This window comes from Paraburkholderia sediminicola (genome assembly GCF_046026895.1).
Lineage (GTDB): Bacteria > Pseudomonadota > Gammaproteobacteria > Burkholderiales > Burkholderiaceae > Paraburkholderia > Paraburkholderia sediminicola_C.
Map to the genome: position 1 here is coordinate 1 of NZ_JAQQEU010000054.1, position 47593 is coordinate 47593.

The following is a 47593-nucleotide window of genomic DNA, read 5'->3' on the forward strand; positions in this document are numbered from 1 at the left end:
CATATCGCCCAGGTGAAGCAACAGTTCCCGTCTATCAAATCGGTCGTCCATTGAAATAGGTCCGTTCATTTCATCTTGGCTAGAAACGCCCTTGTTTGGCCGCAACGTTTCGTCCAAACACAATCCTGCACGGCATGCGTGGCTTCTCAGTACGTCCTGTGCAGAAAGAACAAATGCGAACCGAAGTTCGCATTTGATTTGTAGACGCAGAAGGTCTAACGGAGACGACGACGCTTACTGAACGGTGGACACCGCCGTCACGAACTGCTTTGCAGCCTTGTTCGCCGATTCATAGCTGGCATTCGCTGCTGAGAAAACCGAGGTCCACGCGGCAATTGCCGATTCGCTTCCGGCCGGTGCGTTTTTCTGGAGGCCTTCGACGAAGCCTTGCGCATCTCGTTGGAATTGCTGGGTCTGCGCTGTCGCAGCGGCGGACATTTCGCTCTGAACGCCGGACAGTATTTCGTGAACCTGACGGCCGTAAGCGGCGACTTTTTCCGCCGTTGGCTGGGCAAGGCTTGCCTGCAGTGCGAACAGTTCACCGGGGTTGCCGGCCGAAACGGCCTTGGTCAGAATTTCCTGGCTTTCGGCGAGCGTCGCCTTGCCAACTTGCAAATTCAACGCGACCAGCTTTTCGAATCCTTCGAACGCCTTGTTCGTCAAACCAAAAAACGTTTCCAGGCCGGCCTGTTGGGCGGCAACCAGTTGTTGGGGGGTAAGAGTGCTCATCACTGCTCCGTAAGGGTAAGGCGGCAAGAGTGCGAGGGGCTCTGAGTACAAACAAAACCGCGCGCCGCGAAGGCTGAAGGTTGATTGTTGCGCTGCAACAAAGTTCATTGTACGGGGGAACACATGGAAGTCAATCAGTTTCGCGGCGACGTCGACGTGGGATGTTTTGCCTTTGTCTGAAGAATTCCGCCGGAGAGAGGTGTGGGTGCTATTGACGAGGGGCCCTTCCCCCGGCAGACAGGTCTGGCGAGCGCGCAGCGTGCGTCGCGGGCGCTTATGGATTCTTCATAGCTGCCTGAACGCGCTGGAGACTGCTGATCGTAGGCGAACATCACGTAGTGACGGGGCACAGCTCAGTCCCTATCGCGAAGGTTGCGCGGGATGCGTCGGGCAAGACCCGACTGCGGGCAGTCATCGATCGTGGCTAGTGCAGTGGGCCTCAGATCAAGGAGTGCGCGGATGCAGGGGATGCGCTCGAAGCCCACGACACACTTCCCGGCGCGCGGTCTGCTAAACGTAGGTACCGACCTCGCTGCACACCTGGCCAAAGCGCTTCACGCGAGGCGCCCACAATTGCGTCCCAGCGCCTTGCTGGCGGCCATCGAGACAACCCGGGTGCGCTTGACAGCGGCGCCTCGCCCGCCCGATACCGAGCCGCGCCACCTTGCCCGCGTTGGCTGGCCGGCAACTGCCGGCGCAATGGACGAAACAGCGTCTGGGCGAAGCGGGTGAACCGAGGCATCGGACTGCACCGACATCGGCAACTGCGCGGGTCGAACCTTGAATAGATCCGCCTGCAGATCGCCGGTACGGTCGTGGACGGAGGGCAGGTCGGCGGTTGGCAACACTTCTTTCAAGCTTGCCGCCGCTGCATCGACGCCAGCTTGCAGTTCACCAGCATGCTGACGCACGGTGCGGTCGACCGCGCTCTGCGCATTGGTCACCGCCAGTTCGACACCTTCTTTCATCTTGCGCAGTTCGTCGATCCGGATCTGCTGGTCTACTTCCACCCGTACGATATTCAGGTAACGCTGCGCGCGCCCTAACAACGTACCGGCGGTGCGCGCGACCCGGGGAAGTCGTTCTGGACCGAGCACGACCAGTGCAACCGTGCCGATGACGGCCATTTTGGATATGTCGATGTCAAACATGGCAATCGTCCCTCCAGTTTGTTGCAATTTCAATCACCTGCACGGGTCATTGCTGCGAAACGGCCTGCACCTCGATGTGCGCGGCCGCCGGCGCCGCTTTCGCGGTGGCGTCCGCCGTAACCGGTTCGATTTCCTGCATGCCCTCCTTGAAACCCTTGATCGCCCCGCCGAGGTCCACGCCGAGATTGCGGATCTTCTTCGTGCCAAAAACCAGCGCAACGATTACCAGAACGATCAGCCAGTGGGTAATGCTAAGGCTACCCATAATCAACTCCTTTCATATGTTATGAAACCTGACAGCAACTTGCTCCAGGTCGTGCTGATCGTAGTGGCAATTGCACGCAGCGTGTATCAAACGTTCTTATAGCTTCTTCAAAGAAATCTTGATTGTTCATTTGCCCCGCACATTTCTAATATTTGCCGCACGGAGCGGATGGCGATGTCACGATTCTGCAGTGAGCCTTGCAGGTTGAGCGAGGGCTCACTGCAGCACAAGCCACGCCTGTTCCTGACCACACCTGCGTCGTACAGGAGTTCATCCTGACTACCGGGCGATCGTTCAAGAGGAATACTTATGAGAGAGCAACCATGACTGACCTGAAACGTCGCAGTGTACTAGCCGGGGCGGCCGCCGGAGCTGTGGCACTTGGTGCAACGGCCGCTGCCAGGGCCGCTGAGTTTGGCAATCCAGACCGTCCTTTGCAAGGAAGTATCAACTCGACGTCCGCTGCGATTTCCGAGCCGGGCCCGCAGAATCCGCAACTGCGCGACGTTTTGCCATCGTTCAACAACCCGCCGCCGACGGACGTCGGCGGAATGCCGATTCCATGGGCATCCTTCAATGAGGCGCACAAACGCATACAGGCGGGTGGCTGGGCACGCGAAGTGACGACGAAGGCGTTCCCGGTGTCGAAGGACATCGCGGGCGTGAACATGCGCCTCGGACCGGGCGGTGTGCGCGAACTGCACTGGCACCAGCAGGCAGAGTGGGCCATCATGGTCACCGGCGAGGTTCGTATCACGACGATCGACACCAAGGGCCGCGCCGAAGTCGCCGATGTGCAAGCCGGCGACATCTGGTACTTCCCGCCGGGCCTGCCGCATTCGCTGCAAGGCTTGGGCAACAATGGCGGCGAATTCGTGCTGGCCTTCGACAACGGCGCAGCGGGCGAATTCAACACGCTGATGGTGTCGGACTGGATGGCGCACACGCCACCGGACATCCTGGCCCAGAACTTCGGCGTGCCGGCCGAGAAATTCAAGGAAATCCCGCTCGAACAGTTGTGGATCTACCAGGGGGCCAAGGCAGGCCCGCTTGCGGCCGACCAGGCCTACGCCGCGGCGCCGAACGGCCGCCCGGACCATCCGTTTATCTTCCGCATGGGCTCCATGGCGCCGACGTTGGCTCAGCCGGGCGGTGAAGTGCGCATCGTCGACAGCAGCAACTTCCCGGTTTCGAAGACCGTGGCGGCCGCAATGGTGACGCTCCGTCCGGGTGGTTTGCGCGAGATGCACTGGCACCCGGATGCGGATGAATGGCAGTACTTCATCCAGGGTACCGGCCGCATGACGGTGTTCAACGCGGGCCCGGCCGCTCAGACGGTCGACTTCAATCCGGGCGACGTGGGCTACGTCGAGAAGAACTTGGGGCATTACATCAAGAATACCGGGAAGACCGACCTCGTTTTCCTGGAGATCTTCAAGTCGGATCACTTCTCCGAAGTGACTCTGGCGCAGTGGCTGGCGAACACGCCGCGCCAGCTGGTGCGTGAGCACCTGCGCGTCGATGACGCCACGCTCGACGTTATTCACAAGCTGAAGAACCGTCGCGACGTGCTCGTGTAAAGCCCCACGCAGTCCTGCAGTAGCAGTGGCGCCGCGTGGACGCAGGTTCGACCTGAAGCGGACTCACGGCGCCCAATCCGCATTCAATGCTGTCCCGCTGTGACCACGGGACAGAAGCAGTCGTGCCATATCGGCACAACGTAGTACTTTGAAGAGGCGCACACCATGTTGATGGCAATCAAACGCACTGCTAGCTACGCTTTGTCCGGGGAATCAACGACCGACACCGTCACGGCGATGCGTGATGTCCTCGACAACAAACGCCGTGGCATCCGTGCGCTGCTGCCGTTCGCCGGCCCCGGGGTGATCGCCTCGGTCGGCTACATGGACCCGGGCAACTTCGCGACCAACATCCAGGCGGGTTCGACCTACGGTTATGAACTGCTTTGGGTGGTGCTGCTGTCGAGCCTCGTCGCGATGCTGTTTCAGGCGATGTCAGCCAAGCTCGGGATCGTGACCGGCCGCAGTCTCGCGGAACTATGCCGCGACGAGTTTCCGCGTCCGCTCGTGATCGTCATGTGGATCGGCTCGGAGATTGCCGCGATGGCGACCGATCTGGCAGAGTTCATGGGCGCGGCGATGGGCATCTCGTTGCTGTTTCATGTGGCGATCGGGTGGGGACTGCTGGTGACCGGCGTCATCACGATCGGCATTCTGTCGCTCGATAAAAAGGGTTTCCGTCCGCTCGAAATCGTAATTGCCGTGCTCATCACCGTCATCGGTCTGAGCTATCTATGCGAACTCGTGATCGCACCACCGAACTGGCACGCCGCTATCTTTCACACTTTCGTGCCGCATCTGCATGGCAACGACGCGCTGATGCTCGCGGTGGGCATCATCGGTGCGACCATCATGCCGCACACGATTTATCTGCACTCGGGTCTGACGCAGAACCGCGTACCGGCGCGCAACAACGACCAGCGCCTGAGGCTGGTGCGGTTTTCGAACCGTGAAGTGGTGATCGCACTGGGCTTTGCCGGCTTCGTGAACCTGGCGATGGTGGCCATGTCCGCTTCCGTGTTCAGCAAGAAGGCGCCGGGCATTTCCGACTTCACGGTCGCGTATCACACGCTCACGCCTGTTCTGGGCGCCGGAGCGGCAGCACTGTTCCTCGTTTCACTGCTGGCTTCGGGTATCTCCAGCTCGGTGGTGGGAACGATGGCCGGTCAAAACATCATGCAGGGCTTTGTCGGATTCAAGACGCCGGTGCTGGTACGACGCCTGATCACGATGGTGCCGGCCGTCATCGTCTGCATGACGTGCAATCCAATGAGCGCAATGGTGGATAGCCAGATCGTGCTCAGCATCATCCTGCCAGTCCCGCTCATCGCGCTCGTGGTGCTGTCGTCTCGGCATTCAGTGATGGGTCGATTCACTGCGTGCCGGAAGCTGATCGGCACGGCCGTCATCGCCACTGGCGTGATTGTGGCACTGAACGTGATGCTCATCTGGCAGTCGGTCGTCTCGTAACAGCGCGCGAGTGCGAAGCGCGACTTCGTGACTGGCGCTAACGACGGCAGTCGTCCTTGTTTCCAGAGCAGCGTGATGAGGCCGCTGAAGATCCATGCCCGTATGCACACTCTCGATTCTCGTGAAATCTTCAAGTCGTGTGCCGCCCTCGGTAAGAAGAAACTGCCGGAAGTCGCGAGCCGCCGGCGGCAGGGGGCGGTCCGCGCGATGGGCCACACACCAGTGGCGTTTAAGCGGAAAGCCCTGCACGTCGAGCACCTTGAGCAAGCCGGCGCGCACTTCGGACTGAACCGCTTGTGTTGATAGAAAGCTGATGCCCATGCCGGCCATGACCGACTGCTTGATCGCTTCTTCGCAGCCGATTTCCATAAAACGCGGTGTCGATTCGCGATTGCAGAATGCGTCGTTGGCGGCGTTGCGGGTGTCAGTACCGCCCTCGCGCACGAGCAGGCATTCGAGCGCGATACGCGCATATGGGATGTCGGAATCATATGCAAGCGGATGCGTCGGCGCCGCCACCAGTACGAAGGGATTAGGTGCAAACGGCTCGGCTACGATTGGAGGCCCATCCGGCGCGTGCACCATCACGGCGAGGTCGATCTCGTCGCTTCGCAGCAAAGCGATGAGTTGATCGCGACTGCGCACCGTCATGTCGAGATCGACCCCGGTGTTGCGCTGCATGAACGAGTTGATCAGATGCGGAAAGAAGTAGCTGCCCGAGGTAATCAATCCGACTCGAAGACGCTGAACGCCACCTGTCATGAGGTCCGCCAGTGATTGCTCGGCGGTCTTCAGATCTGCAAGAATCACCCGGCAGTGACGCAGAATCAGCTTGCCTGCTTCGGTCAGCGAGATTCGCTTACCGGTGTGGCGGAACAGCGGCAAGCCGGCCTGATCCTCCATCTGCTTGATCTGCATCGATACGGCCGGCTGGGTCAGGTGAAGGTCCTCGGCTGCGCGGGAAAAACTCAGGTTGCGCGCCACACTTTCGAAAGTCTTGAGTTGTCGAATAGTTATATTTCTCATGTGACACCGTGCGTCTTCTTTCAGGAACGTAAAAGCGCCCTCGAGAAAAATCTGGGGCTCCACAGCAGTTTATCCGCAGAGCGCGACACAATGTCGCAACAGTGAATTGATGTTGGCGCCACAATCCTATTGAATTCCTGTTTCTCAGAAGTGGCGTGAACGTCAGGCCGATTCGCCTGGATAGAAGTACGTTGGAGCAGCGCCAATTCGGCGAAGGACCTTTGGAACGTAAAGGCGACTGACAAAGAGATGCGGCTCAGGCTTCGATTGATTCTTGTCAGCAGGCTCGCAGGTACTCGCAGCAATCAGAATTTGGCGCAAGTGCGCAAGGCGCTCGGTTGGCGACTAAACGACTACGCTCGGGATGGGAACCCAGCTCGTCTGGACGGCGGCGGCGACGCGCTGCAGATCTCTGGCGACGACAGGGAGGTGAGACGTAACGCGCCTGGGCAGTCAGGCGCGTCGAAAGCTCAGGCGCGATTAGTTCGTGCGGGCGCGGTTGGCCGCAGCCGGAAGACGTGCATTCGATGGATGGCCAATGCCGCCTTCCTGGAGCCAATAGCCAAGACCCAGGAAGATCCCACCGCCCGCGAGGTTGCCCAGAGTGACGAAGATCTCGTTGTGTACGGCGCCGGCGAATGTGATGCTGGCCGGGTGCTCGCCGATTAGCGCGAGCGCGAATACGAACATGTTCGCGACGCTGTGCTCGAAGCCGCTTGCAACGAACGCGAACACGGGCCAGAAGATCAACCCGAGCTTCGCCCCGTCACTATTGGTCCGGGCTGCCATCCAGATCGCCAGGCACACGAGCCAGTTGCACAGGAGGCCCTTCGCGAACAGCTGGAGGGCCGGGGCGGCCATCTTCGCTTCCACCGCCTTGAAGAATACCTCCGAACCGTCTGTCAGCAGCACGCCACCGCCCGCCGCGTGCAGAATCGCCGCGAGCAACACTGCGCCGATCAGATTGCCGATCCAGCACATCACCCACACTAGAACCATGCCGCCGATCCCGGTTTCTCCGCAGAGTACCGCAAACGGCATATACATCGCCGTACCGGTAAACAAATCGGAACCAGCGAACACAACGATCGTCAACGCGCAGGCGAATACCGCGCCCATGATCAGGTGCACGTAGGCCGGATCGACATGCGAACCGACCGAAAACATAAGGATGTCGCCAAAGCCAATGTACGCGCCGGCCATCGCCGCGCCAATCAGAAAGGCAAGCGGTGAGCGCACGATAGCCGACGCTTTATGCGCGCCGATCTTCGCGAATTTGTCGATACTATCTGCGTACATCACTGCTCCACAAATTAGGCCACGTCCGGATCGGGGAGGTATCCGGACTACCTCCCTTTGATCCGATCACAAGTCAATTCAATGCCTCAGGCAAGACCTGATCAATGTCCGGAAAGCTTCACGCTCGTCCGGTACACCATTCTCGGCCGTTCACGCTGACGGCCAGGTGACGCTGAGATTACAAGCGCGTCATCTTGACGCAGGCGCTGGTCGGCCCGATGGTCGTTTCCTTTTGCCCTGTGCCTTCGGGCGTCGTATATGACGAAAATGTAATTCCTCGGTCAGCGCTGGATAAAGTGGGGTTGTGCACAATCTGTTACCGACATTCGAATTGTCGAATCCACTCGCGGAACCGCCGGACCCATTTCGCTCGTCTCTACCCAACCTTCATTGCGCTCGTCCAATTCAATCGTTTTTGCCAGCTGATCATGCGTATTCTTCTTGCCGAATCGGTTGAGCGGGATGCAAGGCGACTGTCGTCGATTCTGCGTGCGCAAGGCTATGCCGTCGACCGCGTCAAGAACGATCGCGAGGCGCAACTCGCACTCACCACCGCGCGATATGCGCTGGTTGTCCTGAACTTGATGTTGACGCGCGGGTCGAGTCTCGACCTTCTTGTCCGGCTTCGTCGCATCAATCGTGTGGTGCCGGTCTTCACCTTCAAAGAAGCCGACGGCCCCGCCGATGGTGTGCGCGCCCTCGAGGCCGGCGCCGACGATCATCTGAACAAGCCCTTCGACTCGCGCGAACTGGTCGCCCGATGTCGCGCGTTAGTACGTCGCTCGCAGGGGCGCAGCACGGATCAGATCCGGCACCGCGAACTGCTTATCGACACGGCGTCGCGAGCCGTGCTATGCGCGGGCGCACCGGTCTCGATATCAGGACGCGAGTGGGCAATCCTGCTTCAGCTGCTTGCCTATCGCGGCATACCGCAGTCGTTGTCGACGCTCGAAGATTGCATCTATGGATGGAAAGAGGAAGTAGAGAGCAATACGATTCAGGTTCATATTTCGAACCTGCGCAAGAAGCTCGGCGCGGATATTATCGAAACGGTGCGGAGGGTTGGATATGTTATCAGACACGAGTAGGGGAGACATGACGTCCAATCTGCAATTGAATGTGATCGCGCGGCTACTCGAGATACGCAACCGCGGTCACCACTCAATGTTTCAACCGTCCGTATTATTGCGAGCAAACTCATGAAAATTCGCTTTCGCCTGCTCGTCGCCACGAGCCTTTGCATGGCATCGACCGCATTCGCGGCACAACCTGTTACTGCTCCACTCACGCCGGTCTTCACTACTGCGCTGCCCAACGTGACCGGCGGCGACTTCGATCATTTCGCAGTCGATCTGTCCCACTCGCGGCTTTACGTGTCAGCCGAGACGTATGGCTCCATTGAAGTGTTCGGTCTGCCCGATGGCGCGCACATATCGAGCATCAGGACGGTTGCGAAAGCGCCACACAAGATTCTCCTGGCAAATGGAGGCAAGGAACTGCTTATAGCCGACGCAGGCGACGCGGACGTCAAGGTTGTCGACACGACGCGCTTCAAGGTTAGGAAAACCATCGCACTCGCCCCGCAACCCGACTCCGGTATTGCGGATCGTAAGAGCGGCATCTTTTATATCGGCAATGGCGGTGCGCAGTCGCATCAGGATCATGCCTATATCAGTCTGATCTCGCTTAAAAGCGATTCCGTGATGGGCCAGATCGACGTGCCCGCCGCGCAACTGAAAGCCATGGTCATCGATCCGGCAACGCACCGCCTGTTCGTGAACATGCGTGACAAAAACGAAGTCGGCGTGATCGATTTGCGCACGCGCAGATTGACGGCCACCTGGCACGTTCCCGGCCCGAGCCGAAATTCGGCCATGGCCTTCGACCCGAAGAGCGAGCGCCTGTTTATCGGTTCGCGCGACCCCGGCAAGCTGTTCGTGATGAATGCGCGCGACGGCTCGATCATCCAGTCGCTCGACATCGTCAACACGTCGGACGACATGACGGTCGACGCGGCCCATCGTCACCTGTACATCACAGGCTCGACCGGTCTGGATGTCGTCGACCCTGTCGGGCCGGATCAATACGCGGTCAAGCAGCATCTCGATACGTTCGGCGGCAAGACCTCGGTCTACATTCCGTCGCTCAAACGGCTGTACGTCGTTCATTCGAAAGGCCCCGACGCGGCGATGGCGGGGCTGCAGGTGTTCAGTGTGCACTGAAGCTGAGATACGCCTGGAGCAAAATGACAATGCTGTAATCTGCCGGACGGCATTGGGTAACGATGTAGCCGCTATGCTGAGAACTAGCCTCCCGCGGTCAGGCGCGCGTGTAGCGATGCGGGTCCGTCCCCCGCGTGGAGCTCGACGTCAGCAGATGGAGTGCCCACCTATGTTTTCTCGTCCCCCCACGCCGCCGCATTGCGCCGGAAGCTTGTCAGTCGGTGCGCGCCGGAGCACACGATGAACCAGTTGGCGTCGATACGCATCTTCGCCAAAGTCGCGGAATGCCTGAATTTTGCCGAAGCCGCCAAGCAGCTGGGCATTTCCAATTCGGTGGTCACGCGCAGTGTCGCGACGCTCGAGGAACACTTGGGCGTTCGGCTGGTCAACCGGACTACGAGACGCGTATCGTTGACAGGGACGGGCCAACTATATTGGAATCGCTGCATCGAGTTGCTCAGGCAGCTCAATGACATGGACGAATATATCGCCTCAACAGTGGGACAGCCTGCCGGTTCGTTGCGGATCGCGGCGTCGTCGCTGTACGCGACCACGGATCTGCCGGAGGTGCTGGCCGCATATCGCGCCCAGGAATCCCGCATGAGTTTCGAGCTGACCGTGTTCGACAATATGAGCGACGTCGCCGTCAGCGAGTTCGATGTCTGTTTCAGTACGGAACGGCGCCTGCGCGATTCATCGCTGGTATGCCGGCCGCTCGCGCAAACACGCGACGTGATTGTTGCCAGTCCTGACTATTTGGCGCGGTGCCCTGCGCCGCGCACGCCCGGTGAACTGACCTCCCACGACGTGCTCGTGGCATCGGATGCGCCAAGTCGTTACTGGGAGTTTCGCGACACCCACGGCACACAACGCGTCGTCGTGCAGCCGATCATGAACATACAGAGTCCTCATGTCGTCAAGCGGTCGGTGCTGGCGGGACTGGGCATCGCGCGCTTATCCCGTTCGTTCGTGCGGGCTGAACTGGCCAACGGCAGCCTGCATGCATTACTGGACGACGCGACACTAAGCGGCGACGAACGTACTGTGTGGCTGCTGTATTCCGGGCAACCATACATGGCGGTTGCGTTGCGCAGCTTCGTCGATTTCGTTGTGGAGCGTTATCGTCAGAAAGCGCCGGAAAACAAGGCAAAATGGGAGGAGCGCGTCGGCACGGCACAACACCGGTCGCGCAATACTGAATTGCTGTGGGGCGAGATTTTGTAGGTCCTAAAGTGCGAACACCTGATGTCGGCTGCGCCTCTACGCTGCGCGATTAGCGCGATTAGCGCGATTAGCGCGAGCGACGCAGCGGCGCGGTGTTCTCACTCAAAAGGATCCGCATTGATGAAAAAACTCCTGATTGCCGCAGCCGCTAACGCGGTGCTTGGCTGTTCGCTTGCACCTATCAGCGCGATGGCGCAAAGCAGCGTCACGCTGTACGGCCTGATCGACGAAGGCCTGAATTACACCAGCAATACAGGCGGCCATTCGAACATACAGATGGAAAGCGGTTTTACGCAAGGCAGCCGCTGGGGCCTGAAGGGTTCGGAGGATCTGGGCGGCGGCACCAAGGCCATCTTCCAGTTGGAAAATGGATTCGACGTCAACTCGGGCAAGCTGGGGCAAGGTGGGCGGATGTTCGGACGTCAGGCCTACGCCGGCTTGAGCTCGACGCAATTCGGCACGCTGACGATGGGCCGCCAATACGACTCCGTCGTCGACTTCCTCGCACCGCTCACGGCGAACGGCAACTGGGCCGGCTATCTGATGTCGCATCCCTACGATAACGACAACACTGACAATTCGTTTCGCTTGAACAACAGCGTGAAGTACACGAGCAATACTTACGGAGGCTTTACGTTCGGCGGTCTGTATGGCTTCAGCAACCAGGCAGGTGGCTTCGCGAACAATCGGTCTTACAGCCTCGGCGCGCAATACGTGGGTAGCGCGGTGACGGTGGCCGCGGCTTATATGCAGATCAACAACCCGGGCGGCACCACGGGCGGTTCAGTCGCAAGCGACGACACCACCTTTTTCGCCAGCCGTCAGCAAGTCTGGGGCGCGGGCATCAACTACACGATCGGACCGGCATTGCTGGGCTTTGTGTATAGCCATACCAGCCTGAATGACGCGACTGGTTCGGTATACGTTGGCAACTTCGCGAACACCGCGAGTAGCCTTAAATTCGACAACTTCGAACTCAACGCCAAGTATCAATTGATGAAGGCCGCATATGTCGGTGCTATGTACAACTACACGATCGCGCATTTCAATAGCAGTGCGGGCAATTCAAAGCCGAAATACCAGCAGGTCGGCTTGATGGCGGACTACAACCTGTCAAATCGCACCGACGTTTATGTGCAGGGCATGTACCAGCATGCATCGGGTGGCGGCACCGTGTCGGCGCCGTTGGATACCGCGTTTATTACGGGCGCGGATGCTCCGTCGTCGACCGCCAATCAGTTCCTCACGCGCGTCGGCATCCGGCACACGTTCTAAGTCTCGCGCTTTGCGGTTATCGGGCAGCGTGTGCCCGATAACCCGGTGCTACGCATTGCGTCGCTGGAGCCGTTCGACGCCGATTCTGAACAGAGGCGGCCTATGCTGGATAGAAAATGGATCTCGTGAGGATCGACTTCTCCAACTTAATGGAAATCAACCAAAAAATCAATTCACTGGCAACTCATTCTAAGTTATTGATTATATGTGAATTGATGCGTTGAGCCGACTTCAGGAGACCTTCTCCCGACTTGATTGCAGCATCGCAGCTCTCGCCCGCGCCCGCGATCCACCCCAACCGAGCGTCGCAACTGCGGACCAGCCTGTTTCCAGTTATCGCAATCATCTTTCCGTCGACAGCGGCAGTCGCCGAGAAAAATGATTAGTCACAAAACCCAGTTTCCACCGCGTCTAGAACCTCCTGGGACAAGCGTACTTACGTGCTTCCTCGCTAATTTGGCGTGGTTCAGAATTGATCGTTGTTGATGTTACACTGCGACTCGCCGAAGTCATTCTGGCAAAGGGTTTTGGTGTGTTCAGTGAAACACTGGTTTGAACCACGTGCACGGCTCGTATCCGATGTCGTACATGCGGCAGCCAGTCACTGGACTTCATCCAACACCCAACTGCGTTTTCCAGATTCCTCAGGTTCCTATACCGTGTACTCTCAAACGCAAATCGACCCGGTGGTCAGCTTCCGCAACTCGCAGCGCGAGCAGGTGCGTGGGACAATCATTAACCTCCAGAGAAAGTCTTTGGTGATGGAGGTCTATAACCCCTACTCCATCGTGCAGGTCAGCGAAGTGTTGAGCGAGCTAAGCGTGCGTATGGGCAGCAAGAACGCCTATCTTGGCAAGGCGGTAGTCGTCAGCCTGGTGAATACCGGTCTCACCGCGGTGGTTTCACTGGCGCTGATCGACGAGTGGCGCGAGCTTAGCGTTCTGCCCAACGAACCCAAGTCGGTCGGGCGAGAAGCAGAACTCTTTATCAGCGATTGGGACGCGCGCTTTAATATCCGGCGCGACTATCAGATTGTCGTAAACGAGATGCGCGCGTTCCTGTCGGAAGTGTCGCGCTGGGTTGAGCAGGTCGATCTGACCGAGAGCCTGCCGAAGACCGATGGCAGGCTGCGCGAGGATCTGTTCTACGAGCTCGCTACCCCCATTATGCTCAAGGTCAAGTCTTACCTCGTCAGGCTCGAGGGGGAGGCCGAACGTATCGATGCCGAGATTGCGCCCGTGCATCGTACCTATGCGCAAGCGGCACTGCATCCGTTGCTACTGCGTGCCCCTTTTGTGTATCGGACGTTCACAAAGCCACTGGGCTATGCTGGCGACTACGAGATGGTCAACCAGATCTTGAGCGATCCGCAGCAGGGACCGACCACCTACTTCCAGATCGTCAATACGGCGTTCCTCAAAGCCGCCGTGGCGACCGCGCATCGGAACCGGATCACGCTACTAATCGACTTTTTGACGCGTCAGGCCGAAGCGGCGCGCATTGCCGGCAGGCCGTTCCGAATACTCAACGTCGGTTGCGGACCGGCTTTCGAGATCCAACGCTTCGTACGCGAATATGCGCAGCCCTCTCAGCTGTCGTTCCAGCTGGTCGACTTCAGCGAGGAAACACTGGCTTTCACTAAGGCCGCAATCGAACGCTCGGCTAGTGAGAGAGGGCACAAGGTTTCGGTGGACATCGTGCATCAATCGGTGCACGACCTGCTTAAACGCAAAATCTCACGAGACCCGGCCTTGCGGGAATTCGACGCAGTGTATTGTGCAGGCCTGTTTGACTATCTGTCGGACAAGGTCTGCGCGCGCCTGTTGAATTATTTCGCTGCACGTACGCGGCCAGGTGGCCGATTGCTGGTTACCAACGTCCATTCAGCGAACCCCGAGAAGTTCGGCATGGAGCATCTGCTCGAGTGGTATCTGATCTATCGGAATGAGAGCAGCATGCGCTCGCTGCTTCCCGCACAGTCCGCCGAACAGAAGCTCTATGTCGACGAGACTGGGGTGAATGTGTTCGCGGAAGCCACGATCCTCTGAAACGTCAGCAGACACCCCATCCATGAGTACCAGTCAACTGCAGACCGGCTATCAAACTGAACTCGCGGATTTCCGCGTAACGTTCAGCCGCGGCGGTGCCTACACGGCCATTGTGCTCGTCCTGCTCGGGGTGGGGCTGGATTACGCGCAGTATCCGCACCTGCAGACGTCGTTCGCAGTTGCGCGTCTGCTCGTCTCACTGCTGATTGGTGGCATCGTGCTAATGCTGGGCAGCGCGTTGGGGCGACGCTTGACCCCATGGTTGACACTGTCCTGGCTGCTGCTGCCGCAGGCCATGATTTCATGGATGATCTGGCAGACCGATGGTGTTCAGTCGCCATACTACATGGGTCTGAATCTCGCCATCTTCGCTTCCGGCATTGCTTTACCGTTCGGCTTATGGCAGAACCTGGTTTTCGGCGTGTTGTCCTGCTGCCTGTACCTGCTGGCCTGCCTGCTGCCTCCACATGGCGGGGCGCCGATCGGCACGATGACCGTCAACGTACTGCTCCTTCTGTTTGCCGCTGCCGCTAGCGCTGTCTACACCTTCTTCAACGAGCGGGTGCGTTTCATGCTGTTTCGCCTGAAGGCAGAAGTATCCGAGAAAAATGCCGAGCTTGAGGCGATCAACCGCAAGCTGCTCGACATCAAGGGCCAACTGCTACAGCAGGAAAAAATGGCGGCGGTCGGTACGCTTGCGGCGGGCTTGTTGCATGAAATCAATAACCCCGTGAATTTTTGCCTGATGGCGATCGAAGTCGCGTTGGAGGAGCCGGTGGCAAAAACGGAAGCGGCGTTGCAGGAATGTCTTGTCGACGCGAGGCACGGCATGCAGCGGATCCAGCACATCGTGTCGGACCTGAAGACCTTCGCCTACCGCAAGCCCGGCGCCGAGGTGGAGGCGGGCACTCCCTTCCTGTTCGAAAAGGCACTCGATTCGGCGATCCGGCTCATCGCCCATGAATTGCGTGGCGTCGCCGTTACGCGTGAGCTCCCCGCGGATACGCTGGTGCAGGGCGACGAAGCCGCCATCATCGGCGTGTTGATCAACCTGCTCTCCAACTCCGTGTTAGCCATGCGCAACGCGGGCACCTCCGGGCCGGCGATTCACATCTCGGTGAAGTGGTCGGGGGAACGCCTGCATGTGACGGTACGGGACAACGGGCCAGGCATTGCGGATGAGTATCTTGCGCGCGTGTTCGAGCCGTTCTTTACCACCCGCGACGTGGGACAGGGCTTGGGCCTGGGTCTGTCGATCAGTTATGCCGTCATCGAGCGCCACGGCGGCCTGCTGTACGCCGAGAGCGAACTGGGCGGTTGGGCAGCATTCAGCTTTGATCTGTCGCGGGCCCCATGAGAACGCAATGAATGACATCAGACAGACTCAGCCCACTATTCTCTACGTCGACGACGAAGAGTTGGCGCGGAAATATTTCGCCCGCGCGGTCGGTGCGGAGTATGAAATCCTGCTCGCCCAAAGCAGTGACGAGGCGATCGCTACCCTGCAACAGGATAGCGATCGCGTTGCCGTGCTGATCACGGATTTCCGTATGCCAGGCCGCGATGGTGGCGACCTGCTGCGACAAGTGGCGCAGCAATACCCGCATATCGTTCGCATTCTGGTCACTGCTTACGCCGACATAGGCGTGCTGCTGCAGACGGTGAACAGCGGTGAGGTGTTCCGCATCCTCGAAAAGCCGCTTAGGCCGGCTTCCGTGCGCGAGACGCTGCAAATGGCGATCGAGCGTTATCGCGAACGCGCCACACAGAATCAGCAGTTGATGGCAATCGATGAAACGTTGGCCTTTCTCGCGCACGAACTGAACACGCCACTCGCTGCCATCACCTTGAACGCGAGCAGCATCGAAAATCGCGGCGACGTAAAGCACGATTTGCCGGTGGAGATCACTGAAGCCGCCAGATCGATGCGTGAGCGCGCGCAGTATTGCATAGCGGTGGTCTCGTCCTTCCGGCGATCGGTCCACAATGGGCACCGGAAGCTGGCGGGGGGGAATGTCCGCAGTGAGATCACGGCGCACGGACTGATCACCGCTTTGCTCGATACCTATCCGTTCGCGGCGGCGCAGCGGTCGTGGGTACACGTCGAGATCATTGTCGACTTTCCCGTGGTGACGCAAGCCAATTGCGTGGCACTCGTGCTCTCTTCGCTATTGTCCAACGCGCTACGCGCGCTTGCGGATGTGCCCTCTCCGTCGGTGCGCTTTACCGTAATAGCGGAACCCAGCCCCGCCATCCGCATCTGCGATAACGGCCCAGGAATTCCGCCTGAGATAAAAGCCCGCCTGTTGACGGACCCCATTACAACGCACGCTAAATCCGGTGGGAACGGCCTGGGCCTGGTTCTATGCCACCGCGTCATGCAGTCCTGTGGCGGCGGACTACAGATCGAGTCCACGCCGGGGGTGGGCACCACCGTCATGCTGGATTTCCCCCATATCAAAGGTCAAACGTACGGGAGTTGTTGATGAACGAAGCGAAAGCCACACAGGAATCCTCGGCGGCGATCATCTTCGTCGATGACGAGGCCACGGCCGTGAAGTACTTCCAGCGTGCCATCGGAAGCCTGGCACCGGTTCTGACTGGCGGCTCGGTGGAAGAGGGCAAGGCGCTCCTGGACGCACATGGTGACAAGGTGGGGGTCTTGGTCTCCGACCAGCGCATGCCGGGCGAGTTCGGCAATGAATTGCTCCGCTATGCAAGCGAGCACTATCCACATGTCGTGCGAATATTGACTACCGCCTATTCGGAACTCGACCAGACCGTCGCTGCCGTCAACCTTGGTCATATTCACCGCTACATCAAAAAGCCGTGGGATATTGCAGCGTTGCGCATGGAACTGAAACAGGCGCTCGAACTGGCCGACCTGCGCAAGGAGCGTGACCAGTTGCTGCGTGAGAAACTGGGCGTGCTGCAAAAACAGACTCTCGCCACGCGGATCGGTCTGATTCGCACGTTGAGTTCCACGCTGATCGGGCCCGAGCGCTTCCAGCCGGTGGAGACCTACCTGTCCGCAGCAGTACTCGCCGATGTGCAAAGTGCGGAGCCGGACTGGCTGTTGCTGGACTACTCTGATCTGATCGCGGCCGAGAGCAGCCGGGGCGGGAGTTTTGGCAACATGGTGGCGGCGAAGCTTGGGGAGTTGCGTAACCGACGGGTGGGTTCGAGCGCTGGCGACGTGGTGGCGGCGATCGCGGAAACATTAGAGGAAGTTGGCATCAGGGTCCGGCGCGAAGCCGATGCTCTGGTCTGGGACGAGGTTGCTGCACTCGCCGAATTTCTGGGGGAGCCGGCTAACCAGGCCGTGTCGACCCGGCACGCTGTTTGGTTGGCGAGCCTGCTTTGGCTGGACGCGAATGACTTAGCGCTCGAGCCGGTACGTGAAGGTGATTCAGTCGCATTCCGGCCCACTCAATATAGAACGGAGTTTCCTGCCGATCGTCTGGCGACATGGATCGAGCAGTTCTAAGCGCTGCCGCGGATGGGAGTGGCGTTGTTCGTCCATGCGGATGCAACTCTGGGATATACCTTGGCGTGGCCGCTTTATAGCCACCCACGCAGGGTGAATGTTTTCGAGCGGCGGCTTACGGTGAGGGTGTCGAACGCGTATACCCGGCCATGAGCCGTCGTTCCCACTTTCAGCCTCGCAGCCATTCGGCCGGCGGTTTCGCTCAGACAGGACGTTGCCGTTCGATGACGACGCACCGCCTATCAAGGTGAATACGCGCGTTGCGACCACCAGGTAGTATAAGCGTTTCAATAAATGAAGACTCTCGCGCTTCGATGCGCGACGGCCGTATTTCACTCAGGCGGCAGGGTTCAGCACGACCTTTGTGCAGCCTTTCTTACGTTCGTCGAAGTGCTGGTAGCTTTCCGGCGCTTTATCGAGCGGCAGTTCATGCGAGATGATCTGCGAAGACTTGGGCCTTGCCAGCCGCGATGAGATCTCGCAGTTTTCGGTTATGCGCCTTGACGTCATCTATAACTGCTCGAAGTCGAGTGCCCGCCTACGCAGTCGCCCGCCGTCCTTGCTGTGCGTTCACCGTTGCTGTCACTTTAGGCTCGCGGACAAAGACCAATCCGGACCCTATTTCATTGCGCTTTTCTACGCGGACTTTCGGCGCGCACGGTGTGGGTTCACGCTCGCGAGCCCATCCCGCCGCCGCCCATCCAGACGTGTACGCCGGCGCGCCTGCGGGACGAATGGCCGCACGTCCGGAGGTCGAGATGACTGAAGCAGTGAAGAGGGAGGGGGGCTGGAATCCGCTGGCTGCCATCGCCAGCGAGGAGCTTGGAATCCGCTCCTTCGTGGAGTCGGGAAAGGTTACTACGGACGTCCAACTCGTTCGGATCTCCAGTGTCGAGCGAACTCTCGAGCGGGCCTACGATTTTGGCCTATTAATCGGGCATACCGTCAGTCGGGCCGAACACCCGAACACGAAGCCGTCCAAGCTGGCGTGCCGCTCGGAACAGGATCAGATCCGTGCTGCGGCGAAGGAAATGATTCGACTGCGCTAGCGGCCTTTTTCACCGTCGTTGGGCGCAAGCGGCTCGCGCTGCTGCCGCTCTCGCTCGCGACACTTTTGTTCGCCCCTGGCCTTATGCTTTAACGCGCCGGCCTCGGTTTTACTCGCTTCACTTTTTTGACTCGCTTTCTACCTCAATCTCCGACAGCGACACGCACCGAAACCCCGCATACACATACTGATAATGCGGCTGAAACCAGTTCCGGAAAGCAGGTCGCAGCATGCACTCCGCGGTGCGCGCCGAACCGCCTTTGAGCACGTAGTGTTGCCCATCGAAAAAATTGGCCGAATAGCCGGCATAAAACGGAAACGCTTCGAAGCCGGGCAACGCGTCGAATAGCGTCGAGGTCCACTCCCACCCATTGCCGAACTGGCCTTCCACGCCGAACGCGCTGACGTTGTCCGGATACGCGTCGACCGGCTTTGGATCCCAACTGCGGAAATCGAAATTGCCCGACTCGGCGTGCGGTACGCCATGTGCCCCACGTTGCCATTGCGCCTCGGTGGGTAAGGTCTTGCCGGCCCAGCGTGCATACGCACTGGCTTCGGCATGACTCACGTAAGCAGGCCAGTCCAGTGGCAGCGGCACGTCATCGAACATCGTGCGCAGCAGCCATGCGTGATCCGCGTTTGCCGCGCTGCCTGCCGCTGCGTCGCGCCGCGACCAGCAAGCCGGATGTGCGATATGCTCGGCCTCTTTCCACGCCCAGTCCTTCTCCGACCACCACTTCGGTTCACGATAGCCACCGGCCTCCATGAACTCGCGAAACGCGCCGTTCGTCACCATGTAGCGATCAATCTTGAACGCGGGCACATCGATACGCACTTCGCCAAATTCGTTGTCCCAACCGAAATGCCCCGCATCGCGCGACATGCCGAGCACGGTCGCGCCGGCCGGCACGCTGACCATCGACGACAACGCGTCCCCGCGTTCGGGCCGCGTCGCCACCTCCTCGCGCAATTCGGTGACCTTCTGTGCAAGCGGCAACTGGTGGAGCATGTACGCGAGCGTTTCAGCATGCATCAACCGATGCTCGATCGCGACGTTCAGCAACTGCGCGGCGACGCCGGCCTGCGCGCCGTCGCGGCGAAACTGCGCGGCGTCCGCTAAACCGTGGAGCGCGCGGTCGATCTGCGCGCGCGCGCGCGACGCGTATTCCCGCACAGTGTCGAGCGACGGCCAGTCATCACGTTGATCGGTCGGAAAGCCGCCGTCGACGGGGTCGATGCCAAACGCAAATAGCTGGTCGAGTTCCGGACTGAACGCCGGCAACTCGCACACGCGTTGATCGAACAGATTGCGATCGAACGCTTCCAGATGGCCGATGTAGAACACGATCCGGTGACGTTCGCGGATTGGCCGCTCATACAGGAATTCGGGTTTGACGATCGCAAACAGTGCGTCAGTGACCTGGCGCGCATCGATCAGACGCTGCACGAGCGGATGATGTGGGGCGGGGTCGCGATTCATTTCGCTGGGTCTCCTTGCGGCGGGGGACGGACTGAAAGACTGTACCCGCTCGCAGAAGCCATGCCAAGACGCAAGCGCGTCGGCAGAAGTTGGGGTGTCGTGGCACGGCAAGCGCCGGCCAGCCCCGGCAGGCGGCTCAGACCTGCCGCAGCCCCGGCAGATCGACGATCCGGATGTGCTTGCCTTGTGTGTCGATCAGGCCGCGCTTTTGAAATTTTGACAGGGTGCGGCTGACGGTTTCGAGCGTCATGCCGAGGTAGCTGCCCATGTCCTCGCGCGTCATGCGCAGATTGAATTCCGCCGAAGAGTAGCCGCGCTGCGCGTTGCGCTCCGACACGTCCAGCAGAAACGACGCGACCCGTTCGTCCGCGGAGAGCGAGCCGAGCATCATCATCTGCGCGGCCTCGCGAACGATCTGCGCGCCGAGCAGTTTATGCATGCGCTCCTGCATCGAGCTGATTTCGCGGCACAGCCGCTTGAGCGCGCCGTAGGGGACGATGCAGACGGTACTGTCTTCGAGGGCGACCGCGCTGCATGCATGCACGTCCTCGCTGATGCCGTCGAGGCCGAGCGCTTCGCCGGCGAGGCGTAGTCCTGTCACCTGCTCGCGGCCGTCGCGGTGCGCCATCAAGGTTTTCATCGAGCCGGAGCGCACGGCGTAAATGCTGTCGAAACGGTCGCCGCTGCGGTACAGCGCTTCGCCGCGCTGAACTGAGCGCGCCGAGCAGATGAGCGTTTCCAGTTTCGAGAGTTCATCGGACGACAGGCCTTGTGGCATGCAGAGCTGCCGCATCGAACAGCTCGAGCAGCGCGCCGTGGTGCGCGCGGTTGCCCGCACCGGAGCCGCGCGGCGGCGGCCGCGCGCATACTTGCGGCGGCAGTGTCAGTGCCGGTGGAGCGCGTAACAGCGGAAGAATTGAGCATGTTCTGCAGGCGAATGTCGGAGTACTGGCGGATTGTCCCACCCGCCGTACCCGGCGTTCGGCGACAAACTGACGCGTTGTGCCGGCGGGGGATCTTGAGCGATGTCGCGCGCTCGCGGGTGACATCGGGTTATGGACTGCTATGCATCTCGTGAACGGCGGTGCACTGCACTGCCGCTCGACATGGCGAATGACAGGCGTAAATCGACAGGTTCACATCGAGCCGCCGCCGGATCAGGCCGGTTCCTTGTCCTGACCGGCGGCGGATGGAATCAGCAGCACGGGCAGGCTCGCCTGGCGCACGCAGCGCTCGGCGACGCTGCCGAGGATCAGCCGCTGAAAACCGCGTCGGCCGTGCGTGCCCATGACCAGCAGATCGGCATTGAATTCGGCGGCGGCCTGCAGCACGATCTCCGACACGTCGCCGAGCGACGACGCCTCGCTGACGGCGGGTTCTCCCTGCACGCCTTGTTCGGCCATGGTCCTGGCGAATTCGGCGCGCAGTTCCTTGCCTTCTTCGATCAGACGGTTGCGCAGTATGGACGGGTCGTAGCCTGGCGCTTCGAAGTACATCGGCGTGTTCTCGACGACGTAGAAGGGCCGTAAAAGAGCGCCGTTGGATTTGGCGAGGTCGAGCGCTGCTTCGAATGCACGGCGGGAAGTATTGCTGCCGTCAACCGCTACAAGGATGCGTGTGTACATATCGGCTCCGCGTCTGAAAAGTCCGTATGCCGCAGCCGTTCATCACGGCGAGGCTCATTGATCTTTTATACCAACGAAGCTTAGATGATTGCCGAAAAAGATGCACTCGACCAGGATGTAAATCAAATACTTGTCAAATTTTCGGCGGCGACGCTTGGGCGGCGCGGCTCGCCAAGGCGGGCGCCGGCGCGCTTCACATCAGCCGGAACGCATATTCGCCAACGAGTGCAAGGCGAGGTTGGCCTTACAATCAGGCCATACTCAGACAAGCTGCTTCAGCCCCGCTGATGACCGAGCGCAAAACCACGGGCTTGCCCGAGAAGATCTACGGCGACATCCTCAATCGCATTCTTGAAGGCGAGTACAAGGAAGGCGAGCGCTTGCCGACCGAACACGCGCTGGCCGAACGCTTCGCGACGTCTCGGCCGACTGTGCGCGAAGCGTTGGCGCGCCTGCGGGCGGACGGCATCATCACGACCCGGCATGGCTCGGGCACCACGGTCGCGCGGCGGCCCGATCCGGACGTGCGCCGCTTCGCGCCGCTGGAAACGCTGTCCGATATTCGGCGTTGCTATGAGTTTCGCATCATCACCGAGGCCGGTGCGGCCGGGCAGGCGGCGCTCAAAGCCGATTCCGACGACATCGCCGCGATTCAGCATGCCTGGGATGAACTGGAGCGCGTCATCGAAACGCGGGGCATCGGCGCGCAAGACGATTTCATGTTCCATCTGGCGGTGGCGCGCGCGTCGAAGAACCCGTTTTTCATTACGGTCATGTCGTTCATCGAGGAGCAGATCCTGTTCAGCATGAACCTGTCGCGCAATCTGTCGCTCGTCAAGACGGTGGAGCGGCAGCGGCTCGTACAGGCCGAGCATATGGCGGTGCTCGACGCGATTCGCTGCAAGGACGCCCAAGGCGCTGCGGCGGCGATGCGCGCGCACCTGGAGAATGCGCTCGAGCGGATGTTCGGTTCCTGAGTTTCCACGCCTCGGTTCAACCGGGTCATCGGAAAGCCGCCACTGCGCGTGCAGGCTAGGCTGCGACCGCGATCGGCCCGAACAGGGCCGTGAGCGTCTTGGGACTCACCGCGACATTCAGCGCGACCGCCCGCTCGACGCCGATCTGAAGCGGCGCCCCGAGCCGGCTAATGTCGATGCCGGTTCTGCGCAGCAGCCGTTCGATCGGCGTGGTGGTCACGGTGACGTAGCGCGTGATGCCCATGCGCTGCGCGAATTTCATGACCTCCTGGATGGCCTGGATCGTCAGGTCCGTGAAGCCGAACGACTGTTCTTCACCACCGGTTTCGATGGCAAACCGGCTCAACTCCCAGATCTCCCGCCCGACCGGCGCCTGCGCACCGTGCAGCAGCTGGGGAAAGGTGTCCTTCAGCATATTGGGTCCTTCAGTCGGCATCAGGCGCCAACAGCCGCGTAACTGCCCTTCATCCCCGCGAATCAGCATGTAGTGTGGCCCGAGGGCGTCGTACCCGTCGATTTCCATGCCCGCGATGGTCGGGATGTCCCATCCGAGCCGCCCGTGAAACACCCGAGCCCGCAGGCGGTACATGTCGTTGATCGCTCCGTTGTCAAATTCCTGCCGCATTCCGATCTGGATGGCTGTTTGCACGGTGTTCTCCTGAACGTGTTGGGATACCAATACGCTGGAAAACTTATGCATTTTGAATTGCTCCGCCACCTACCTACCTGGATAGGTGTGCATGCTTATCGGGTATCGCAGAATTCGAGACACGTATCCGCACTCAACCGACAGGGCATCCAAATGGAACTTCTCGAAAATCACTGGCAACCGCAAACCGGTCTTCAGGCGCGTCCCGCGGAGGTTTCTTCGGCGGTGGATCGTGTACTGATCATTGCTTACCGCAAGAAGAAAAAAGAGAGTCAGCGCCGCTTCTGGGCACGTTTTGGCGTTACGCAGTCGCGCGGCAGCCGGTTTGAATCGGGTGCCGAGATTCCGGCGCCGGTGTCGATCCTGCTGGGCCTGTACTTCACCAAGACCGTTTCCGACGCCGATCTGGGCCGCGCCGAGCGGGTGCTGTACAGCCGCGACGCCGCTGCATTGCTCAACCCGGGTCAATAAGCCCGAGTTGTGCCGCAATCACGGCGGCCGCACGCCGCGAATTCACACCGAATTTCGTCCTGATGTTTTTCATATGGAAGTTCACTACGGCTTCCGAACAGTTCAGGATATGGGATATTTCCCAGGTGGATTTGCCGCGTGCGGTCCATTTGAGGCACTCGCGTTCGCGCGGCGTGAGCTTGGGCAATAAGGTCTGAGCGTGTGTCTCCAGATGGCGCTGGCTGGTGTCAATCACCAGGTCGCGCAATAACACCAGATTCGGCAGTGCCGCGTTGACGTGGCGCTGAAAATCGTCGATCGAACTGCTGTCATTGACGAAGCACATCATGCCGGCTTCCTGGTTCGGACCATGAATCGGTACCGTTACCCCGGCGCGCAATCCGTAAGAGCAGGCTTCCTCGTACATGGCTTGCTGCGCGGTGGTCGCGAAAATGCCCGGCGACCAGATCAGCGGTGCGGCGCGCGTCATGCAATGCGCAACGGTCGGGTCGATATGAGCCAGCCCCTCTTTGTCGTATGTCTGGCGCCATGCCGCCGCGTAAGTGCTGCGTATGTATGCATCTTCCAGGCGCATGGTGGGGCGCGGTAACACGGCGACCAAAAGCCTGTCGAAGCCCCATGTTTCGGCGAGACTTGCGATTGCACCGAACCATTGCGCCTCATCGGCGGCGTCCATCAGCGGTGCCATCTGCTCGATAAAATGTAGCGACAATTTCTTAACTCTCTCGGGCTCGCAACTATCCCGTTGCGGTTAATTGCGGCACGGCACATGGGGTGCCGCTGCTTTTATGTTCACAATCTAACACTAAAATTTATTTCACAGCGCCGCGCGGCGCTCCCATATAGAGCGCCGGGGCGGGAGTGCCACCAGCAAATCAATACTTCGCTATTCGAATCCGCTTTTTAGCCCGATTAAGTTTGCGGGTCATGAATTGTAATTCTCTTGCGGCAGTCATTTTGCTGCCTGTCAGTGGGCAACATTATCATCGATCAATTTTAATTAACCGCTATAGCCGATTGTCGGACAGGACCGTGCTAATTGGCCAGATCGCCCGGAGCTGCCCACAATGTGACAACGTCCGGCACCGCGCCTGGGGTCTATTGTCGTATAGAACAATCGCTCCGCAGGTCGCTATCTCCGCGAATTGCGTGGACCATGGCCGCGCTGGTCGGGGTTCAAGTTGTTTGACAACATTGCAAAGCCGATGCTACCGTAAATGCCCCATCCCGCGCGAGGCTTGACGCGACATGAACGAATCCCCGCTCCACAGTGGCGAGTTCGACGCGTCGGTCATGGCGGTGCCGCCGTTGGCGCGACGCGCCGACTATACGCTCGACCCCGCCGAAAATCGCGCGCTAATCCGCCATATTGAAGCCGGGGGCGTGCGCACGCTGCTCTACGGCGGCAATGCGAACCTCTATCACATCGCGGTGAGTGAATACCGCGATTTGCTGGACTTGCTGGCCGACGCGGCGGGCCCCGACACGCGCGTGATCCCGGCCATCGGTCCCGACTACGGGAAGATGCTCGATCAGTCGCGCATCCTCGCGCAAACCCGGTATCGGACGGCCATGGTGCTGCCGCTCGGCGGCTTCACGACTTCAGAGGGCGTCGAAGCGGGGCTCACGCGCATCGCCGACACGGCGGGCATGCCGCTGACGCTGTACATCAAGAGTGAAAACTACGTGGATGTGGACGCGCTCGCGCGACTGATCGAGCGAGGCACGCTGCTCGCCGTCAAATATGCGATGGTGCGCGACAACCCCGCGGACGATCCGTATCTGCGTCAGCTGCTGCAGCACGTACCGGCCGGCCAGGTCGTGTCGGGCATGGGCGAGCGGCCGGCGCTCGTGCATCTGCGCGAGTTCGGCCTCGCGGCATGGACCACGGGCTCAGGTTGCATCGCGCCGCGCATGGTAATGGCCTTGCTGCAAGCGGCCAAAAGTGGCGATCGCGAGACCGCGCAACGTCTGTACGGCGCGTTCATGCCGCTCGAGACCCTGCGCGACGAAATCTCGCTGATCCGCGTACTGCACGACGCGATCAGCTTCACGCGGATCGTCGGCATGGGCCCGCTTTTGCCGCTGCTCAGTTCGACGCCGCCCGAACATCATGCGAAGATCGGCCAGGCCGCGCGAGCGCTGCTCGTGCACGAGCGCGAGTTCGCGCACACCAACGCGTAAGTTTCCCAACCCAAAGCACAGGGCGCAAAGCACCAGCATGACAGACAACAGCCGACGCTATCCCGACCCCTCCATCCGCACATTCGATCCGCGCTTCAGGTCGCTGATCCTCGCCTCCGCTTCCGTCGAGTGTCTGTATCAGGGCACGCGCTGGTCGGAAGGGCCGGTCTGGTTCGGCGACGGCCGCTATCTGCTGTGGAGCGACATCCCCAACGACCGCATCCTGCGCTGGGACGAACCGAGCGGCGCGGTCAGCGTGTTCCGGCAGTCATCGAACAATGCCAACGGCCATACGCGCGACCGCCAGGGCCGCCTCGTCAGTTGCGAGCACCTCACGCGCCGCGTGACGCGCACCGAATACGACGGTTCGATCACCGTGCTCGCCGACCGTTATCACGGCAAGCGTTTCAATTCGCCGAACGACGTGATCGTGAAATCGGACGGCTCGATCTGGTTCACCGACCCCACCTTCGGTATCGACGGTTTCTACGAAGGCGAGCGGCAGGAGTCGGAACTGCCGGCGTGCGTGTATCGCATCGACGGGCAATCGGGCGACGTGTCGCTGGTTGCCGACGGCGTGCTCGGCCCAAACGGCCTCGCATTTTCGCCGGACGAGTCGGTGCTGTACATCGTCGAATCGCGCGGCGAGCCGCGCAAGATTCGCGCGTTCGATGTCGTCGGCAATGGCGCGGCGCTGTCGAACAATCGCGTGCTGATCGACGCGGGCCCAGGCACGCCCGACGGCTTTCGCGTCGACGTGCACGGCAACTTGTGGTGCGGCTGGGGCATGGGCACCGACGAACTCGACGGCGTGCGCGTATTCACCGCGCAAGGCGAGCCGCTTGGCCACATCGCGTTGCCGGAGCGCTGCGCAAACGTGTGCTTCGGCGGACGTCATCGCAATCGGCTGTTCATGGCGGCGAGCCACGGCCTGTATTCGCTGTACGTGAACACGCAGGGCATGCAGGGCGGCTGATCGCACGCGCCGGCTCAACGCATTCGCAGCTTGCCTGACAACGCGTGAGGCGGACTCGGCAGAGGCTCCGGGTTTGCCCTTGGCTATAGCGCGTCAACCATTGCACGACACGGATTCCCCGCAAAAAGCGAGCGATTCTTCGAGCCGGTTGCCGTCGAGAGTATTTGCTTGACATCGGCTGTTCCGCTTCGCTATGTTCCGTTGGGTAGAGAGACACCGCCCGCAACGCATCTGACAGGCGGACTTCCATACCAAGAAGCGAGGAGACGCAATGACTGTTTCAAGCAGGTTGTCGCTCAAGCTGGTGTCAGTATGTCTCGCGGCAAGCGCCGCTTTCGCATCCGCCGCGCACGCGGCCGATCCGGTCACCATCAATATCGTCGACGTGGCCGGCGATCTCCAACTCACGCAAAAGGGCTTCGAGGCCTTCAAGGCGAAGTATCCGAACCTCGTCGCCAATCTCACCTTCACGAACGCACCCGCGCCGCAGTTGCCAGGCAAGATCAAGGCGATGCAGGCCGCGGGCCGCTCCGACATCGACCTCGTGCTGACCGGCACGGACGCGCTGGCTGCCGGCATCGAACAGAATCTGTGGATCAAGCTGCTGCCCGACAACGCGGCGCAGTTCCCCGGTGTGCTCGACAAATACGCGCCGGGTCCGCGCAAGATGCAGGACCTCGCGCAAGGCTACGGTCTCGAAGTCGCGTATATGCCGGCCGGGCCGCTGCTCGAATTCAACCCCGCCAAGGTCAGCGATCCGCCCAAAACGCCCGAGCAGCTGCTGCAATGGTGCAAGGCGCATCCGGACAAGCTGATCTACGCACGGCCGGCGAACTCCGGTCCGGGCCGCACGTTCCTGATGGGCCTTCCCTATGTGCTCGGCGACAAGGATCCGCAGGACCCGATTAACGGCTGGGACAAGACGTGGGCTTTCCTGAAGCAGCTGAACGATTGCATTCCTTATTATCCTGGCGGCACGTCGGCGGTGATGAAGGAACTCGGCGAGGGCACGCGCGACATGACCGTGACGGTGACGGGCTGGGACATCAATCCGCGTGCGCTCGGCATCGTGCCGGCCGAATTCCGCGTGCAGGCATTCGACAACATGACGTGGGTGAACGACGCTCACTTCATGGTGATTCCGAAGGGCGTGCCGAAGGAAAAGCTCGACGTGCTCTACAAGATGATGAACTTCATGCTCGAACCGGCGCAGCAGGCCATGACCTATGACGACGGCTATTTCTATCCCGGCCCGGCGATCAAGGGCGTGAGCGTCGAGCAGGCGCCCGCGCGCAGCCAGGACGTGTTGAAGAAGTACGGCCGCCCGGAATACGCGAAGCTGCTGGCCGATCGTCCGCATGCATTGCCGTTGAATGCGGCCGCGATGGTCGCGGCTTTCAGGAAGTGGGACACCGAGGTCGGCGCACAGAAGACCAAATAGCCCGCGCATCAGCCATGCATGCCGTCGCGATTCACGCGTGACACGTCGACAGGGCGCCAGCCACGTCGACGCGTCGCGCGTATCAGGAAACCGCCATGAAGCATCACTTTGAACAGTTGCGGCTCGATTCGGTGAGCCGCAGTTTCACGAATGCGCAAGGCCACGCGATTGCGGCGCTGCAGGAACTCGATCTGACGATCCAGCGCGGCGAGTTCATCGCATTGCTCGGGCCTTCTGGTTGCGGCAAATCGACGGCGCTCAATTGCATCGCCGGCTTGCAGCCATTGAGCGGCGGCGGCATCTGGCTCGACGACAAACGCATCGACGTGCTGCCGCCGGAAAAGCGCGGCTTCGGCATGGTGTTTCAGAACTACGCGCTGTTTCCGCATATGAGCGTGCTCGATAACGTCGGCTTCGGCCTGAAGATGCGCGGCATCGGCAGAAGCGAAGCAAAGCGGCGTGTGCTCGAAGCGTTGCAGCTCGTGCAACTGGTCGGTCATGAGCACAAGCTGCCCGGCCAGCTGTCCGGCGGTCAGCAACAGCGCGTGGCGATTGCGCGCGCGATCGTGATCGAGCCGCCGCTGATTCTGATGGACGAGCCGTTATCCAATCTCGACACCAAGCTGCGCATCGAAATGCGCGCGGAGATTCGCCGCATCCATAGCCAGCTCGAACGCGCGACGCTTTACGTGACGCACGATCAGGACGAAGCGCTATCGATGGCGGACCGCATCGTCGTGATGAGAGAGGGCGTGGTGCAGCAGGTCGCGTCGCCCAAAGAGGTCTACACGCGGCCGCGCAATCTGCATGTCGCGCGTTTCATGGGTTATCGGAACGTGGCCGAATTCACGCTCGAAGGCACCGAGGGCGAAGGCGTGGCGGTGAGCGCGAACGGCGTGCGTCTGATCGGCACGCCGATGGCGGGCTTTAACAGCAAACGCGTGAGCGTCGCGCTGCGTCCAGAGGACATGGAGCGCACCGCGCCAGGCGCGGACAACGCGTTCGACGCGCTGGTGGACGCCGTCGAATACGGCGGCCACGATTCGCTGCTGCGCGTGCAGACCGCCTTCGGCAGCGTGTGGGCGCGCAGCGTCGGCGAATTCACGCAGGGCGAGCGCATCAGTCTGCGCGTGCCGCCGTCGCGCGTGCTCGTCTACGACGCCGAGGCCGCATGAGCACGCCCACGCTGTCGCCGCCCGCTTTGCCGCCCACCTCGCCGCCGCTCGTGCCGCGCGACGCCAAGGCGTGGCTGGTCGCGCCGGCGCTGTTGTTCATCGCCGCGACGTTCATCTATCCGTTCGCGTACGGTCTCGCGCTGTCGTTCCGGCCGATGAACGGCGGCGGCCTGTGGGCCAACTATCTGACGTTCTTCACCGAGACGTCGATGTGGCCGACGATTCTCGTCACCCTGAAGCTCGCGGTGCCCGCGACGCTGATCAACGTCGGCGTGTCGGTGCCGGTGGCGTTCGCGCTGCGCCGCTATTCGCGTTATCAGAAGATCGTCACGACGCTGCTGGTGATTCCCGTGACGCTCGGCACGGTGCTGATCGCCGACGGTATGCTGACCTACTTCGGCCCCAACGGCTGGTTTCCGCAAGCGTTGCAGGGCTTGCATCTGTACACGCGCGAAGTGCGCCTCACGCATAACTTCTGGGGCGTGCTGATCTCGTTGATCGTGTCGGGCTTTCCGTTCGCGTTTCTGCTGACGCTGTCGTACGTGACTGGCATCGACCCGACGCTCGCGAGCGCGGCGGCGACGCTCGGCGCGAGTCCGTGGCAGCAGTTTCGCCGCATCTATTTGCCGCTGCTGGTGCCGGGGCTCACGATGGCGGCGTGCCTGTCGTTCGTGCAGGCGTTCTCGGTGTTTCCATCGGCGGTGCTGCTCGGCGCGCCCGCCGGTCCGACGCGCGTGATGTCGATCGCCGCGGCCGAAGCCGCGTTCGAAAGCTATGACTATTCGCTCGCCTCCGCGATCGCGATGGTGATGGGCTTCGTGCAATTGCTGGTGGTGGCCGCGCTGCTGGGCGCGCGCCGCTTCTTCTACAGCGGTCCGGCAACCGGAGGCAAAGGCTGATGACGAGCGAGCGTCGTGCGGCGCAGCCCGCGTGGTCCGCGGCCGCTTCGAAAGATCAGGGCGACGGCGCGCGCGAACCCGTCAAGCGCGAGACCCAGCGCGCCGGTTTGCCGGGCCGCGTGTGGCGTGTGCTGGTATGGGCCGTGATGGTGTTCTTCCTGCTCAACGTGGTGCTGCTGATTGCCACCGTCGCGGTCAATTCGGTAGCGACGCGCTGGTTCGGCACCTTGTTGCCGCAAGGCTTCACGCTGCACTGGTACGCGCAGGCATGGAGCGATTTCCAGCTCGCGAGCGTGCTGTGGGTGACCGTCGAAGTGGTCGGCGCGGTCGTGCTGCTGTCGGTGCTGCTCGGCGTGCCGGCGGCGTATGCGCTCGCGCGCGTGCAATTTCGCGGCAAGCGCATCGCGATGCTGATCTTCCTGCTGCCGTTGATGGTGCCGCCCGTCACCTACGGCATTCCGATGGCGACCGTCATGTACAAGGTCGGGCTGGCGGGCACGCTGAGCGGCGTGATCCTCGCGAATCTGGTGCCGGCGCTGCCGTTCGTGATCCTCGTGATGACGCCGTTCATTGAGCAGATCGATCCCAATCTCGAAGCGGCCGCCCGCATTTTCGGCGCCAACACGTTCCGCTATTTCCGCTATGTGCTGCTGCCTCTGCTGGTGCCCGGCATGCTTGCGGCCGGGTTGCTGGTGCTGGTGCGCACCATCGGCATGTTCGAACTGACTTTCTTCACGGCGGGGCCCGCTACGCAAACGCTGGTGGTCGCGTTGTACTACGCTGTATTTTCAACCGGCGTGCGCGCTCCGCAATCGATCGATGCGATGGCGATGATCTACATGGCGATCACGCTGATCTGGGTGCTGATCGCGCTGCAATTCGTGAGCCCGACGCAGATCGTGTCGCGCGTGAAGGAGCAGAAGCGCTGACGCACGTCCGACGACATTCGTGGAGCCGACGTTGACGAAGAGAAAGACCCCCGAGGAGTTGCGCAGCCACCGCTGGTACGGCCTGAACGATCTGCGCTCGTTCGGCCACCGCTCGCGCACCGCGCAGATGGGCTACAACCGCGAGGAATATGCGGGCAAGCCGGTCATCGCGATTCTCAACACGTGGAGCGAGATCAACGCTTGCCACACGCATTTCAAGCAACGCGTCGAAGAGGTGAAGCGCGGGATCTGGCAAGCCGGCGGGTTTCCGGTCGAACTGCCGGTGCAGACGCTCTCCGAGCCGTTCCAGAAACCCACCACGATGCTGTACCGCAATTTCCTCGCGATGGAAGCCGAGGAGACGCTGCGCTCCTATCCCGCCGACGGCGTCGTGCTGATGGGCGGTTGCGACAAGACCACGCCCGCGCTGCTGATGGGCGCGATCTCGATGGACCTGCCGGCGATCTTCCTGCCCGCCGGTCCGATGCTGCGCGGCAACTGGAACGGCGTGACGCTCGGCTCCGGCTCGGACGCGTGGAAGTACTGGGCCGAACTGCGCGCGCAGACGATCACGCAGGAGGACTGGCAAGGCATCGAAGGCGGCATTGCGCGTTCGCCGGGGCATTGCATGACGATGGGCACCGCGTCGACCATGACGAGCGCGGCCGAAGCGCTCGGCTTCACGCTGCCCGGCTTCGCATCGATTCCCGCTGCGGATTCGCGTCATGCGCAGATGGCGGTGAAGACCGGCATGCGCATCGTCGATATGGTGTGGGAGGATCTGAAGCCGTCGGACCTGCTCACCGCCGGCTCGGTCGATAACGCCGTGACCACGTGCCTCGCGCTGTCGGGCTCGACCAACGCGATCGTGCACATGATCGCGCTCGCGCGCCGCGCGGGCATCGAGTTGACGCTCGATCGCTACGACGACATCTCGCGCCGCACGCCGGTATTGGCGAACGTACGGCCGACCGGCGCGTATCTGATGGAAGACTTTTTCTATGCGGGCGGTTTGCGGGCGCTGCTTGCCGAACTGGGCGAGCTGATCGACCGTTCGCAGAAGACCGTGAATGGCCGCACGCTCGGCGAGAACCTCGAAGGCGCGCAAATTTTCAACGACGAAGTGATTCGCCGCCTCGACAGGCCGCTATTGCCGAACAGCAGTCTCGCGGTGCTGCGCGGCAATATCGCGCCTGATGGCGCGGTGATCAAACCCGGCGCGGCCGAGCCGCATCTGCTCGTGCATACCGGCCGCGCGGTCGTGTTCCAGGACTACAACGACATGGCCGCGCGCATCGACGACGAAGCGCTCGACATCGACGAGACCTGCGTGATCGTGCTTCAGCATGCCGGGCCGGTGGGGGCGCCGGGCATGCCCGAATGGGGGCAATTGCCGATACCGCGCAAGCTGCTGCAAAAAGGTGTGCGCGATATGGTGCGGATCTCGGATGCACGGATGAGCGGCACGAGTTACGGCGCGTGCGTGTTGCACGTCGCGCCGGAGTCGTTTGTCGGCGGGCCGTTCGCGCTGGTACAAAGCGGCGACATGATCGAGCTGGACGTGCCGCGCCGCAGGCTCAACCTGCTGGTATCGGATGAACAGCTCGCGCGCCGCAAGGCCGCGTGGGTCAGGCCGGCGCCACGTTTTACGCGCGGCTACGGCGCGCTGCATCAGGTCCATGTGATGCAGGCGAATCACGGCTGCGACTTCGATTTTCTGCAACGCGGCGGCGCGCATGCCGCCCCGGATGCGGACAAGTCGGGCGAGCCGGAGATTCACTGAGCGACGACATTCGCCGCACGAGAGGCAACAATTTATCTAATGCCATCGTAACGCAGGGCAGGTATCACACCACGGCTCTCCATACGACGAGAGGCGCGCGATGCGGCGAGACCGCAGCGCGCGACTCCCGCGCGATTCCGTCAGGCCGTCATCAATACCCCACGCGATACACCCGGCCCGTCTGCGCGCCTTCCACGCTGCGCACATAAGCGAGCGCCGCGCGTTGCGCGGTCACTGGCTCGAAGCCGCGGAAGGAGGGCGCATAAGCGTCCATCGCTTCGGTGAGCACAGTCGGACTCACTACGTTGATGCGGATGCCGCGCGGCAACTCGATCGCCGCGCCGCGCACGAAACCTTCGAGCGCCATGTTGACCGTGGTCGCGCTCGCGCCGAGGCGAATCGGCTCGTCGCCGATGATCCCGCTCGTCAGCGTGAACGAACCGCCGTCGTTCACGTATTGCTGTGCGGACAGCACCACGTTGATCTGGCCCATCAGCTTGTCGCGCAGGCCGACCCAGAACTGTTCGATGCTCATCTCCGGCAACGGCCCGAAATGCACCTTGCCGGTCGCGGTGACGACGCCGTCCACTTTGCCGATCTCGCCGAAGAGCCGCTCGACGCTCGCCGGATCCGTGATGTCGGCGCGATACTGCCCGCGGGTCACGCCCACTTCGATCACTTCATGGCGCGCCCGCAACTCCGCGCTGACTGCCTGGCCCAGCGTGCCGGCGGCGCCGATCACGACGATTTTTTTCATCCGATGCTCCTTTGAGTGCGATGGGGGTGCATTCTGCTTTCGACCTGCTTGCAACCGATTGTCCCGGTGTTCGTCCGCGCGACAAAGCCCCGCCACGACAGGAGATTGCGCAACCCGAGTTTCCAGCGCGCAAAAGCAAAGCAAGGTGCGCACCATTATTCAAACGATGCGCACCTTGATATTCATTGATTAATAGGAGTAAATAGCGAATTTAAAACGCAACCACCCCGCAAGCACGTTTATTTCACACGATGTAATTCGATCACGCGTGTGGGCCGCAAATGATTCAGCGCGTAGTGGATGCGCCCGCGATCTCTGCGGCTGGCGAGCGACCGCGGGTCGTCGAACTGATGGTCGGCGGAATAGGCGCCTTGCGGTTCGACCATGCCTTTGTCGATCACCGCGTAGCCCGGTTCGAGCGCGAGCAGCAGGTGGTTGCCGCCGATCCGGCTGTCGAAGCCGGCCATACCGTCGTTCGCCTCGGGCACGCTGTTGTCCAGGCTCGCGTTGCTGGTGGTGATCTCGTCCGGCGCGATCGGGCTGTGGCCCGCGATGCGCGCGGCTTCGAGGTTCTTTCCGTCGGTGTCGACGGTGCTGTCGTGCGTGCGGTCGTTGTGCATCTCCGTCGTGCTCGGGCCGCGTTTGGCTAATGGTGTCGCGGCGTCTGCCGGCTTGTCGATATCGCTGTTCATCATGCGTTCTCCTTGAAGAGGACATGGTTGAAGGTCAGCAAAACCCATTCCGCCGGGCATGGCTGCCTCGCCCGAGTGGTGCAGCGCGGTCCGCTGCGATGCACATGACGGCCATTTCACCTGGCGATTGCGTCGGGGATTCTTTTCGTTTTTTTTTAATGGACGCGTATTTTCTACAGAGTATGATCTTACTCCGACGAGCGAAGCGCGGTTAAATTGACGACATGGCCCGACTAATCCAATCCTGGTCGGAAACAATGAACAACGGTCGCGCCACTCAAAACATTTTACGGGGCTGTCAGGGCGGGTGACACATGCACTTCGATGCTGCATTCACACATCGCGGCTATTTGTTGAATTGCGCGCCGGCACGCGCGGTCGATGGCACTTGGCAGCCTTATGTGGTCATCTCGCGCTCGAGCGACGGCGAACTGGTCGCCAACCGTTTCTTCCCCACCGAGTTGCGCTTCTCCGACGAAGCCACCGCCATCGCCCATGCGCGCGATTGGGCAGTGCGCTGGATCGACGCGAGCAGCGTGACCATCTGAAGAATACACTCGGCCCAAAGGCCGTGAACGCCCGCGTGCGGGCACCCCGGCGCGCGCCGGCCGGCCCCGCTGCTGCGCGGGGTACAGCAAAACGCGGTAATCTCTCGGCATAATCACTTCGAATCGTGCTCGCCGCACGGCGCTGTCCCTCTATGTCTAATGTGCCTTCCCACAACTGGGGTCTCGAACAGATCGTCGCAGACCTGCGCGCGTCGCGTGAACAATTGCATCGCACGCGGCATCCGCTCGGGATTCGCGAGTTGCCATCTCGCGAAGCCGTGGTCGGCATCGTGAACGGTCTGCGCGCGGCATTGTTCCCCACGCATTACGGCGCTCCGGATCTGACCGACGAAACCGTCGACTATTACGTCGGCCATACACTCGAGAGCACCTTGCGCCTGCTCGCCGAACAGATTCGCCGCGCATTGCGCTTTCTGCCCCAGTTCGCGACGACCTCCGACGCGGATCTGAAAGAGCGCGCGTTCGACGTCGCGCGCGAATTCGCCACGCAGTTACCGGGGATTCGCGCGCTGCTGGTCAGCGACATACAGGCGGCCTTCACCGGCGACCCCGCCGCGCAGCACATCACCGAAATCCTGCTCTGCTATCCGGGTGTGTGGGCGATGACCCATCACCGGCTCGCGCACGCGTTGCATCGCCTCGGCGTGCCGTTGCTGGCGCGTTTCATCAACGAGATCGCGCACTCGGCCACCGGCATCGACATTCATCCAGGCGCGACGATCGGGCCGAGCTTCTTCATCGACCATGGCACGGGCGTCGTGATCGGCGAGACCGCGATCATTGGCGAGCGCGTGCGCGTATATCAGGCGGTGACGCTCGGCGCGAAGAGCTTCGCGGCGGACGGCGACGGTGCGTTGATCAAGGGCAACGCGCGTCATCCGATCGTCGAGGACGACGTGGTGATTTATGCGGGCGCGACGATCCTCGGGCGGGTGACGATCGGACGCGGCTCGGTGATCGGCGGCAATGTGTGGCTCACGCATAGCGTGCCGCCGGGCAGCAGCGTGTCGCAAGGCAAGGTGCGTGAAGGCGAGCGCACCGATGACAGGCGTTGAAGGGCGACGTGGATCGAGAGGGATGTGCCCGCAGCACACGTGCGCGATGCAGCGGCGCGTGGCGCTATGTGGGCAGCGGGTGCACGAGGCGCGACACTTGCCGATGCAGTAACAGCATCGGTCTTCGTCGATTGGAGTCACAGCACGGCCGCCTTCGTCCGGTGCGCATAGCGGGTTTGGGCTGGTGAGCGTGAAGCCGGCAATGCAAGCGCAACGCCGTGACGTTCATCCCGCTCGCAAATGCCGCAACAGCGCGAACTCATGCGCGCCATGCCACCACACATGCTCGCCGATAAACCAGGCCGCCACCCACGAAGCCGCCACCACGATCAGATCGCAATGCCCGCTCTTCCACAAATTCAGCGAATGCCGCCCGGCAATCCAGGGTACGCCTAGCGGATTCGGCCAATCGGCGACCAGGTGCATCAGCCCGCCGCACGCGAAGCCGAACGCGGGTGCTGCATAGATCGAATGTCCGAGCGAGTGGTAGGAGAACCCAAGCAGCGCGAGCCACCCCACCCCCCAATGCGTCAACGTGCGATGCGTGATCCACAGACGCCGCGCGCGCGACCACCACGCGACCTCCAGCCAGTCCGGCGCTGTGCCCCCCGCGACGCCGGCGAAGAAACTCAACAACACGCCGCTAAATTTATCGCCGCCGCCGATGCGCGCGACGACTGCCGCCGCGATCACGCCGGCTGCGAAACCGGTCGCGTGATGTGCCTTGCTGGATGCCATCGAAACTCGCGACGCGCAGCGTCGCTAGAAAGACAAAGGGCGGCTATGTTCGCAGATGAGCAGATAAAAAAATAGCCGCTGCGCGAGATAAAAATTCGCGCCGCGGCCCGGCTTTCCCGACGCCGACAGGTGAGCGCAATATCAGGTCACGCAGCGTGCGATGTCGAAGCGTATTTCGGCTTCCGGCGGATCGTCCGGTGCGTTCGCGGGTTGCATTACCTTGATGACGGAGCCCGCATTGAGCGGCGTCAGCGTGACGACGTACGAGTTGTTCGAGTCCGAGCCGACCGCGAGTTCCGTCCTTGTGCCGACGTGCGATGTGCGCACGCGCGGCAAACGGCTTTCGAGGCATTCGGCGATATAGGCGGGAGCGCGTTGCGACGACACGTACAGTATCGGCAGGGACGCGTCGCGGGCGGGGCCGCTTGAACCGCAGGCAGCGAGAGAGGCAATGACGGCAACAGCGGAGGTGAGCAGGAGAAGTCTTTTCATGGTCCGATCGTCGGCGTCCCCGGTCGTGCACGGGAACTTGGGGCGCGGGCGAAGCGCAACGTCATGCTTCGCGACGAAGCTGCTGTTCGAGTGCCACGACGTGAACAGCAGGAGCAGCAGCCAGAGTCAGTATACCCACCGTGCGCAAGCGCCGTCACCCATAAAAAGGCCGCGACGTGATCGTGTCACGCGCGGCGAGCACCGCGTGGGGAACCTGGAAGCGGTGACGCAGACCCACAGCCGCAGCCACCAGGTTGTTGGTTGTCGACGATTGTGCAGGTTGAGTGTCGAGTCACTGCGAAGTGCATTTCCAGGCATTCGCATTTTTAATCCGCGATGGCGCAACCAGCAATTTTGAATTCGCCGTGGTTAATTCGAGTTGCGCAAGTGTGAATAAACAAAGAATAAGATTTTTAGAGATTGATTCGAAGAGCGCTGGTCGATCGCTGCGGCGGTGCCAGTTCGAGATAGTGCGCGCAGAGCCGCATGGGGAGGGCGTTATAAAGCATTGCCTGATCCTCGACGATTCATGCCGTTTTGCGTAATTCACTTTTCCGGAGTGCGCGAAGTATCCGGCTCAATTGCGGCTATACAATTCTCTCGCCCTTTTGACCGAGGGTGCCTTTTCATTTTATACGCGGCTTTCGGGCCGCGTTTTTTTGTGGGTTTTTCATAATGAAATCGTAAGTTCGGATGAATGGCGAAATAAAGCGTTTCGTTTGGTGAGCGGCTCAGCGGGACTTGTCCGTTCGTCCTGTACAAGCGGCGGGCACGCGCCGGGCGGGTAGAATTGCGGACTTCAGATGTGCTTTTCCGCCCCGCGAACGTGAGTGAACCTGTAATGACCGATACACCCCTTCCATCGTCCGACACCGCTGCCGATCTCACGACGGAAGGTTCGTCCGAGCTGGGCGAAAGCGTGCACGAAGCGCGCTTGTGGCGCGACGACGGCTGGACCGCGCGCGTCATCAAGAATGAAGACGATGAAGGCTGGGCCGTCGAAATGATCAAGGACGGCGAAGCGGAACCCGCGCTCGTCGGACCGTGGACGATGGGCCGCAACAAGAAAGACCCGAAGCCGCTCGACACGTCGGCGTTCAACACGCTGGTGAAGACCGCATCGGAAGTGCTGCGCCGTCACGAGCAGCAACTGCGCGCGCAATTGCACAAGCAGGTGCGAGTGGCGAGCGCGGACGGTAACGACGAACTCGACATCACGCTGGACATCGTCCCTGACGAAATCGAACCGTATGCGCTGCTGAGCGCGCTAGACGCGTTCGGTGAACAGCTCGCGCAGGTGCAGGTCGCAGCCAATTTCAAGCTGAGCAAGGCGAGCGCCGCGGCGTGGGTGGAAAACGGATTTCGCCGTCCGGGCTAGTGGTCGTGCGGGGGCGTCGGCGCCTGCGTCGAGGCTCGACTGCGCTTCAGCTGCGCTTGCAGAAGATCGCCGTGACGAGCGGCGCCACATGGTGGACGATCGCCGTGCTGCCGGCGCCGGCAAGTGCGTCCTGCACCTTGGATTGGCTGCCGAATACCACCACGCCGTAGGCCGAGCGCGCGAGCGGCTCGCCATCGCCGACGCGGAACATGGGGTCGTCTTTTTCGTAGCCGACCACCGCGAATACGCGGAAACCGTACGCGGTCAGAGCGGCGCCTGACGCCGGCGAGAACGCGTTGATCGAATTGTGTTCGACGCGCGTGGGCGTCGGATCGATCATCTGCTGCTGCGCGAGGTCGGCGATGAACTGATGGCCGCTCTCATTGCACGTGAGCGGCGCGTCGAGTGATGCGGCGAAAGCGCTGAACGGCAGCGCGCCCGCGAGAAGAAGGAGTACAGAAGAAATAAAGCGTTTCATAAGCGTAAGCGGCGACCTGCATTCGACTTCGTGGTTTTGCAACGGGTGGCGGCATGATGTCCAGACCCGCAAGACGTTGCGCAGCGAGGCGATTTCATGTGACAGGCGCAACTGGGTTTGCACTGTATCGCGATTCGGCAAATCTTGCTTGGCGGCTGGCACACGCCGGTAACTGAAGAGCCACCAGGAAATGTAAGGGAAGAAAGCAATCTTTTTCGATCCCGTATATATTTCCGCCTTATGACTTCGCGACCCTCTCCTCCAATTAATGTTCCGGCACCCCGCGCGTGGGACGCCCGGCTCGCTCGCCGGCTCGTGACGCCGTTGGTGAATACCTGGGTCACGCCGAACCATCTGACCACGCTGCGCTTGCTGATTGGACTGGCAGGCGCACTGTGCCTTGCGCACGGTGAATTCGCGTGGGCTAATGCCGGCGCGCTGCTCATCGTGCTGTCGAACTTCGTCGACCACACTGACGGCGAACTCGCGCGCATCGGCGGCAAGTCGAGCCGGATCGGTCATTTTTACGACCTCGCGTGCGACGCGCTCGTCACCGTGATGCTATTCGTCGGCATGGGGACCGGCGTGGGCGCTGCGCAGATCGGTGGACTGACGCTCGCGCCGGGCGCGCTTGGTGCGGGGGCTGGCGTGGCGGTCGCGTTGATTTTCTTCCTGCGCATGCGCATCGAGGAGATGGCGGGCAAGGCGGGCACGAAGCAGGCATCGGTCGGCGGCTTCGAAACGGAAGACGTGCTGTACCTGCTGCCGATCGTCACGCTGACGAACGTCGTGATGCCTTTCGTGGTGGCCGCGTCGATCGGCGCGCCGCTGTTCGCCGCCTGGGTCGTGGTCGACTACTGGCGCGTTGCGCGCCGCGCGGCTCGGCCGGCGGGCAAGGCAGCCGGCAGGTCCGAAACCAGGCAAAGGTGGGCTAGCGAATGAGTACGCACGCCGAAGACGACGTGATCGCAGGGACGCCGGTTGAACGTTCCTCCGCGTCGGCGCCGGCGGCGCCGAACGCCGACCACGCGGTTGCAAGCCGCACGCGCACGTTCGACAATCCGCGCCTGCGCAAAGACTTCGCTGCGCAGGGCGCGTTCCTGTATCTGGAAGACTTCCTCGCGCCCGCGGTCACCGCCCAGTTGGTCCACAGCGCGCGCGCGCTGCTCGACGAAGTGAACCGCAACTATCTGCCGGGTCACAAGCAGGGCGGCAGCGTGAGCCGCCATACGATCGACCGTCTCACGCCGTTCATCGCCGAGCTGTATCGCTCGAAGGAGCTGATCGGCTGGCTGGAGCAGCTGAGCGGCGACCCACTGCAGGTATCGCCCGCCGACGACCCGCACGCCTACGCGCTGTATTACTACACGCGGCCGGGCGACCACATCGGCTGGCACTACGACACTTCGTACTATGACGGCCGCCGTTACACGCTGCTGCTCGGCGTGATCGACGAATCATCGTGCCGGCTCGACTACGAACTGCATACGCGCAACCCCGATGTGCCGGACCAACCGGGCTCGGTGCAGATTCCGCCGGGCGGCCTCGTGTTTTTCGACGGTGACAAGCTGCGTCATCGCATCACGCCGGCCGGCCCGAACGAGATGCGCGTGTCGCTCACGTTCGAATACGTCACCGACCCCAACATGCGCCCGTGGCGCCGTTTCATTTCGAACATGAAGGACGCGATTGCGTACTTCGGTTTCCGTCAGGTGTTCCGTCAGATGGCATTGCGCGGCAAGGATCGCACATGAGTCGCGCGGCCCTGTTTCTGCTGTCGATCGGCACGGCGCTGTTCGTCGGCCTGCTGGCGTGGCAGGGGTTCGGCTCGGTCGCCTCGACGCTGCTGGCGGCGGGTTGGGGACTCGCGCTCGTCGCGGCGTTCCACGCGGTGCCGCTCGTGCTCGACGCCGCTGCGATCTCCGTGTTGTTCCAACGTAGCCGTAACGGCGCGCATCGCGAGTTGTCGTTGCGCGACGCGCTGTTCGCGCGCTGGATCGGCGAGTCGGTGAATAGCCTGTTGCCGGCGGGGCAGATCGGCGGCCCGGTGGTGATGGTGCGTCAACTGTCGCAACTCGGCATGCGCATGCGCGACGCCGCCTCGGTGATCACCGTCAGCACGACCGCGCAGGCGCTCGCGCAAATCGTCTTCGCACTCGGCGGGCTGCTGCTGTTCGGCGCCTCTGCCGCGCACGGTGCGCTGCACGACCTGCGAACCGCGACGCTGATCGCCACCGGCGTGCTGGGCGCGATGATCGTCGGCTTCTACTATGCGCAGCGGCGCGGCCTGTTCGGCCGGCTGCTCGGCGTGGTCTCGAAAGTATTCGGCAAGCGCGACTGGTCCGCGCTGATGACGCGCGCGGAAGCCGTCGACGCCGCCGTGGAGGCGCTCTACCGCGAGCGCGGCCGGGTCGCGGCGAGTTTCGTATTGAGTCTGGTGGGCTGGGTGGTCGGCACGGTCGAGGTCTGGCTCGCGCTGCGCTTTCTCGGCCATCCGGTCGACTGGATCGACGCGCTGCTGCTCGAAAGTATTGGGCAAGCGATTCGCGGCGCAGCGTTCATGATTCCGGGCTCGCTCGGCGTGCAGGAGGGCGGCTATCTGCTGCTCGCGCCGCTGGTCGGTCTGCCGCCGGACGCGGCGCTGGCGCTGTCGCTCGCCAAGCGCGCCCGTGAAATCCTGCTAGGTCTGCCGGGCCTGCTGGTTTTGCACTTCAGCGAAAGAAGCTGGCAACGGCGGCGCGCCACGGCGCGCGTGCCGGCTGCCGATTAATCTGGGTATTTTTTCAAAGGACCGCGCATGCGTGCCATCATCCTCGCGGCGGGCCTCGGCCTGCGTCTTCAGCAACCGCCGCAAGCTCAGTTCCCGAAATGTCTGTTGCAGTTCGACGGCATGAGCCTGCTCGAACGGCATCTGCAAATACTCGAAACCGCCGGCGTGACCGATGTCGTGCTGGCGCTCGGCTTTCAGCCGGAATCGGTGCAGGCGGAACTGGAGCGCATCAACTGGCCGCATAAGGTGGAGACCGTGCTGAACCCGCGTTTCGATCTGGGCAGCGTGCTGACGGTGCATACGGTGGCCGATGCGCTTACGCGCGGCGGCGACGTGCTGCTCATGGACGCCGACGTGCTCTATGACGAGCGCATTCTGAGCGCGCTGGTGGCGGGTGAAACGGTCAACCGGCTGTTGATCGACCGCGATTTCGAAGCCGGCGACGAGCCCGTCAAGCTGTGTCTGAAAGACGGCGTGCCGGTCGAATTGCGCAAGCAGCTCCCGGTCAATCTCACCTACGACATGATTGGCGAGTCGGTCGGGTTCTTCCGTTTCCGCGAGGAAACCGCGCGACGTTTCACGCAGATCGTGGCGGGCTATGTCGAAAGCGGCCGGGCCAACCTGCCGCACGAAGAAGCCGTGCGCGATCTGCTGCTGGAACGCAGCCAGGTGTTCGACACCGCCGACATGACCGGCGCGCCGTGGATCGAAATCGACTTTCCGAACGACGTTGCTCGCGCGAGCAACGAGATCCTGCCGCAATTGCAACCGCTCGTCAGCGCGTCGCGTTGAGTAGCGGTCTGAAGCATTCCGTTGCATGACGAAGGGGAACCGGCTGCGCGCCGGTTCCCCTTCGTCGCGTTGCGCACTCGCGCACACCAAGCCCCCAACGCAACCACATAGGTTGCCGCTGCAATGCCATAATCGTCGCTTTACATCGACGGCCTAGCAGCCCCTCGTCCCGCCAATGCCTCTCGCTTTAGGCGCATTCATTGTTCCGCTGATCGTCGCGTGCGCGATGTTCATGGAAAACGTCGACGGCACGGTGATCGTGACGTCCCTGCCCGTTCTGGCGCGCGATCTTGGCCAGGACCCCATCACCCTCAAGCTCGCGGTCACGGCCTATGTGATCGGCCTCGGCGTGTTCATCCCGGTCTGTGGCTGGGTGGCCGACCGCTTTGGTTCGCGCACGGTGTTCCGCACGGCCATCGGCGTCTTCATGGCCGGCTCGCTGATGTGCGCGGCGTCCACGTCGCTCGGCACCTTCGTGGTCGCGCGTTTCGTGCAAGGCATTGGCGGCGCGATGATGGTGCCGGTGGGCCGCATCATCATTTTCCGTTCGGTGCCGAAGTCCGAGTTCATCCGCGCGGTCAACTATCTGACGGTGCCGGCCTTGCTCGGGCCGGTGGTCGGGCCGCCGCTCGGCGGCTTCATCACGACGTATCTGCACTGGCGGCTGATCTTCGTCGTCAATATTCCGATCGGTCTGCTGGGCATCTGGCTCGCGAACAAGCACATCGCCAACGTGCGCGAGGCGCACCCCGGCCGGCTCGACTGGGTCGGCTTCGTGCTGTCCGCCAGCGGCGCGTCGCTGTTCATGCTGGGGCTCTCGCTGGTGGGTGGCGACCTGGTGTCGAACCGCGTGTCGATCAGCATGTGCGCGACCGGCGTGGTGTTGCTGGTGCTGTACGCGCTGTACGCGAGCCGCGTCGAATTGCCGGTGCTCGATCTGCGGCTCCTGCGCATCCCGAGTTTTCATGCGAGTGTGGCGGGCGGCTCGCTGTTTCGCATCGGGCTCGGCGCGGTGCCATTTCTATTGCCGCTTGCGTTGCAGGAAGGCCTGGGCATGACAGCGTTCCGCGCCGGGTCGATTACTTGCGCGTCCGCGTTCGGGTCGATCTTCATGAAGACGGTGGCCTCGCGCATTCTCGAACGCTTCGGCTTTCGCACCGTGCTGATGTTCAACGCGGGCTGCGCGGGACTGGCGATCGCAGTCTACGGTTTGTTCTTTCCGGGCACGCCGCACTGGTTGATCTGGTGCGTCGTGCTGTTCGGCGGCTTCTTTCCGTCGTTGCAGTTCACGTCGTTGAACACGCTGGCCTATGCGGATATTCCGAGCAGCGATGTCGGCCGCGCGACGAGTGTCGCGAGTGTGATCCAGCAGATTTCGCTGGGACTCGGCGTGACGATCGCGGGCATCGTGCTGCAAATTTCGCACAACGTGCAGGGCCATTCGACGATCGTGTTCTCCGACTTCTGGCCGGCGTTCCTCGTGGTCGGCCTGTTCTCGTTCCTGTCGATTCCGGTTACCGCGCGTTTGCCGCAAGGTGCAGGCGATGAGATCGCGCGCGGCCGTCGCGGGCGCATGAAGGTGAATGAAGGTGCAGAAGGTGCGTGAAGCGTGGGCGGCACGCACCTGACGAAATGTCGCGACTTGCCAAACCGCGCTGCCAGCCCCTGAGCGTTACATCGATCAACCCGCCTGCTCGACCGGCGTCAATGTCAGTTCGAGCCGTTGCGCGCCGCGCAGCACCGTCACGTTGACCGGCTTGTCGATACGCGACGCGTCGAGCGTGCGTTGCAGGCTATCCACGTCGTGCACGGCCTGCGCGTCGATCGCGACGATGGTGTCGTCGGTGCGCAGACCGCCGAGCGCGGCCGGACTGCCTTTGACGATCTCCATCACGTGCACGCCGGTTTCAGAACTCAAACTGAAGTAGCGCTGCACGCGCCGCGATAGCGGCGTCGTTGTGCCAGCCACGCCGATATAGGCGCGCCGCACACGGCCATGCGCGAAGATCTGCATGATGACCCATTTGGCCGTGTCGATCGCGGTGGCAAAACAGATTGCCTGAGCGCCGGGAATGATCGCGGTATTGACGCCGATCACCTGGCCCGCCGAATTGATCAGCGGGCCGCCCGAGTTGCCGGGATTAAGCGCGGCGTCGGTCTGGATCACGTCGTAGATCATGCGGCCGGAGTTCGAACGCAGCGAGCGGCCGAGCGCCGATACCACGCCCGTCGTCACGGTTTGCGCGAGGCCGAGCGGATTGCCGACGGCGATCGCAATCTGGCCGACACGCAGCTTCGACGACTCGCCGAGTTCGACATGCGGCAACGGCTCCGGCGAGCCGATGCGCAACACGGCCAGATCGCTGCCGGGGTCGTCGCCGACCAGATCGGCGTCGAACTTCGCGCCGCCGGCGAGTGTGACCTGAATGTGCGTGGCGCCGTGCACGACGTGGCTGTTGGTGAGCAGGTAGCCGTCAGGCGTGAACAGAAAGCCCGAGCCGGTGCCGCCGCGCGCGCCTCGGCTGCGCCCGGACGGCTCGCCGGGCAGCCGGCGTTCGACGGAGATGAAGGCGACCGCCTGCTGGACGCGTTCGAGCGCACCGATCACGGTGCGGGAATAGGCGTCGAGCAGGGCGTCGTCCGATAAGGGGTTGAGTGAGTGCGGCCCGGGGGCGTCGGATGCGGCGCGCGACAGGTCATCGATGAAGCGTGGACGGCTTCCCATGGCGATGCTCCGGATTGGCGGACCCGCAGATGCAGGGCGCGGCGAGGGTTTTCAAGGGCGGCTGCGAGCGGGGTGGGTCAGGGCCGGCTGTGAGACACTTTGGTCGCTCATGCCACAAGGAGACACCCAATGCCAGCAGCCACGCCGTCATCTTCCGCCGCATCGACCTCGACGGAATCGCAGATCGAATCGCTCAGTGCGATCACGCTTGCCACGCACGACATGTCGCGTTCGGTGTCGTTTTACGAAGCGCTCGGCTTTCCAGTCAAATTCGGCGGTCCGCGTGAGGCGTTTACATCGTTCGCGTTCGGCGCATCGTACCTGAACCTGATTGCCGACACGCGCGCGCCGGTCAACTGGTGGGGCCGCGTGATCTTTTACGTATCGGACGTCGATGCGATCTACCGCAAAGCGCTGGCAGCCGGATTGAACCCATCGCTCGAACCGTCCGACGCGCCGTGGGGCGAGCGCTATTTCCACATCACCGATCCGGACGGCCACGAACTCAGTTTCGCGCGGCCGTTGCGTTAAGCCATGACATAAGCGCCGGACGGGCGTGCAAAACTCGCTATCATGAATGTTCACTACGCGTGCCAATCGCACGCGTGCGCGGGCATGCAGCGCTCGCGCCAACGCGCGCCCGATGTCCGCAGGCAGCCCGGGTAGCCACGGCGGTAACACGGCTGACACCTGGTGCTTCAATAATCGAACGCGTTCGCGTCGCGCTGGCCGCCGCGCGCTTAACCATTTCTGTTGCCTGGAGAGCCGCAATGAAAGAGCAGGATCCGAGACCGGAAGCCGAATGGCTGGCAGAGCGGCAGCGCCGTTTCGAGGAAGACCTCATCGATGCCTACGACGAGGAACTCGAAATGGAGGTCGACGACCGCATCATCGACGGCGCGGATGGCTTCACCCCCGAGCATCGCGAAGCACGCAAGGTGTATTTCCGCGAGTTGTTCCGCTTGCAGGGCGAACTCGTCAAGCTGCAGGACTGGATCGTGCAGTCCGGCCATCGCCTCGTGGTCATCTTCGAAGGGCGCGATGCGGCGGGCAAGGGCGGCGCGATCAAGCGCATCACGCAGCGGCTCAATCCGCGCGTGTGCCGGGTGGCGGCATTGCCGGCGCCGAATAATCGCGAGCGCACGCAATGGTATTTCCAGCGCTACGTGTCGCACCTGCCGGCGGGCGGCGAAATGGTGCTGTTCGATCGCAGCTGGTACAACCGCGCGGGCGTCGAGCGCGTGATGAATTTCTGCAGCGACGAAGAGTACGAAGAGTTTTTCCGCTCGGTGCCGGAATTCGAAAAGATGCTGGCGCGCAGCGGCGTGCAGATTCTCAAATACTGGTTTTCGATTACCGACGAAGAGCAGGAGATCCGCTTTCAGAACCGCATTCACGATCCGCTGAAGCAGTGGAAGCTCAGTCCGATGGATCTGGAAAGCCGGCGCCGCTGGGAAGCCTATACGCAGGCCAAGGAAGTGATGCTGCAGCGCTCGCATATTCCGGAGGCGCCGTGGTGGGTCGTGCAGGCCGTCGACAAGAAGCGCGCGCGTCTGAACTGCATTCATCATCTGCTGAGCCAGGTGCCATATCACGAGATCGAGCATCCGCAGATCGAATTGCCGGCGCGCGTCTATAACGACGAGTACAGCCGCCAGCCGGTGCCCAGCTCGATGATCGTGCCCGAGGTGTATTGAGCGGTGCGTGGTGCAATGAAAAAGCGCGGCCTGGCCG

Annotated in this window: 47 protein-coding genes; 30 read left to right on the forward strand and 17 right to left on the reverse strand. The window is 61.8% G+C overall.

Annotated elements, in window-relative coordinates; translation table 11 throughout:
* Positions 1 to 234 precede the first annotated feature (234 nt).
* From PQR02_RS28545 to tatA, 3 genes are all read right to left on the reverse strand, one after another.
* On the reverse strand, positions 235 to 837 hold the full coding sequence (locus tag PQR02_RS28545) for a phasin family protein (protein ID WP_408239325.1): 603 nt from the start codon (positions 835 to 837) through the stop codon (positions 235 to 237).
* Positions 838 to 1283: 446 nt separating this feature from the next.
* Positions 1284 to 1880 carry a Sec-independent protein translocase protein TatB gene (tatB, locus tag PQR02_RS28550; protein ID WP_408239328.1) on the reverse strand — a complete coding sequence of 199 codons (597 nt, stop codon included), beginning with the start codon at positions 1878 to 1880 and terminating at the stop codon, positions 1284 to 1286.
* A 46-nt stretch (positions 1881 to 1926) separates the two neighbouring features.
* On the reverse strand, positions 1927 to 2145 hold the full coding sequence (gene tatA / locus PQR02_RS28555; protein ID WP_408239331.1) for a Sec-independent protein translocase subunit TatA: 219 nt from the start codon (positions 2143 to 2145) through the stop codon (positions 1927 to 1929).
* 323 nt (positions 2146 to 2468) lie between these two features.
* On the opposite strand from tatA, the gene PQR02_RS28560 reads away from it, so the two are divergent.
* Both PQR02_RS28560 and PQR02_RS28565 read left to right on the forward strand, forming a co-directional pair.
* Positions 2469 to 3725, forward strand: coding sequence for a cupin domain-containing protein (locus PQR02_RS28560; protein WP_408239448.1), 1257 nt, complete (start codon positions 2469 to 2471; stop codon positions 3723 to 3725).
* A 165-nt stretch (positions 3726 to 3890) separates the two neighbouring features.
* Entirely contained in the window at positions 3891 to 5195 is a 1305-nt protein-coding gene (locus tag PQR02_RS28565) for an Nramp family divalent metal transporter (protein ID WP_408239334.1), read from the forward strand.
* Here PQR02_RS28565 and PQR02_RS28570 read toward each other — a convergent pair.
* Positions 5082 to 6284: a LysR substrate-binding domain-containing protein gene (locus tag PQR02_RS28570; RefSeq protein ID WP_408239337.1), complete on the reverse strand. Its 1203-nt coding sequence runs from the start codon at positions 6282 to 6284 to the stop codon at positions 5082 to 5084. The genes PQR02_RS28565 and PQR02_RS28570 overlap by 114 nt on opposite strands.
* 417 nt (positions 6285 to 6701) lie before the next feature.
* Positions 6702 to 7520 carry a formate/nitrite transporter family protein gene (locus PQR02_RS28575; protein WP_408239340.1) on the reverse strand — a complete coding sequence of 273 codons (819 nt, stop codon included), beginning with the start codon at positions 7518 to 7520 and terminating at the stop codon, positions 6702 to 6704.
* 194 nt (positions 7521 to 7714) lie between these two features.
* On the opposite strand from PQR02_RS28575, the gene PQR02_RS28580 reads away from it, so the two are divergent.
* From PQR02_RS28580 to PQR02_RS28615, 8 genes are all read left to right on the forward strand, one after another.
* The gene (locus PQR02_RS28580) at positions 7715 to 8608 is read left to right on the forward strand and encodes a winged helix-turn-helix domain-containing protein (RefSeq protein WP_408239343.1); all 894 of its coding nucleotides are present in this window, start codon (positions 7715 to 7717) and stop codon (positions 8606 to 8608) included.
* A 111-nt stretch (positions 8609 to 8719) separates the two neighbouring features.
* Positions 8720 to 9742: a YncE family protein gene (locus PQR02_RS28585; RefSeq protein ID WP_408239346.1), complete on the forward strand. Its 1023-nt coding sequence runs from the start codon at positions 8720 to 8722 to the stop codon at positions 9740 to 9742.
* 240 nt (positions 9743 to 9982) lie between these two features.
* A complete protein-coding gene (locus PQR02_RS28590) occupies positions 9983 to 10966 on the forward strand; it encodes a LysR family transcriptional regulator (RefSeq protein ID WP_408239349.1) in 984 nt (327 codons plus the stop codon).
* A 120-nt stretch (positions 10967 to 11086) separates the two neighbouring features.
* Complete coding sequence (locus PQR02_RS28595; RefSeq protein ID WP_408239352.1) at positions 11087 to 12241, forward strand: porin; 1155 nt, start codon at positions 11087 to 11089, stop codon at positions 12239 to 12241.
* Between the two features lie 659 nt (positions 12242 to 12900).
* Positions 12901 to 14289, forward strand: coding sequence for a class I SAM-dependent methyltransferase (locus PQR02_RS28600; RefSeq protein ID WP_408239451.1), 1389 nt, complete (start codon positions 12901 to 12903; stop codon positions 14287 to 14289).
* Positions 14290 to 14311: 22 nt separating this feature from the next.
* Complete coding sequence (locus PQR02_RS28605) at positions 14312 to 15646, forward strand: sensor histidine kinase (protein WP_408239355.1); 1335 nt, start codon at positions 14312 to 14314, stop codon at positions 15644 to 15646.
* Positions 15647 to 15653: 7 nt separating this feature from the next.
* Positions 15654 to 16775 (forward strand): ATP-binding protein, encoded by a 1122-nt coding sequence (locus PQR02_RS28610; RefSeq protein ID WP_408239358.1) that lies wholly within the window; start codon positions 15654 to 15656, stop codon positions 16773 to 16775.
* The gene (locus tag PQR02_RS28615; protein WP_408239361.1) at positions 16775 to 17776 is read left to right on the forward strand and encodes a response regulator; all 1002 of its coding nucleotides are present in this window, start codon (positions 16775 to 16777) and stop codon (positions 17774 to 17776) included. The genes PQR02_RS28610 and PQR02_RS28615 overlap by 1 nt, the downstream gene beginning before the upstream one ends.
* A gap of 336 nt (positions 17777 to 18112) precedes the next feature.
* Here PQR02_RS28615 and PQR02_RS28620 read toward each other — a convergent pair whose 3' ends face one another.
* Entirely contained in the window at positions 18113 to 18286 is a 174-nt protein-coding gene (locus PQR02_RS28620; protein WP_408239364.1) for a hypothetical protein, read from the reverse strand.
* Positions 18287 to 18534: 248 nt separating this feature from the next.
* On the opposite strand from PQR02_RS28620, the gene PQR02_RS28625 reads away from it, so the two are divergent.
* Positions 18535 to 18825: a hypothetical protein gene (locus PQR02_RS28625; RefSeq protein ID WP_408239367.1), complete on the forward strand. Its 291-nt coding sequence runs from the start codon at positions 18535 to 18537 to the stop codon at positions 18823 to 18825.
* Positions 18826 to 18942: 117 nt separating this feature from the next.
* Here PQR02_RS28625 and PQR02_RS28630 read toward each other — a convergent pair whose 3' ends face one another.
* The 3 genes from PQR02_RS28630 to PQR02_RS28640 form a co-directional block, all read right to left on the reverse strand.
* The gene (locus PQR02_RS28630) at positions 18943 to 20304 is read right to left on the reverse strand and encodes an SUMF1/EgtB/PvdO family nonheme iron enzyme (protein WP_408239370.1); all 1362 of its coding nucleotides are present in this window, start codon (positions 20302 to 20304) and stop codon (positions 18943 to 18945) included.
* Between the two features lie 136 nt (positions 20305 to 20440).
* Positions 20441 to 21097, reverse strand: a complete 657-nt coding sequence (locus tag PQR02_RS28635) for a helix-turn-helix domain-containing protein (RefSeq protein WP_408239373.1) — start codon at positions 21095 to 21097, stop codon at positions 20441 to 20443.
* Positions 21098 to 21461: 364 nt separating this feature from the next.
* Positions 21462 to 21929 carry a universal stress protein gene (locus PQR02_RS28640; protein WP_408239376.1) on the reverse strand — a complete coding sequence of 156 codons (468 nt, stop codon included), beginning with the start codon at positions 21927 to 21929 and terminating at the stop codon, positions 21462 to 21464.
* A gap of 287 nt (positions 21930 to 22216) precedes the next feature.
* Here PQR02_RS28640 and PQR02_RS28645 point away from each other — a divergent pair, with 287 nt between their 5' ends.
* The gene (locus PQR02_RS28645; RefSeq protein ID WP_408239454.1) at positions 22217 to 22906 is read left to right on the forward strand and encodes a FadR/GntR family transcriptional regulator; all 690 of its coding nucleotides are present in this window, start codon (positions 22217 to 22219) and stop codon (positions 22904 to 22906) included.
* A 55-nt stretch (positions 22907 to 22961) separates the two neighbouring features.
* Here PQR02_RS28645 and PQR02_RS28650 read toward each other — a convergent pair whose 3' ends face one another.
* Complete coding sequence (locus PQR02_RS28650) at positions 22962 to 23555, reverse strand: acyl-homoserine-lactone synthase (RefSeq protein ID WP_408239379.1); 594 nt, start codon at positions 23553 to 23555, stop codon at positions 22962 to 22964.
* Between the two features lie 153 nt (positions 23556 to 23708).
* Here PQR02_RS28650 and PQR02_RS28655 point away from each other — a divergent pair, with 153 nt between their 5' ends.
* Complete coding sequence (locus PQR02_RS28655; RefSeq protein WP_149671056.1) at positions 23709 to 24026, forward strand: helix-turn-helix domain-containing protein; 318 nt, start codon at positions 23709 to 23711, stop codon at positions 24024 to 24026.
* Here PQR02_RS28655 and PQR02_RS28660 read toward each other — a convergent pair.
* Positions 24010 to 24714, reverse strand: a complete 705-nt coding sequence (locus PQR02_RS28660) for a helix-turn-helix transcriptional regulator (protein WP_408239457.1) — start codon at positions 24712 to 24714, stop codon at positions 24010 to 24012. The two genes, PQR02_RS28655 and PQR02_RS28660, sit on opposite strands and share 17 nt — an antisense overlap.
* 560 nt (positions 24715 to 25274) lie before the next feature.
* Here PQR02_RS28660 and PQR02_RS28665 point away from each other — a divergent pair.
* From PQR02_RS28665 to araD, 7 genes are all read left to right on the forward strand, one after another.
* Positions 25275 to 26210: a dihydrodipicolinate synthase family protein gene (locus PQR02_RS28665; protein ID WP_408239383.1), complete on the forward strand. Its 936-nt coding sequence runs from the start codon at positions 25275 to 25277 to the stop codon at positions 26208 to 26210.
* 37 nt (positions 26211 to 26247) lie between these two features.
* Positions 26248 to 27186, forward strand: a complete 939-nt coding sequence (locus PQR02_RS28670; RefSeq protein WP_408239386.1) for an SMP-30/gluconolactonase/LRE family protein — start codon at positions 26248 to 26250, stop codon at positions 27184 to 27186.
* Positions 27187 to 27457: 271 nt separating this feature from the next.
* Complete coding sequence (locus PQR02_RS28675) at positions 27458 to 28627, forward strand: extracellular solute-binding protein (RefSeq protein WP_408239389.1); 1170 nt, start codon at positions 27458 to 27460, stop codon at positions 28625 to 28627.
* Between the two features lie 95 nt (positions 28628 to 28722).
* On the forward strand, positions 28723 to 29802 hold the full coding sequence (locus PQR02_RS28680) for an ABC transporter ATP-binding protein (protein ID WP_408239392.1): 1080 nt from the start codon (positions 28723 to 28725) through the stop codon (positions 29800 to 29802).
* Complete coding sequence (locus PQR02_RS28685; protein ID WP_408239395.1) at positions 29799 to 30701, forward strand: ABC transporter permease; 903 nt, start codon at positions 29799 to 29801, stop codon at positions 30699 to 30701. The genes PQR02_RS28680 and PQR02_RS28685 overlap by 4 nt, the downstream gene beginning before the upstream one ends.
* Positions 30701 to 31630: an ABC transporter permease gene (locus PQR02_RS28690; RefSeq protein ID WP_408239398.1), complete on the forward strand. Its 930-nt coding sequence runs from the start codon at positions 30701 to 30703 to the stop codon at positions 31628 to 31630. The genes PQR02_RS28685 and PQR02_RS28690 overlap by 1 nt, the downstream gene beginning before the upstream one ends.
* Positions 31631 to 31661: 31 nt before the next feature.
* Entirely contained in the window at positions 31662 to 33413 is a 1752-nt protein-coding gene (araD, locus tag PQR02_RS28695) for an L-arabinonate dehydratase (protein WP_408239401.1), read from the forward strand.
* Positions 33414 to 33564: 151 nt separating this feature from the next.
* Here the strand turns inward: araD and PQR02_RS28700 are convergent, their stop codons facing one another.
* On the reverse strand, positions 33565 to 34170 hold the full coding sequence (locus PQR02_RS28700; protein WP_408239404.1) for a short chain dehydrogenase: 606 nt from the start codon (positions 34168 to 34170) through the stop codon (positions 33565 to 33567).
* 239 nt (positions 34171 to 34409) lie between these two features.
* Positions 34410 to 34862, reverse strand: coding sequence for a DUF3005 domain-containing protein (locus PQR02_RS28705; protein WP_408239460.1), 453 nt, complete (start codon positions 34860 to 34862; stop codon positions 34410 to 34412).
* Between the two features lie 314 nt (positions 34863 to 35176).
* On the opposite strand from PQR02_RS28705, the gene PQR02_RS28710 reads away from it, so the two are divergent.
* Both PQR02_RS28710 and epsC read left to right on the forward strand, forming a co-directional pair.
* A complete protein-coding gene (locus tag PQR02_RS28710; protein ID WP_149671047.1) occupies positions 35177 to 35410 on the forward strand; it encodes a hypothetical protein in 234 nt (77 codons plus the stop codon).
* 152 nt (positions 35411 to 35562) lie between these two features.
* Positions 35563 to 36486, forward strand: a complete 924-nt coding sequence (epsC, locus tag PQR02_RS28715) for a serine O-acetyltransferase EpsC (protein ID WP_408239409.1) — start codon at positions 35563 to 35565, stop codon at positions 36484 to 36486.
* Between the two features lie 225 nt (positions 36487 to 36711).
* Here epsC and PQR02_RS28720 read toward each other — a convergent pair whose 3' ends face one another.
* Together PQR02_RS28720 and PQR02_RS28725 are read right to left on the reverse strand one after the other, a co-directional pair.
* A complete protein-coding gene (locus tag PQR02_RS28720) occupies positions 36712 to 37224 on the reverse strand; it encodes a metal-dependent hydrolase (protein ID WP_408239412.1) in 513 nt (170 codons plus the stop codon).
* 141 nt (positions 37225 to 37365) lie between these two features.
* The gene (locus tag PQR02_RS28725) at positions 37366 to 37716 is read right to left on the reverse strand and encodes an LptM family lipoprotein (RefSeq protein ID WP_408239415.1); all 351 of its coding nucleotides are present in this window, start codon (positions 37714 to 37716) and stop codon (positions 37366 to 37368) included.
* 841 nt (positions 37717 to 38557) lie between these two features.
* Here PQR02_RS28725 and PQR02_RS28730 point away from each other — a divergent pair.
* Positions 38558 to 39094, forward strand: coding sequence for a hypothetical protein (locus PQR02_RS28730; RefSeq protein WP_408239418.1), 537 nt, complete (start codon positions 38558 to 38560; stop codon positions 39092 to 39094).
* A gap of 46 nt (positions 39095 to 39140) precedes the next feature.
* Here PQR02_RS28730 and PQR02_RS28735 read toward each other — a convergent pair whose 3' ends face one another.
* A complete protein-coding gene (locus tag PQR02_RS28735) occupies positions 39141 to 39572 on the reverse strand; it encodes a hypothetical protein (protein WP_408239421.1) in 432 nt (143 codons plus the stop codon).
* A gap of 240 nt (positions 39573 to 39812) precedes the next feature.
* Here PQR02_RS28735 and PQR02_RS28740 point away from each other — a divergent pair, with 240 nt between their 5' ends.
* The 5 genes from PQR02_RS28740 to PQR02_RS28760 all read left to right on the forward strand — a co-directional run bounded on the left by PQR02_RS28740 (position 39813) and on the right by PQR02_RS28760 (position 44740).
* A complete protein-coding gene (locus PQR02_RS28740) occupies positions 39813 to 40514 on the forward strand; it encodes a CDP-alcohol phosphatidyltransferase family protein (protein ID WP_408239424.1) in 702 nt (233 codons plus the stop codon).
* Positions 40511 to 41326, forward strand: a complete 816-nt coding sequence (locus PQR02_RS28745) for a HalD/BesD family halogenase (RefSeq protein WP_408239427.1) — start codon at positions 40511 to 40513, stop codon at positions 41324 to 41326. The genes PQR02_RS28740 and PQR02_RS28745 overlap by 4 nt, the downstream gene beginning before the upstream one ends.
* Entirely contained in the window at positions 41323 to 42342 is a 1020-nt protein-coding gene (locus PQR02_RS28750; protein WP_408239430.1) for a lysylphosphatidylglycerol synthase domain-containing protein, read from the forward strand. The genes PQR02_RS28745 and PQR02_RS28750 overlap by 4 nt, the downstream gene beginning before the upstream one ends.
* Before the next feature lie 27 nt (positions 42343 to 42369).
* Positions 42370 to 43134, forward strand: coding sequence for a phosphocholine cytidylyltransferase family protein (locus PQR02_RS28755; RefSeq protein ID WP_408239433.1), 765 nt, complete (start codon positions 42370 to 42372; stop codon positions 43132 to 43134).
* 175 nt (positions 43135 to 43309) lie between these two features.
* Complete coding sequence (locus PQR02_RS28760) at positions 43310 to 44740, forward strand: MFS transporter (protein ID WP_408239436.1); 1431 nt, start codon at positions 43310 to 43312, stop codon at positions 44738 to 44740.
* Positions 44741 to 44815: 75 nt separating this feature from the next.
* Here the strand turns inward: PQR02_RS28760 and PQR02_RS28765 are convergent, their stop codons facing one another.
* On the reverse strand, positions 44816 to 45859 hold the full coding sequence (locus PQR02_RS28765; protein WP_408239439.1) for a S1C family serine protease: 1044 nt from the start codon (positions 45857 to 45859) through the stop codon (positions 44816 to 44818).
* A 129-nt stretch (positions 45860 to 45988) separates the two neighbouring features.
* On the opposite strand from PQR02_RS28765, the gene PQR02_RS28770 reads away from it, so the two are divergent.
* Positions 45989 to 46390, forward strand: coding sequence for a VOC family protein (locus tag PQR02_RS28770; protein ID WP_408239442.1), 402 nt, complete (start codon positions 45989 to 45991; stop codon positions 46388 to 46390).
* Between the two features lie 239 nt (positions 46391 to 46629).
* The gene (ppk2, locus tag PQR02_RS28775) at positions 46630 to 47556 is read left to right on the forward strand and encodes a polyphosphate kinase 2 (RefSeq protein WP_408239445.1); all 927 of its coding nucleotides are present in this window, start codon (positions 46630 to 46632) and stop codon (positions 47554 to 47556) included.
* Positions 47557 to 47593 lie beyond the last annotated feature (37 nt).

Bases quoted from the DNA above. Each gene is read 5' to 3' on its own strand.
- PQR02_RS28655 (WP_149671056.1), top strand. From the start codon at position 23,709: ATGGAACTTCTCGAAAATCACTGGCAACCGCAAACCGGTCTTCAGGCG.
- PQR02_RS28620 (WP_408239364.1), bottom strand. From the start codon at position 18,286: ATGACGTCAAGGCGCATAACCGAAAACTGCGAGATCTCATCGCGGCTG.
- PQR02_RS28635 (WP_408239373.1), bottom strand. From the start codon at position 21,097: ATGCGGCAGCTCTGCATGCCACAAGGCCTGTCGTCCGATGAACTCTCG.
- PQR02_RS28760 (WP_408239436.1), top strand. From the start codon at position 43,310: ATGCCTCTCGCTTTAGGCGCATTCATTGTTCCGCTGATCGTCGCGTGC.
- PQR02_RS28670 (WP_408239386.1), top strand. From the start codon at position 26,248: ATGACAGACAACAGCCGACGCTATCCCGACCCCTCCATCCGCACATTC.
- PQR02_RS28665 (WP_408239383.1), top strand. From the start codon at position 25,275: ATGAACGAATCCCCGCTCCACAGTGGCGAGTTCGACGCGTCGGTCATG.
- PQR02_RS28645 (WP_408239454.1), top strand. From the start codon at position 22,217: ATGACCGAGCGCAAAACCACGGGCTTGCCCGAGAAGATCTACGGCGAC.
- PQR02_RS28590 (WP_408239349.1), top strand. From the start codon at position 9,983: ATGAACCAGTTGGCGTCGATACGCATCTTCGCCAAAGTCGCGGAATGC.
- ppk2 (WP_408239445.1), top strand. From the start codon at position 46,630: ATGAAAGAGCAGGATCCGAGACCGGAAGCCGAATGGCTGGCAGAGCGG.
- PQR02_RS28770 (WP_408239442.1), top strand. From the start codon at position 45,989: ATGCCAGCAGCCACGCCGTCATCTTCCGCCGCATCGACCTCGACGGAA.
- PQR02_RS28675 (WP_408239389.1), top strand. From the start codon at position 27,458: ATGACTGTTTCAAGCAGGTTGTCGCTCAAGCTGGTGTCAGTATGTCTC.
- PQR02_RS28625 (WP_408239367.1), top strand. From the start codon at position 18,535: ATGACTGAAGCAGTGAAGAGGGAGGGGGGCTGGAATCCGCTGGCTGCC.
- PQR02_RS28750 (WP_408239430.1), top strand. From the start codon at position 41,323: ATGAGTCGCGCGGCCCTGTTTCTGCTGTCGATCGGCACGGCGCTGTTC.
- PQR02_RS28565 (WP_408239334.1), top strand. From the start codon at position 3,891: ATGTTGATGGCAATCAAACGCACTGCTAGCTACGCTTTGTCCGGGGAA.
- PQR02_RS28585 (WP_408239346.1), top strand. From the start codon at position 8,720: ATGAAAATTCGCTTTCGCCTGCTCGTCGCCACGAGCCTTTGCATGGCA.
- PQR02_RS28730 (WP_408239418.1), top strand. From the start codon at position 38,558: ATGACCGATACACCCCTTCCATCGTCCGACACCGCTGCCGATCTCACG.
- PQR02_RS28680 (WP_408239392.1), top strand. From the start codon at position 28,723: ATGAAGCATCACTTTGAACAGTTGCGGCTCGATTCGGTGAGCCGCAGT.
- PQR02_RS28740 (WP_408239424.1), top strand. From the start codon at position 39,813: ATGACTTCGCGACCCTCTCCTCCAATTAATGTTCCGGCACCCCGCGCG.
- PQR02_RS28765 (WP_408239439.1), bottom strand. From the start codon at position 45,859: ATGGGAAGCCGTCCACGCTTCATCGATGACCTGTCGCGCGCCGCATCC.
- PQR02_RS28610 (WP_408239358.1), top strand. From the start codon at position 15,654: ATGAATGACATCAGACAGACTCAGCCCACTATTCTCTACGTCGACGAC.
- PQR02_RS28595 (WP_408239352.1), top strand. From the start codon at position 11,087: ATGAAAAAACTCCTGATTGCCGCAGCCGCTAACGCGGTGCTTGGCTGT.
- PQR02_RS28605 (WP_408239355.1), top strand. From the start codon at position 14,312: ATGAGTACCAGTCAACTGCAGACCGGCTATCAAACTGAACTCGCGGAT.
- PQR02_RS28560 (WP_408239448.1), top strand. From the start codon at position 2,469: ATGACTGACCTGAAACGTCGCAGTGTACTAGCCGGGGCGGCCGCCGGA.
- PQR02_RS28725 (WP_408239415.1), bottom strand. From the start codon at position 37,716: ATGAAAAGACTTCTCCTGCTCACCTCCGCTGTTGCCGTCATTGCCTCT.
- PQR02_RS28660 (WP_408239457.1), bottom strand. From the start codon at position 24,714: ATGGCACCGCTGATGGACGCCGCCGATGAGGCGCAATGGTTCGGTGCA.
- PQR02_RS28705 (WP_408239460.1), bottom strand. From the start codon at position 34,862: ATGAACAGCGATATCGACAAGCCGGCAGACGCCGCGACACCATTAGCC.
- PQR02_RS28685 (WP_408239395.1), top strand. From the start codon at position 29,799: ATGAGCACGCCCACGCTGTCGCCGCCCGCTTTGCCGCCCACCTCGCCG.
- PQR02_RS28690 (WP_408239398.1), top strand. From the start codon at position 30,701: ATGACGAGCGAGCGTCGTGCGGCGCAGCCCGCGTGGTCCGCGGCCGCT.
- PQR02_RS28745 (WP_408239427.1), top strand. From the start codon at position 40,511: ATGAGTACGCACGCCGAAGACGACGTGATCGCAGGGACGCCGGTTGAA.
- tatA (WP_408239331.1), bottom strand. From the start codon at position 2,145: ATGGGTAGCCTTAGCATTACCCACTGGCTGATCGTTCTGGTAATCGTT.
- PQR02_RS28735 (WP_408239421.1), bottom strand. From the start codon at position 39,572: ATGAAACGCTTTATTTCTTCTGTACTCCTTCTTCTCGCGGGCGCGCTG.
- PQR02_RS28710 (WP_149671047.1), top strand. From the start codon at position 35,177: ATGCACTTCGATGCTGCATTCACACATCGCGGCTATTTGTTGAATTGC.
- PQR02_RS28700 (WP_408239404.1), bottom strand. From the start codon at position 34,170: ATGAAAAAAATCGTCGTGATCGGCGCCGCCGGCACGCTGGGCCAGGCA.
- PQR02_RS28615 (WP_408239361.1), top strand. From the start codon at position 16,775: ATGAACGAAGCGAAAGCCACACAGGAATCCTCGGCGGCGATCATCTTC.
- epsC (WP_408239409.1), top strand. From the start codon at position 35,563: ATGTCTAATGTGCCTTCCCACAACTGGGGTCTCGAACAGATCGTCGCA.
- PQR02_RS28640 (WP_408239376.1), bottom strand. From the start codon at position 21,929: ATGTACACACGCATCCTTGTAGCGGTTGACGGCAGCAATACTTCCCGC.
- PQR02_RS28755 (WP_408239433.1), top strand. From the start codon at position 42,370: ATGCGTGCCATCATCCTCGCGGCGGGCCTCGGCCTGCGTCTTCAGCAA.
- PQR02_RS28720 (WP_408239412.1), bottom strand. From the start codon at position 37,224: ATGGCATCCAGCAAGGCACATCACGCGACCGGTTTCGCAGCCGGCGTG.
- PQR02_RS28575 (WP_408239340.1), bottom strand. From the start codon at position 7,520: ATGTACGCAGATAGTATCGACAAATTCGCGAAGATCGGCGCGCATAAA.
- PQR02_RS28630 (WP_408239370.1), bottom strand. From the start codon at position 20,304: ATGAATCGCGACCCCGCCCCACATCATCCGCTCGTGCAGCGTCTGATC.
- tatB (WP_408239328.1), bottom strand. From the start codon at position 1,880: ATGTTTGACATCGACATATCCAAAATGGCCGTCATCGGCACGGTTGCA.
- PQR02_RS28545 (WP_408239325.1), bottom strand. From the start codon at position 837: ATGAACTTTGTTGCAGCGCAACAATCAACCTTCAGCCTTCGCGGCGCG.